At 66.0% G+C, this 57,112-nt stretch carries 50 protein-coding genes and 1 tRNA gene (2 of these 51 only partly in view); 36 read left to right on the forward strand and 15 right to left on the reverse strand.

Translation table 11 applies throughout. The features are described from left to right. From HV826_RS08555 to HV826_RS08575, 5 genes are all read right to left on the reverse strand, one after another. Positions 1 to 308, reverse strand: the 5' portion of a protein-coding gene (locus tag HV826_RS08555; RefSeq protein ID WP_368670873.1) for a hypothetical protein. 229 nt of this gene lie to the left of the window's left edge; 308 of the gene's 537 nt are visible here — the first part of the coding sequence; it begins with the start codon at positions 306 to 308; the stop codon falls past the left edge of the window. 93 nt (positions 309 to 401) lie between these two features. Further along, entirely contained in the window at positions 402 to 2,411 is a 2,010-nt protein-coding gene (locus tag HV826_RS08560; protein WP_176416510.1) for a DNA polymerase I, read from the reverse strand. An 83-nt stretch (positions 2,412 to 2,494) separates the two neighbouring features. Then, positions 2,495 to 3,025: a hypothetical protein gene (locus tag HV826_RS08565; protein ID WP_176416511.1), complete on the reverse strand. Its 531-nt coding sequence runs from the start codon at positions 3,023 to 3,025 to the stop codon at positions 2,495 to 2,497. Positions 3,026 to 3,218: 193 nt separating this feature from the next. After that, complete coding sequence (locus tag HV826_RS08570) at positions 3,219 to 4,916, reverse strand: ATP-binding protein (protein WP_176416512.1); 1,698 nt, start codon at positions 4,914 to 4,916, stop codon at positions 3,219 to 3,221. A gap of 166 nt (positions 4,917 to 5,082) precedes the next feature. After that, positions 5,083 to 6,996: a helicase gene (locus HV826_RS08575; protein WP_176416568.1), complete on the reverse strand. Its 1,914-nt coding sequence runs from the start codon at positions 6,994 to 6,996 to the stop codon at positions 5,083 to 5,085. Between the two features lie 157 nt (positions 6,997 to 7,153). Here HV826_RS08575 and HV826_RS08580 point away from each other — a divergent pair, with 157 nt between their 5' ends. Next, entirely contained in the window at positions 7,154 to 7,741 is a 588-nt protein-coding gene (locus tag HV826_RS08580) for a super-infection exclusion protein B (protein ID WP_163781420.1), read from the forward strand. A 1-nt stretch (position 7,742) separates the two neighbouring features. On the opposite strand, the gene HV826_RS08585 is transcribed toward HV826_RS08580, so the two are convergent. From HV826_RS08585 to HV826_RS08595, 3 genes are read right to left on the reverse strand one after another with little or no spacing between them, the layout of a single operon-like run. After that, the gene (locus tag HV826_RS08585) at positions 7,743 to 9,056 is read right to left on the reverse strand and encodes a PD-(D/E)XK nuclease family protein (protein ID WP_176416513.1); all 1,314 of its coding nucleotides are present in this window, start codon (positions 9,054 to 9,056) and stop codon (positions 7,743 to 7,745) included. A gap of 5 nt (positions 9,057 to 9,061) precedes the next feature. Then, positions 9,062 to 10,297 carry a site-specific DNA-methyltransferase gene (locus tag HV826_RS08590; RefSeq protein ID WP_176416514.1) on the reverse strand — a complete coding sequence of 412 codons (1,236 nt, stop codon included), beginning with the start codon at positions 10,295 to 10,297 and terminating at the stop codon, positions 9,062 to 9,064. 33 nt (positions 10,298 to 10,330) lie between these two features. After that, on the reverse strand, positions 10,331 to 12,451 hold the full coding sequence (locus tag HV826_RS08595) for a VapE domain-containing protein (protein WP_368670874.1): 2,121 nt from the start codon (positions 12,449 to 12,451) through the stop codon (positions 10,331 to 10,333). An 848-nt stretch (positions 12,452 to 13,299) separates the two neighbouring features. Between HV826_RS08595 and HV826_RS08600 the strand changes: the two genes are divergently transcribed. Continuing rightward, complete coding sequence (locus HV826_RS08600; RefSeq protein WP_255217107.1) at positions 13,300 to 14,001, forward strand: sigma-70 family RNA polymerase sigma factor; 702 nt, start codon at positions 13,300 to 13,302, stop codon at positions 13,999 to 14,001. A gap of 47 nt (positions 14,002 to 14,048) precedes the next feature. Here the strand turns inward: HV826_RS08600 and HV826_RS08605 are convergent, their stop codons facing one another. After that, positions 14,049 to 15,080 (reverse strand): toll/interleukin-1 receptor domain-containing protein, encoded by a 1,032-nt coding sequence (locus HV826_RS08605; RefSeq protein WP_176416515.1) that lies wholly within the window; start codon positions 15,078 to 15,080, stop codon positions 14,049 to 14,051. A 374-nt stretch (positions 15,081 to 15,454) separates the two neighbouring features. Between HV826_RS08605 and HV826_RS08610 the strand changes: the two genes are divergently transcribed. The 16 genes from HV826_RS08610 to HV826_RS08685 all read left to right on the forward strand — a co-directional run bounded on the left by HV826_RS08610 (position 15,455) and on the right by HV826_RS08685 (position 31,382). Beyond that, a complete protein-coding gene (locus HV826_RS08610; RefSeq protein ID WP_368670875.1) occupies positions 15,455 to 15,838 on the forward strand; it encodes a hypothetical protein in 384 nt (127 codons plus the stop codon). Further along, a complete protein-coding gene (locus tag HV826_RS08615) occupies positions 15,831 to 17,246 on the forward strand; it encodes a terminase large subunit domain-containing protein (protein ID WP_176416517.1) in 1,416 nt (471 codons plus the stop codon). Before HV826_RS08610 ends, HV826_RS08615 begins: the two co-directional genes overlap by 8 nt. Positions 17,247 to 17,272: 26 nt before the next feature. Next, positions 17,273 to 18,601 carry a phage portal protein gene (locus HV826_RS08620; RefSeq protein WP_176416518.1) on the forward strand — a complete coding sequence of 443 codons (1,329 nt, stop codon included), beginning with the start codon at positions 17,273 to 17,275 and terminating at the stop codon, positions 18,599 to 18,601. A gap of 35 nt (positions 18,602 to 18,636) precedes the next feature. Continuing rightward, a complete protein-coding gene (locus HV826_RS08625) occupies positions 18,637 to 19,446 on the forward strand; it encodes an HK97 family phage prohead protease (protein ID WP_176416571.1) in 810 nt (269 codons plus the stop codon). After that, positions 19,443 to 20,531: a phage major capsid protein gene (locus HV826_RS08630; protein ID WP_176416519.1), complete on the forward strand. Its 1,089-nt coding sequence runs from the start codon at positions 19,443 to 19,445 to the stop codon at positions 20,529 to 20,531. The genes HV826_RS08625 and HV826_RS08630 overlap by 4 nt, the downstream gene beginning before the upstream one ends. An 11-nt stretch (positions 20,532 to 20,542) precedes the next feature. Then, positions 20,543 to 20,956 carry a hypothetical protein gene (locus HV826_RS08635; RefSeq protein ID WP_176416520.1) on the forward strand — a complete coding sequence of 138 codons (414 nt, stop codon included), beginning with the start codon at positions 20,543 to 20,545 and terminating at the stop codon, positions 20,954 to 20,956. A gap of 492 nt (positions 20,957 to 21,448) precedes the next feature. Further along, complete coding sequence (locus HV826_RS08640; RefSeq protein WP_176416521.1) at positions 21,449 to 22,105, forward strand: hypothetical protein; 657 nt, start codon at positions 21,449 to 21,451, stop codon at positions 22,103 to 22,105. Continuing rightward, complete coding sequence (locus tag HV826_RS08645; RefSeq protein WP_176416522.1) at positions 22,105 to 22,428, forward strand: hypothetical protein; 324 nt, start codon at positions 22,105 to 22,107, stop codon at positions 22,426 to 22,428. The genes HV826_RS08640 and HV826_RS08645 overlap by 1 nt, the downstream gene beginning before the upstream one ends. Continuing rightward, a complete protein-coding gene (locus tag HV826_RS08650) occupies positions 22,428 to 22,847 on the forward strand; it encodes a minor capsid protein (RefSeq protein WP_176416523.1) in 420 nt (139 codons plus the stop codon). Before HV826_RS08645 ends, HV826_RS08650 begins: the two co-directional genes overlap by 1 nt. A 66-nt stretch (positions 22,848 to 22,913) precedes the next feature. Beyond that, positions 22,914 to 23,300 (forward strand): hypothetical protein, encoded by a 387-nt coding sequence (locus tag HV826_RS08655; protein ID WP_255217109.1) that lies wholly within the window; start codon positions 22,914 to 22,916, stop codon positions 23,298 to 23,300. A gap of 8 nt (positions 23,301 to 23,308) precedes the next feature. Continuing rightward, positions 23,309 to 23,734, forward strand: a complete 426-nt coding sequence (locus HV826_RS08660) for a phage tail tube protein (protein ID WP_176416525.1) — start codon at positions 23,309 to 23,311, stop codon at positions 23,732 to 23,734. Then, positions 23,734 to 24,390 carry a hypothetical protein gene (locus HV826_RS08665; protein ID WP_176416526.1) on the forward strand — a complete coding sequence of 219 codons (657 nt, stop codon included), beginning with the start codon at positions 23,734 to 23,736 and terminating at the stop codon, positions 24,388 to 24,390. Before HV826_RS08660 ends, HV826_RS08665 begins: the two co-directional genes overlap by 1 nt. A gap of 32 nt (positions 24,391 to 24,422) precedes the next feature. After that, on the forward strand, positions 24,423 to 24,776 hold the full coding sequence (locus tag HV826_RS08670; protein WP_176416527.1) for a phage tail protein: 354 nt from the start codon (positions 24,423 to 24,425) through the stop codon (positions 24,774 to 24,776). Between the two features lie 221 nt (positions 24,777 to 24,997). Further along, positions 24,998 to 27,376 carry a phage tail protein gene (locus HV826_RS08675; protein ID WP_176416528.1) on the forward strand — a complete coding sequence of 793 codons (2,379 nt, stop codon included), beginning with the start codon at positions 24,998 to 25,000 and terminating at the stop codon, positions 27,374 to 27,376. A gap of 1 nt (position 27,377) precedes the next feature. After that, positions 27,378 to 28,139 carry a hypothetical protein gene (locus tag HV826_RS08680; RefSeq protein WP_176416529.1) on the forward strand — a complete coding sequence of 254 codons (762 nt, stop codon included), beginning with the start codon at positions 27,378 to 27,380 and terminating at the stop codon, positions 28,137 to 28,139. A gap of 6 nt (positions 28,140 to 28,145) precedes the next feature. Further along, positions 28,146 to 31,382, forward strand: a complete 3,237-nt coding sequence (locus HV826_RS08685) for a Hint domain-containing protein (protein WP_176416530.1) — start codon at positions 28,146 to 28,148, stop codon at positions 31,380 to 31,382. Positions 31,383 to 31,430: 48 nt separating this feature from the next. Here the strand turns inward: HV826_RS08685 and HV826_RS08690 are convergent, their stop codons facing one another. After that, positions 31,431 to 32,342 (reverse strand): DUF4238 domain-containing protein, encoded by a 912-nt coding sequence (locus HV826_RS08690; protein ID WP_176416531.1) that lies wholly within the window; start codon positions 32,340 to 32,342, stop codon positions 31,431 to 31,433. 258 nt (positions 32,343 to 32,600) lie between these two features. Between HV826_RS08690 and HV826_RS08695 the strand changes: the two genes are divergently transcribed. The 11 genes from HV826_RS08695 (at position 32,601) to HV826_RS08745 (ending at position 41,836) form a co-directional block, all read left to right on the forward strand. Next, on the forward strand, positions 32,601 to 32,861 hold the full coding sequence (locus HV826_RS08695) for a hypothetical protein (RefSeq protein ID WP_163786528.1): 261 nt from the start codon (positions 32,601 to 32,603) through the stop codon (positions 32,859 to 32,861). Then, positions 32,861 to 33,394, forward strand: a complete 534-nt coding sequence (locus tag HV826_RS08700; RefSeq protein ID WP_176416572.1) for a M15 family metallopeptidase — start codon at positions 32,861 to 32,863, stop codon at positions 33,392 to 33,394. Before HV826_RS08695 ends, HV826_RS08700 begins: the two co-directional genes overlap by 1 nt. A gap of 12 nt (positions 33,395 to 33,406) precedes the next feature. Next, positions 33,407 to 33,859: a hypothetical protein gene (locus tag HV826_RS08705; RefSeq protein ID WP_176416532.1), complete on the forward strand. Its 453-nt coding sequence runs from the start codon at positions 33,407 to 33,409 to the stop codon at positions 33,857 to 33,859. Then, positions 33,856 to 34,155 carry a hypothetical protein gene (locus HV826_RS08710; RefSeq protein WP_176416533.1) on the forward strand — a complete coding sequence of 100 codons (300 nt, stop codon included), beginning with the start codon at positions 33,856 to 33,858 and terminating at the stop codon, positions 34,153 to 34,155. Before HV826_RS08705 ends, HV826_RS08710 begins: the two co-directional genes overlap by 4 nt. A gap of 341 nt (positions 34,156 to 34,496) precedes the next feature. Continuing rightward, positions 34,497 to 35,819 (forward strand): AHH domain-containing protein, encoded by a 1,323-nt coding sequence (locus HV826_RS08715; RefSeq protein WP_176416534.1) that lies wholly within the window; start codon positions 34,497 to 34,499, stop codon positions 35,817 to 35,819. Positions 35,820 to 35,822: 3 nt separating this feature from the next. Continuing rightward, positions 35,823 to 36,395 carry an imm11 family protein gene (locus HV826_RS08720; protein ID WP_176416535.1) on the forward strand — a complete coding sequence of 191 codons (573 nt, stop codon included), beginning with the start codon at positions 35,823 to 35,825 and terminating at the stop codon, positions 36,393 to 36,395. A gap of 167 nt (positions 36,396 to 36,562) precedes the next feature. Next, positions 36,563 to 37,426 carry a DUF2381 family protein gene (locus HV826_RS08725; protein WP_176416536.1) on the forward strand — a complete coding sequence of 288 codons (864 nt, stop codon included), beginning with the start codon at positions 36,563 to 36,565 and terminating at the stop codon, positions 37,424 to 37,426. Further along, the gene (locus tag HV826_RS08730) at positions 37,423 to 39,213 is read left to right on the forward strand and encodes a serine/threonine-protein kinase (protein WP_176416537.1); all 1,791 of its coding nucleotides are present in this window, start codon (positions 37,423 to 37,425) and stop codon (positions 39,211 to 39,213) included. The genes HV826_RS08725 and HV826_RS08730 overlap by 4 nt, the downstream gene beginning before the upstream one ends. Before the next feature lie 151 nt (positions 39,214 to 39,364). Then, positions 39,365 to 40,519, forward strand: coding sequence for a protein kinase domain-containing protein (locus tag HV826_RS08735; RefSeq protein WP_176416538.1), 1,155 nt, complete (start codon positions 39,365 to 39,367; stop codon positions 40,517 to 40,519). A 211-nt stretch (positions 40,520 to 40,730) separates the two neighbouring features. After that, a tRNA-Leu gene (locus tag HV826_RS08740) sits at positions 40,731 to 40,816 on the forward strand. A gap of 63 nt (positions 40,817 to 40,879) precedes the next feature. Further along, positions 40,880 to 41,836, forward strand: a complete 957-nt coding sequence (locus tag HV826_RS08745; RefSeq protein ID WP_176416539.1) for a pirin family protein — start codon at positions 40,880 to 40,882, stop codon at positions 41,834 to 41,836. A 6-nt stretch (positions 41,837 to 41,842) separates the two neighbouring features. Here HV826_RS08745 and HV826_RS08750 read toward each other — a convergent pair whose 3' ends face one another. After that, complete coding sequence (locus HV826_RS08750) at positions 41,843 to 43,798, reverse strand: ATP-dependent DNA helicase RecQ (RefSeq protein WP_176416540.1); 1,956 nt, start codon at positions 43,796 to 43,798, stop codon at positions 41,843 to 41,845. Between the two features lie 33 nt (positions 43,799 to 43,831). Continuing rightward, positions 43,832 to 44,746 (reverse strand): LysR family transcriptional regulator, encoded by a 915-nt coding sequence (locus HV826_RS08755; RefSeq protein WP_368670876.1) that lies wholly within the window; start codon positions 44,744 to 44,746, stop codon positions 43,832 to 43,834. 69 nt (positions 44,747 to 44,815) lie between these two features. Here HV826_RS08755 and HV826_RS08760 point away from each other — a divergent pair, with 69 nt between their 5' ends. The 3 genes from HV826_RS08760 to HV826_RS08770 all read left to right on the forward strand — a co-directional run bounded on the left by HV826_RS08760 (position 44,816) and on the right by HV826_RS08770 (position 49,283). Next, positions 44,816 to 45,922 carry a saccharopine dehydrogenase family protein gene (locus tag HV826_RS08760; RefSeq protein WP_176416541.1) on the forward strand — a complete coding sequence of 369 codons (1,107 nt, stop codon included), beginning with the start codon at positions 44,816 to 44,818 and terminating at the stop codon, positions 45,920 to 45,922. A gap of 54 nt (positions 45,923 to 45,976) precedes the next feature. Next, positions 45,977 to 47,650, forward strand: a complete 1,674-nt coding sequence (locus HV826_RS08765) for an amidase (protein WP_176416542.1) — start codon at positions 45,977 to 45,979, stop codon at positions 47,648 to 47,650. Positions 47,651 to 47,804: 154 nt separating this feature from the next. After that, positions 47,805 to 49,283, forward strand: coding sequence for a glycoside hydrolase family 6 protein (locus HV826_RS08770; RefSeq protein ID WP_176416543.1), 1,479 nt, complete (start codon positions 47,805 to 47,807; stop codon positions 49,281 to 49,283). Positions 49,284 to 49,311: 28 nt separating this feature from the next. On the opposite strand, the gene HV826_RS08775 is transcribed toward HV826_RS08770, so the two are convergent. From HV826_RS08775 to HV826_RS08785, 3 genes are all read right to left on the reverse strand, one after another. Further along, entirely contained in the window at positions 49,312 to 50,775 is a 1,464-nt protein-coding gene (locus HV826_RS08775) for an MDR family MFS transporter (RefSeq protein WP_176416544.1), read from the reverse strand. Between the two features lie 179 nt (positions 50,776 to 50,954). Next, positions 50,955 to 51,521 (reverse strand): hypothetical protein, encoded by a 567-nt coding sequence (locus HV826_RS08780; protein WP_176416545.1) that lies wholly within the window; start codon positions 51,519 to 51,521, stop codon positions 50,955 to 50,957. 74 nt (positions 51,522 to 51,595) lie between these two features. After that, positions 51,596 to 52,030: a hypothetical protein gene (locus HV826_RS08785; protein ID WP_163777246.1), complete on the reverse strand. Its 435-nt coding sequence runs from the start codon at positions 52,028 to 52,030 to the stop codon at positions 51,596 to 51,598. A gap of 167 nt (positions 52,031 to 52,197) precedes the next feature. Between HV826_RS08785 and HV826_RS08790 the strand changes: the two genes are divergently transcribed. The 4 genes from HV826_RS08790 to HV826_RS08805 form a co-directional block, all read left to right on the forward strand. After that, a complete protein-coding gene (locus HV826_RS08790; protein ID WP_176416546.1) occupies positions 52,198 to 54,855 on the forward strand; it encodes an ATP-dependent Clp protease ATP-binding subunit in 2,658 nt (885 codons plus the stop codon). Between the two features lie 77 nt (positions 54,856 to 54,932). Further along, complete coding sequence (locus tag HV826_RS08795; RefSeq protein WP_176416547.1) at positions 54,933 to 55,586, forward strand: Isoquinoline 1-oxidoreductase subunit; 654 nt, start codon at positions 54,933 to 54,935, stop codon at positions 55,584 to 55,586. Then, positions 55,583 to 56,044 (forward strand): (2Fe-2S)-binding protein, encoded by a 462-nt coding sequence (locus tag HV826_RS08800; RefSeq protein ID WP_176416548.1) that lies wholly within the window; start codon positions 55,583 to 55,585, stop codon positions 56,042 to 56,044. The genes HV826_RS08795 and HV826_RS08800 overlap by 4 nt, the downstream gene beginning before the upstream one ends. Positions 56,045 to 56,054: 10 nt before the next feature. Beyond that, a protein-coding gene (locus HV826_RS08805) for a molybdopterin cofactor-binding domain-containing protein (protein ID WP_176416549.1) crosses the window boundary here: on the forward strand, positions 56,055 to 57,112 show its 5' portion. It continues 1,204 nt past the right edge of the window; 1,058 of the gene's 2,262 nt are visible here — the first part of the coding sequence; it begins with the start codon at positions 56,055 to 56,057; the stop codon falls past the right edge of the window.

Raw genomic sequence — 57,112 nt, forward strand, 5'->3', positions numbered from 1 at the left:
CCACCGGCAACCCGGCCGACGACGCCCGCGAGTTCAATCAGGTCGTTCGGGTCGCCCTTGCTCTTCCCGGCCGTGTAGACCTGGGGGCACTCGCTCGCGACGGTGACGGAAACAGCCACGCCAGCGGCCCTAAACGGCTCCAGGAACGACGAAGCGAATGCGGCGACCGCTCCCGCCATGCTCGACCATGCCGCAAGCCCACGGGCCTTCCGCTCGGGATTCGTGGGCATGGCCGCCGCGAGCAGCTCGCCCGAGTCCAGGTCGAAGAGCGCGACGCCGCACTCGCGAAGCCCGGGGTCGAGCGCCACGAGGAGCTGTCGCGGGGTGGAGGTTGTGGGCATCCGTTGCACCAACCAGGGAAAGGGTTCCCTCCCTAAATGAGTGCGGATTTCGGGCGTGGCTCAGGCGGCACGCTTCGTGGGTGGCTCCCAGACGAGCAGCCGCCCGGAGCTGTCGCGCACGGTGGCGACGTCCTTCGACATGATGCGGGACAGCGCGGGCTCGGCTTCGATGGCCGGTGCCAGGTCGGGAGTCGTCTCCTTCATCGCCTCGCGCATCAGGTACGCCTTGCGCTCGGCCGCGTCGTGCATCCGCTGGGCGTCATTGGCGAGCAGCTCGCTAATCAGCTCGTCATGCACCATGAGGACGAGTCGCGAGCCGTAGAGCGGCGAGCGACGGTCAACGTACATCTCGCGGCTGACGCGCCACATGGCGAGCTTGCACCCAACAGCGCCGAGGCCCTGGAATGGCGTGTTGAGAATCTGCGTGTAGCCGCACCCTCCGCGCAGGATGTTGGCCCCCGGAATCATCACATCGGCGAACCCGCGCCCGTAGGTGAGTGACTTCGCTCGGTGCTGTAGCTCGCGCTGCTCAGGCCACGCGTTGAGCCACTTCGTGTCCAGTTCCTTGGCCACTTCGACGCAGGCCCGGCAGACCATCTTCGGCTTGCGCTGCACGGTGACGACGACACGCTCGACGCCGCAGACGTCTGCGCGCTTCGCCAGCAGGCAGAAGGAAACCCGGTCCTTCGCGCGTGCGTTGTAGACGAGCGAGCCGCCCGTCATCCCGCCGCCCTTGCCGAAGTTGAGAATCTTCGCGAGCTGCCGGAAAGCCACTGCGAGGGGCTCTTTCGCCTTCACCTTCGGAAGCAGTTCGTCGTAGCTGGCCCCGAGGAACTCAGCGGCGGCAAGGGTGTGGACGTCGAGCCCGCTGTTCAGCGCTTCGGCCATCTTCGAGAAGCCGAGTTCCCAGATGGCCCGCTGAGCCATGGTGCGAAGCTCAAGCCCGCCGTAGTCGACCGAGCAGTAGACGAAGCCGGGACGCGCCTCGTGGACCTCCCGGATGCCGCCCTTCTGCGGGAGTTGCTGGTAGTCGCTCGAAACGCGTGTGGTGCTGACGAGCACGTTGAAGCGCGGATTGATGGGGAGCGAGGTGCCCGCTTCGACGACGTCCAGGTAGGTCGACTTGTACTTGTCGACGCGCCCGCTCTTGCCCAAGTCCTCAAGCAGCGCGTTGCCCGAACCGAGCAGCGTGTCACGGTCGGTCGCGACCTGGCCGTCGGGGAATCGGTCGCTGGGCGCGGTAATGGGCGGCTGTCCGTCATACGCGGCAGTCACGAGCGCAGCGAGGCGCTTCGAGTCTTTGGTGCCATCATGACGGTAGATGCCTGCCGCCTGGAACTTGGCCCGGTTCTCGCCCCACTCCCGTTCCACCCGCTCCCGCAGCACGGCGACCGAGTCACCGTTCGTTCGGAGCCCCCAGATGGAAGCGAGGTGGAGCGCGAAGGCGGCGCGCATCTGCTCGGCTTCGGCATGCAGGTTGCCGCCGTTCGGCGTCTCCCGGGCTACGGCTTCCTGCCGGAAGAAGACGTCGAGTGTGTAGCGGGCATCTCGCTTCGGGTACGCAGCGGCTTCCGTCGGCCAGTGCTCGACAGGCACGCCGTCGAGTTCCGCGTAGCGCAGGCGCCATGCCTTCGGGTTCTTCTTATCCTCGCTGATGTCGAGCCCGAGATGGCGCTGCACGAGAAGCGCGAGCGGGTAGCGGGCGCCTTCGTCATCGTCGAGCTTCCGGCCCGTCGATGGGTCCACGCCGTAGAGCCCCCGCGCGATGTCGATAAGGGCTTCGCGGACTTGGACGCAATGCAAGCGGCCGGCTTCGAGTGCCGCGAAGATGAGTGCAACAAGGCTCGGGTCATCCGCCGCCATGACGCCCAGGTCGTAGGCGAGGTTTGCGCCAACGAGGTGCGTGTCGGGCGCGGCGATGGCCTCGCGGAAGAACTGCCGGGCTTGGGCCTTGTCCAGCAGTCGTTCGCTGCCTGGAGCTGCCGCCGCGATGCTGCCGCACACGAGAGGGGGCGCGAGCAAGCCGGGCTGAATCAGCCACGTTTCCGTGTCGAAGGACCAGACATTCACGAAGGGTGCCTTTGAGAATGGGAAAGCGGCCCGTGTCGTGGGCCAGCCGCCGACGGAAGCGTGCCGTCAGTCGCCGTCCGGAATCAGGCGAGGGCGTCGGAGAGCGCGGGCAGCTTGCTCGCCTTGCGCGCGTGCTCAGCCTGGGCGAGCTGCTCGTCGTTCAGCTCGACGTGCGACCAGCGATAGCCGCTGATGACCTTCCCGGCGTGGCCCTCCTTCGCGGGGAGCTGCTTCGGGAAGACCTCGCAGCGAATCAGGAGGTGCGTACCTGCCTGCCGCTCGTCGAAGAACTTCTTCAGGGCGGCCGGATTGGCGAACTCGTACTCGTCGGCACCCACGAGCGTCATCAGGAAGGACTTGAAGCGTCCGCCGCCGCCCTTCTTCTGGTCGCTCAGGTTCTCGACGTAGTCGACCGTCTCGCCCGGTCGGCTCGGCGTCTCGCCACCCGCGAGGGGCTCGGACTCGCGAACCTTCAGCTCGGCGATGGCCGAGTCGCCCTTGAAGCCCTCCTTCGTACGGATGACCTCGACTTCGAGCAGGTAGCGGCCGAAGCGCGGATAGCGTCCGCCAGCCGCAGCCTGCGCGGTGGCAATCTTCGTCAGTGCGTTGTTCATGTTACGTGGGCCCTTCGGCTTGGGTTGCGTCAGCGGCGAAGTGCGCTGACCCCACGTAAATGCGTGCGGATTCCGGCAGTGGCTCAGTGCTTGTGAATTACCAGCTCTGAGACGCATGGTGTACCGCATGAGTCAGAGGGCGCCAGTGTGCGTCCTGACACCCAATGCTCATTTCGCAAACGGCGTACCTAGACTATGTTTGCTGCGAATCTTTACTGGTTGTCAGGTGAATGCCAGACGGGCCGAGTTCACGCATGATAATTTTCGTTAGCGGCGAGTCCGGATCGCTGTGGATAATTTTCTGAAATACATCCATGAACCGGGATTTCACATCGTAGAGTGGGTGATCTGTGTTGAAATGAATGAGTGTTGTTTTGAAGATATGGAAGAGAGATTGCCTTTCTTGTTCGGAGCATTTTTGAATGTATTCTTGGATTCTGCTGGTGGAACTCTCGCTCAAAGCCTGGAAATGGCCATGGTGGGATTCCCTATTGGCAAAGAGCATTTCCAATGCGGTGCCAAACGGAGGTATCGGAAATGCCTCGGCGCGGGCGTTGTTGACTGCTTCGAGGAGGAGCGGGTGTAGGTCGCCGATGTGAAATCTTAGTTCGTATTGGTTCTTTCGCGCAATCAGAAGAAGTTCGTCCTGGTTCTGCTTTATCCAGGATTCGGCGAGAGTTGGTGTCATTTCGCCGAGCCCGCTGTCGTCCGTGAGATGCAGGAATGAGCTTGCGGTGGATATGTCCAGTACGTCCATGTTTGAGTTAGCGTTGTTGAGGATGCGGCGAAGAGCATCAAGAGGGAGGGCGGTGCTCCAATGAATCAGGCGATATGCCTCGCTCAGTTGCTCGTCGAGGTTGCGGCGTCGTTGTCGGTTGTGTGCAATTTTTGTGTAGTTTGAGAGGGCCTGTCGATTCAGATGTCCAGTTCTGATGTAAGGCAAGAGTACCTGTAGTTCGAACTCATCTGGACGCCCAAAGTTGTAGCTCCGAAGGAGTCCTCGGGCCTGTTGGTCCTCCTTTGAGAGTTTCTCTGGATCTGCGGCGGTTAGCTCTATGGGGGTAAGAGCCTGATCGATTGTTATTGGGTTGTTGATTGTGCCCTGATCTATTCCTACAAACAGGACGATGCTGGGGATTGTGAGTTCCCATATGTCGTTTGAAAGGATCCCTGTGCTGGCAATGGCGTCGTATGTGCGCCTGATCTTCTGTATTGTTCGAATATTTGTTAGGTTCAGCTTTTCTATGCAGTCGGCGAAGATTGCGTGTTGCGTCGGAGGGAGTGTCCCGAGACCAATTGCTATGGATTCCCTTGTGTCGGTCAGGAGCGCAACTTCGATACCAATGGCCTTCTCTCGAAGCTCAGACCAATGAGGAAGAATTGATAGCTTTGCCTTATTGGCAATCAGCACGATCCGAGTGTCGGGAAGTGACGTCAGGGAGAGGATGAATCCAATCAACTCCTTGGAGGTTATTGTGTCGGGAATGCGCTCGATGTCGTCAAATGCAATAATTGGTTTTGAAGGGAGCTTGGAGTGAAGAAGATGGATTAGTGGTTGGATTTCGGAGAGAGTGGTCGTGATCTGGAAGTTTTCGGGTAGTCGCTCTCGTACAGCTTGAAAAGCCGCCGACGCAATGTTGGCGGCGACTTTCCCTGCAGTCGACTGTCCCATCAGAAGGGCGCCAAATGTTGCGGACTTAAGGGCTTCTATAGAGTTGTGATTCATGCATGATATGTAGAGCGGGGTGTTCCCTTCTTGTTCCAAGGTGGGGATGATTTCCTTCCAGAGGTGTGTTTTCCCTGTGCCCCAGCCTCCGTGAAGCGCAATCGTTTGAGTGTTGGGGAGTCTGAGCGCGCTCAGGAGTGCGGCTTTGGATAGTTGGTAGGTCATGGTGTTGTTTTGTCCATTGGGCGGGTGGCAGGGTGGTAGTATTGATCAAGACGAGATTACCTACAAGGCGGAGTGGCTGTGAAGCTACGGCAGGACGGGCGATTGAGTTGAGGTTCTCAACGAGCAGCTTTCGCCCCATCCGCAGGCACCCCGCGCCACGAAAGACTCAGCCGTAGGCGGCAAAGCACAACTTCTGCGGTGTGCCCTCCGTCTGTTCGATGAACCGGGAGAAGTCGCGGGCCTTCTGGATGGCTCCGACTAGCTCGTCGGTGTGCTGGTACAGCTCGACCTCGACTTCGTCGGCGAGCTGCCCCTGACGGTGGCACCGGCCGATGGCCTGTTCCCACGCAGCGCCGTCGGCCGGTGGATTCACGAACAGCATCCGCGAGAACATCGTCAGGTTCTTGCCCGTCCCGTGGGCACGAAGCGAAGCGACGATGGACCGCTTCCCACTCTCCCGGATGATGGTCGCTGACGCCTCCGGGCCGCCGCCGTAGAAGGGCACGCCCGCCGCCTTCGCGATGCGCTGGCCAACCTCCGGAAACTCAACCCAGACGATTCCCGGCTGCCCCTTGCGTAGCGCCCACTTCGCCGCGTCACGCACAATGAAGTCGGAGAGCCACACGGCTTCGGTGACGTGGACGACGCGCTTGTGAATCTCCGCCCACGAGGGCCAGGACATCGCGCGCCAGGTCGGAAGTTCCCCGTCGTAGGGCGGGGACTGGTGGGCGCGAATCGCGGCACGCACGAGCAGCCCGGGTGAGTCGAGATGCTCGGCGGGACGCTTGAGGCGCTCGCGCAGCTCCCGGTTGAACTCCTGCCGACGCGCGAACCACCGAACGATCAGCTCGGGGTCCTGCGGAACACCCTGGACGTCTGGGTAGCGCCAGCGGTGGAAGAAGCCGCTCGCGAGCTGTCGGGCGCACACCACGCGTTGCAGCTCGTCGACGAACTCTTCGCCGTCGGGGCGTTGCCCGCCGAGCGCCGTCTGAATGTGGGCGAGCAGCTCGTCGGGGACCTTGCCCGGGTCGCGCGTGCGAATGACGAGCGGCATGCCGACGGCGCTTTCGTCCGTGCCCACGACACCCGGCGTTGCGTTGCGCCACCGACGATAGGCGTCACGCACTCGTCGGCGCTCGCGGTCGGCTTCGTTCTCCCCTTCAAGCGGGGCGAGTGAGTGCGCCGGGTCAACGAGCTGAAGAAGTGCTCCCGGAGGGGCGACGGTAGTTCCGGGGTCCAGCGCCGACGCCCACTCTTCGACGACGTGCTGCTTCAGCGGTAGCGGGCTGCCGTCACGCAGCGCGTACTCCGCGAGGTGGGCGTAGTCCTTGACCGTTCTCGTCGCCAGCGTGCCCGACTGGGCCACGAGACGCGTTTCGGGGTTCAGCTCCAGGTAACGGAGGAATCGGCCGGTGCGGGCGCTCTTCCGGTCCTTCAGCTTGTGCGCTTCGTCGCAGATGATGAGGTCGGGTCGGATGCGCGTCAGTAGGTCGGTGCCTTCCTGGGTCGAGAACTTCTCGTAGGTGATGACGTGAAGGACGGGCAGGCCAGGTCGGAACCACCTGCCGCCCGCGAGGTTGGGCAAGCGCCAGTGCCCGCCGTAGAAGTGCCAGTCGACGTCGATGAGCTGGGCGCGGAGGTTGGACGGTAGGAGCAGGACGGCGACCTTGCACCCGGGCACGACGAGCGGCAGCAGGAGGTCGACCAGCGTCTTCCCGTGCCCCACGCCGATGGGAAAGAGCCCGCCACCCGTGCGCGCGGCTTCCAATAGGGCGAGGCGCTGAATGGGGAGCAACGCGGACGGGCACCGCTTCCCGAGCGTCCCGCAAGTGCAACGCGCGTCGGCAGGGGCGCGCAGCGCGGCTTCCAGTGCGACGAAGTCGGCGGCGGCGTAAGTGCTCGCGAGGTCGCGGCGCGGAAGGCTGAGCACCCGTGCGAGGTCTGGCGACCAGCCCACGGGCTGCCCCTTCGCGATGGCGGCGCGATCACCTGTGAGTCTCGCGAGGGCTACGGATGCAGTGGTTACGGGGCGCTCAGCGGAATTCGCCGCACCCGGGTGTAGCCGGTGGAGGAGTCTCATACTGGGATGTGCTGCTGCTCGAATGAAAGCTTGGGCTGTCTGGGTGGGCGGATTGCCCACATGCCATGGTGCGCCGACTAGCCAAGTCGGAGCTGCTCGTTAAGATGTGGCTGGGTAGAGGGGAGCTGCACCGTGCGGCCCGATGGAGGCTATCCGCTTGGCAATCGATCCAGCGAAGTGGTGGCAGTTTCTGCGCGAGTCACTGAGCGCGCCCAAAGTTTGGGGCTTTGTCCTCTTGGTCTCGTGCCCGGCGTTGCTCCTGCCCCAACCGGCCGCCGAGTTGCTTGGCGTTGCCGGACTGCGAGAAGAGTTCCGACCATGGCTAGGTGTAGCAGCCTTTGTTGCCACTGCTGCGCTTCTCGTCAACATGGGGAGTGGAATCGTTGCGTGGTGGCAAAGGCGGCAGCGAAGCTATCGCCTCCGTATGGGATTGTTCGAGCTATCCCCGACGGAGAAGGTACTGCTGAGTGGCTACTTGCGTCAGCGCACGAACACTCGGTATTTTCATCTCAACAACGGGATCGCGGCTGGGCTTGTGGGGAAAAAGATCCTCTTCCTAGCCTCCGCTAATGGTGACTTGATTAATGGGTTCCCTTTCAATATTCAGCCATGGGCTTGGCGCGATTTGAACGAATGCCCCGAGGTTCTGATGGTTTCACCCGAAGATGCTCGGGCGCTTGAAGAGAATCCCATTGATGAAGACGGGATGCCGATCCCCGCCCACCGTCTGAGTCGAAGGATTTAGACTACCGAACTCCACGAACAACCACGTCGAACGCCGGTTCGAGCGCCTCGACGATGACCTGCATCAGCTCCGACTGGGCGACCCCGAGCGCGAAGTAGGCGCCGGGCGGGGGCAGCTCGGCGCGCGCCGCCATAGCCAGCGCCCCGCGCCACTTGCCGAATCCGAGCGCCGAGTCGGAGCCCGCGAAGCGCACGTCGTCGACGCCGCCCGCTTCGGCCACCTTGCGATGCATGGTGTCGACGTAGCTCATGAGCGACTCGGGCTTCGGCCCGTCGCTGATGGTCGGGATGCAGTCGACGAAGAGCACGCGCATTTCGCCCTTGGGCTGCTCGGGCTCGGCCGCCTTGCGAGGGCGACCGCGACGCTTCGGCGCGGGCTGCTCAGTGGCCTGGGCGACCTCTGGCGCGGTTTGCACGGGCGCAGGTGTGGGCGCGTCCGGGGGAAGAACGGCGGGCAGCTCCGGGGCGTCGCGCTCGCCTGCGGTGTCGATGGTGGGGGCCTTGTTGAGCAGCTTGTCACGCAGGGACATCGTCTTGTTCTCTCCTGTGAGACACTTCGCCATGAACGGACATCCGCCGTACTTGCCGCAGGCGGGGCCGTAGTTCGCGGGCACGTCGGCCGCTCGGGCGGCTTGCGCGTGCGCCTTCATCACTTCGACCTGGGGCTCGACCTTTGTCCGCCACTCGTGCGCGACGTGCTCGGCGGGCACCGTTGCGACGACGGACGCGGCAAGCCGCTGTCCCCGAGTCTGGTAGTAGAGGTGTTCAAGCTCCAGCGTGCGCAGCCCCGGGAATCGCTCAACCTGGCTGAGTGCCCACGCGCCATAGCCGACCATCTGCAAGCCGGGTTCGGTGTCGGCGTCGGCAAGCTGCTCGGCGATCGCGGCATTGCTGGCGATGTTGCTGGTGAACTTGTGGTCGGTGATGCGAAGGACGCCGTCAGAGGCGAGCCGTCGAGCGTCTACGAGGTCGATGAAGCCGGTGAACGGGATGCCGCCTGCTGTCAGTGGCGGCTCACCGTCCAGGGGCTGTTCGACGAGCAAGTCAGCGCCGGGTGTGGGCAGAAGGTGGACGCCTGCCCTGGCGAACGTGCCCAGCACGTCTTCGCCCGTCGAAAGGAAGTGCTCAAGCTGGGCGTGGCCTTCGGTGCCGACCTGCTGCGCTCCCGTCGTGGGCTCGGGGATGCGCATGACCTTCTGAAAGAACCATGCGCGCGGGCACAGCTTGTGGCGCTTGAGCTGCGAGACGCTGAGGCGCTGGATGACCCCGGCAATCACCGAGGTGCCATGCTTGGGGAGGTCGACGGAAGGCGTCACCTTCTCTAAATGCGTGTGGCTTTCGGGAGTGGCTCAAGCGCATGGCTCAGGCGGGCGTGCACAATCTCCGCGTAGTCTGGATCGCGCTCAATGCCGATGAACTCGAAGCCTTCGGCGAGCGCTGCGACACCTGTCGAGCCACTCCCCGCGAACAGGTCGAGGACCGTCCCTCCCGGGGGCGTGATGAGTCGGCAGAGCCAGCCCATCAGCGCGAGCGACTTCACCGTCGGATGGTGGTTGCGCCCGCCGCCTGAATTCGCGCCCGCGCGTGGCGAGTTCATCCCCGCGCTGCCTTCCTCGCGCCCGCACGCCTCGGCCCCTGTGCGGAATGGCAGGTGGGCACAGCCCGTGTCCCGTTCCGTCCTCGTGGGCTTGGCGACGTAAAAGAACCGGCTCGCTCCACCCTTCGTCGCCTGTGCGTCGAGCAGCTCGGCCGCCGCTTCGTCGAGCGTGACATTGGCTGGCCAGCGTCCGGACTCGTTGACTCGCTGCTGCGAGCGCTCCTTGCCGTAGACGGCGCTCGTCACCGTGTCATCTCTCCCGGGGTTGCGCGCCTTCGATTCGGCGAGGTCCGTCGGGTCCGCGTGGGGGATGCGGCAGGCTGCGACGTTGAGGGCTCCCGTGCGCCAGCGCTGGACGTTCGCCGCGACGGTGCCAGCCATGGGCTTGCGGCAGAGAATCCAATGCTCAGCGGCGGGCTTGAGCGCCGTTCCCCAGCCCTCCCATTCGCGAGCGGCGTCCGTAGCCGGAAGCGTCTCGACTTCCAGGTGAGAGGGAGTGCCCGAGCCGTAGACCTGGTTATCGGAGCGTCGCCCCCGGTTCGCGTACTTCCCCGGGCCGACGACGAGCCGCTGAGCGCCCGCCGCTGCGTCGAGCGCCTTGCTGACGTTGAGAGACTTCGGGAAGCCCGTGCCGAACAGGTGCATCACGACGTCGCGAATCTCGAAGCCCGCGTCTTCCAGTGCTGTTGCCGTCCAGTGCGACGTTCGCGGCAGGGCCCAGACGAGCGCGTGTCCCCCGGGCTTGAGTACCCGCAGGGCTTCGCGCATCACGTTGGAGAGCCATGCAATCCACGCGTCGCGCCCGCCCTTGTCGCTGTCCCACTCGCGACCCATGAAACCGATTCCGGCCGGCGGGTCGGTGATGATGGCGTCGACGCTGTCAGGGGCGAGAATGTCACCCACCCGCGCGGCATCTCCGACGAAGAGCGCCGCGCGGTCGGCGAGTAGCTTGTTGTGCATGCTCCGTAAATGCGTGCGGGTTCTGCTGGTGACTCACTCTCGCGCAGCCGGACCCCTCGTTACGGCATGGAACGCCGCGCGTTGCTCGCCCCGCTTCTCCATGGGCGCGTTCTTCAGCTCGTCTGGGACGTAGTAGACGAGCGGGCGCTTCCCGTCCCCCATCCGCCGCTGGCCACGGGTGAAGCCCAGCGACTTCAAGGCCGCGCCGATTTCCCGTGAAATTCGGTGGTCAACCTGCGCTTGGTGGAGTGCGAAGGCTTCGATGCCGACATGGAGAAGCGTCACGTCCGAGGGGCGCCTTTCGGGCGGCATCTCCAGAATCCACCGCAGGATGACTTCCTTCCGGCTGTCCCCCACGTTCTCCATGCGCAGCGCGGCCTGCTGCTCGGCCCCTGCCGCCTCCTCGTTGCTCAGCCACCAGTCCTCGCCCTGGTGGAAGCGCACGATGGCTTCGGCCCAGATTTGGTCGCGGTCGCGCTTGAGGGCGTCGGTGTCGATGCGGCTGCACTTCACCGGCCAGAAGCGCCGTTGGCCCGTGGGGTCGCGCAGGTAGTCGTCATCGTTGGTTGTGCCGACGAAGACGCAGCGTCGCGGGGCCTGCACGTTGGAGCGTCCGTAGGGCGGCCGGTAGGTGTCCTCCGTCCTGGTGATGAACGCCTTGAGCGCCTGGTCCTCGCTCTTGCGGAACGTGCTCAGCTCCGCCAGCTCGATGAACCAGAACTGAGAGGCCAGCATCGCGCTGTCCCTACTGGTGACGTCGATGGGCGCATCGCTGAAGTACCGGCCTCCCAGGATGCTAAACGCCGTCGACTTTCGCAGGCCCTGGGGCCCCTCCAGAATCATCACCGTGTCGACCTTGCACCCGGGACGCAGGGCACGCGCGACAGCGGAAATGGCGAACTTCGCGCCGACGGCCCGGAGGTATCGAGCATCCCCCTGCGCGCTGAAGTACGTCGCAAGCATCCCGTCGAGCCGTGGCGTTCCATCCCAGACGAGTCCCGCGAGGTAGTCGGCGACCGGGTCATAGCTGTTGCGCTTCGCGACGGCGAGGAGCTGCTGCGCGACGACGTGCGCTTTCGGCATCAGCCCGAGCTGCCCGTACTTGCTGAGCTGAATCCAGTTGGCCACGTTGACGTCGAGCGTTTCCAAATCGGCGTTGGAGCCGAGGGGGCCGCCCTCCACCTCCAGCTTCTTCGTGACTTCGTTGAAGCGAAAGACGCCGCGCCACTCGGGCGACTTAAGGAGCACGGTGAAGACGTTCGCTTCACAGTTTCGAATCTGCCGTCGGGTGTCCTTCGTGATGTCGAGGAAAAGTTCCCTCATCCACGCGTCGGGGTCGGGAGCGTCCTCCTCGAGTCCCGGGCCGTCGCTCGACGCGGAATCAGGAGCGCGACTGCCCAGGGCTTCCCAAATGGCCGTGTTGTCTGCGAGCCGTGCGGCATCCCGTGCCTTCCGACGCTCGCGGTGGCGCCGCAGCTTGAGGACGGCCTGCTCGCACAGGTGCTCGGTGCCTTCTCGCCAGTCCGTTGCCGCGAAGGACGCGCGGAACAGCTCGATGACGACGGCCTCGGGCGTGGACAGGGGCAGGACGAAGGCGGCGCACGACATGAGCGTGTTCAGCGTCGTGTCCTGCTCGCCGACGGGGGCCAGGGGCTCACCGGCAAGGGTGCGGCGGACAATGGTGAGGTGCTCGGGCTTGCGGATGCGACGCAGGAGGGCCCGCAGCTCGTACAGGTCGGCGGGTTCCTCGGGCTTCGGGGAAGGCACCGGGGCCGCCACCGTGGGGAGTCCCGCCCGGGACATGGCGAGCAGCGCGTCGACGTCGAGGGGCACTCCGTCTCCACTGGCCGCGTAGGGCACCGCGCCCATGGGCGCGTCGGGCAGGAAGTAGATGCGAGCCAGGTCCTTCGTTGCCGGGTCGGCGGGGAGTCCGAGCATGCGGATTGCTGACTCGCGCACGGACGGCCACTCGCGCGGGAGCACGGGCCGGGACAACGGCATCACCAGCCGCAGGCAGTAGTCGTCGGGTTGGCGGTTGCTGTGCGTCGAGTGGACGGCGAAGGCGAGTCGATGGCGCTCGACGCCGTCGAGGAACGAGAGCTGTTGCGCGTTGAGGTGGTCCAGGTCGAATACACCCACTGTGACGGCGCGCACGTTCTCCGAGCGACGCCGCTCGACGATGTCGACAGGGCTCCAGGCGGGGCCATTCTTCGCGGGGCAGCCACGGACGCACGGCGACGTGGGGCACTGACTCCGACGGTGAGTGACGAGTTTCGCCGACAGTTCGGGCCACGACAGCTCAGCGGCTTGGGGGATGTTGTCTTGGGCGGACGCGTAGAAGGCAACCTTCAGCCGAAGTGCGCGCAGGCGCGTGGTGTCGGGCGTGTGGCTCATACCTGGGTAAATGGGTGCGGATTCCGCGAATGGCTCAGCGAGGAGTGCGGATGAGGCAGGAGGCGTGTGGGGTACGTGCATGACGTCCTGTAAATGGGTGCGGATTTTCCGAATGGCCCACGGAATCGTCAGCCGGGCGGATTCGGCAGGTGGTCGCGTCGCCCCTGGTAAATGAGTGCGAATTTCGCGAATGGCTCGGCCGTCGCGGCAGGGCGTCCGGCGTCATGCGGCACCGGAGCGTGTGCCCCCAAATCCTTAGCCTTCTCTATTACCTATCCTCCTTTCTACTACTCCATCTTTTCTAAAGAGAAGAAGGAGAGAGGATAGGAAGAGAGCTTGTTTGATGACGGGGGCGATGACCTGAGCCACTCGCGGAAGCCGCACGCATTTACGTGGGGAACGACTGCGTGTCGATGGGGCGTCGACGCGCAGCCCAACCGCGAGAGCGTTGATACACCGTGTCTGAGACTGATTGTGAAATGGGTGGGTGCGGCATGCGGCATGCTGACGGGCGGGCGATGTCTCACGCGCCCATTTGTCACAGGGGCCGCGCAGGGTACGGGAGCACCCCGCAAGCCGCGCAGCAGTCCCATCTTGTTTCGCGCATCATGCGCGCCCGGCAGAGCACCGATGCCGCGCTTGAGCGGCGCCTCTCGGCTGAGTTGCTCGCGTCCGTTCGTCCAGTCATCCGCTGCGTCGTCGCGAGGAGCCTGCCGTTTGCTGGCACGTTGTCCCCCGAGGACTTGGCTCAGGTCGCCACGATTGCCGTCCTTCGCACCATCGCGAGTTACGACGCGACGAGGGGAAACCAGTCTTTCGGAGAAGTCGCCTACTTCCGAGCAAAGGCGGCTTGTGCGCAGTTCGTGCGACTCCACGCGAGCGACGTCCATGTGAGCGACGGAGAGCACAAGGGGCGCACTGTGCGTTCAAGCACTGTCACCCGAGGCAACACCATTCTCATCCACAGCATGGACATTCCGTCTCATTTCTCGGACGGCTACCGGGATGACGATGACGTGGTCGACGAGTTGGAAGCCGCACTCCGCGAGCTGTCGGGCCGGGACGCCGACGCTGAGAGTCCCGAGCTGGCCCTGATTGCTGCCGAGCGGCGAGCGCTGGTGTTCGAGGCCGTGCGGCGGCTGGCCCCTGAGCAGCGCGAACTTGTCTCACGCGTCTACGGCCTCAACCGCCCGGCGCAGTCGGTGCGCTCTATTGCGGAGGCGTGGAAAGCACCAAAGAGCCGCATCGACCGGATGCTCGCGCGGGTATTAGAAGAACTGCGCGCGATGCTCGTTCCTGGCAAATTGTAAAGCTTGCTTTCTGGTGAGTCGCAGGGCGGTGAGCAGTGTGTCGATGTTTATTTTGGAAGCATCTTGCGGACTTTTGCTTTGTCTGGCTCGGAGAGGAGATCGTTTTTTGCCCAAAACTTCGGGAGCTGTGAGTTGGCAGCATAGCCGCTGTTCTCTTCGTGATGGAGATGGAAACTCGGGCTGGCTGTTGTGAGGAATTCTCCAAGTTTGTTGATATTTGATTGGATGTCTCTGTTTTGCTGGGTCGTCTGGGTGGGGGTGATTTCTTGTTCGTCTGTGTTTCTTGAAATTTCTGGTGAGGGAGGGGAGATTTTGATGTAGCCACGAAGCTGTGCGTCGCTAACTTCTGCTTTGTTTTCAGGCGAGGTGAGGTAGACCCTTTCGATTGTCTTGGCCATGAATGCGATGCGAACGACCAATGGGACCTTGGCGAGGGCTTTGCGGACGTCTGCGAGCAGTCGATCAAACTCTTGTTTTTCGTCCTCAAGAGATTTGGCGGGAGATGGCTTTGTGACGGGGGACGGAGCGGGCTTCTTGGCCTTGACCTTGGCCTTGAGTTGTTTAGGCAGCAGTTCGTTTAGGAAGTGGTCGCGCTGCCCTTCGAAATGACGGTGCCCTGCGGGTGTGAACCACGGCTTTTTGTTTTTCTGGGTGCCGGTCAGTCGATCATAGAGAGATGATAGGTTGTCTTTGCTGTTGATTGCGAGGCACTGGGTGCCTTTAAGGACTCCGGCGGTAGTTCCGAAGTCAAGGGGTGGAATGACTATGGGGACTACTGTTCCGTTCGCCCAGGCTGCGCCAAGCTCAGCCATTGCAAATGGACGTTCCTGGTAGTTCGGGGTGACGAGTGCCACAACGAAGCGTGCGGAGAGGAGAGCTTTGCGAATTTCTTCGCTGAAGTTTGAGCCAGCGGGTATGGGGCTTGATATGGCTGACGTGTTGAAGATGGTCTCTCGTGGAATGCCGATCCCGCTTATGAGTATTGTTTCGGTGAATATGTTGACAAGGGTTTTGTCTGCGGCCGCGTGGCTAATGAAAAGAGGCGGATTTCTTGGGGACGCAATTGAAGATTTGGGCATCGGTTGTAGTGTGACGTCGGGTATGCGGAAGGGTAGGAGCCTACCTAGCCGGGTCTATCGCTTTCTAGTTTAACTAGATGTGTGCCTGGGTGGGATGGTGGCGAGTTTTAATGTGGGTGGAATTCTCAGTCCCCCCGGCTCGGATTTTCTGTCTGCGGTGGAATCCTGGCTTGCTCGGCGGCCCCACACTTTCGAAAAATTCTGAGAAAAACCGTGGGGTCGATGCGTTTTGTTGAGCGCTCCCCCGAAAAACTTCGCGAAACCGCACGCATTTACCGGGTGTGGCAAGACCGACCAAACTCACTCCTGAGCTTCAACAGCAGATTTGCGAGCACTTGCGCTCGGGCCTCTTCCGTCGAGCGGCTGCGGGCCTCGTGGGCGTCGACGAGCAGACCGTCTCCCGCTGGTTCCACCGGGGCGCGAGCGAGGCGCGCGGGCTCTACCGCGAGTTCTTCGTCGCGGTGAACCGGGCCGAAGCGGAGTTCATGCAGGGGGCAACGGAGACGCTCCAGGCCGCGTCGACGACGAACCCCAAGCATGTCCAGTGGCTCTTGAGCCGCCGCTTCCCAGAGCTGTACGGGCGACGCGACAACGTCGAGGCGAAGAGCCCCGAGGACCAGGCCGCCGACACTGCCGCCCTGCGCGAGCTGCTGATTGACCGGCTGGGGAAGTTCCTCCCGGACGAGCCGTTCGCGTCCGCCCCTGCCGACGCCGCGCCGTCCGAGCAGCCCGAGGACAAGGGGGCGGGCGATGCGTAGCCTTCTGGCGAAGGGCGCCTGGGGGAAGTTCGCCGAGGGGCTCGCCCCGCACGAGTCGCCCGCGTCGCGGATGGTCCTGACGGCCGGTTCCCGCGCTCAGCTCGCGAAGCTCTTCGGCGGGCTCGACGACAAGGAAGTCGAGCTGCTCGTCTATGACTTGGACTTCTGGGCGCGTCGCGAGCAGGCGCCCCCGGACAGATTCTCGACGTGCTTCGTCATGGCCGGGCGCGGCTTCGGGAAGACGTGGTGCGGCGCGCGCTGGGTCATCAAGAAGGCGTGGCAGGCGAAGAGCGTCGGGGCCCTCATCGGCCCGACGGCTGCGGACGTGCGCGACACCATGATTCGCGGCGCATCCGGCATCCTCGCCCTGTCGCCCCCCTGGTTTACCCCCAAGTACGAGCCCAGCAAGCGCCGGGTGACGTGGCCCAACGGCGTCTATGCCATCTGCTACTCGGCGGATAAGCCCGACCGGCTGCGCGGGCCGAATGCCGGGTGGGGGTGGGGTGATGAACCGGCGTCCTGGAAACACGACATGGCGGCGGTGGACCAGCTTCCGCTGGTGCTGCGCATCGGCTCGCGCGAGGACCCGCCGCAGCTCCTCCTCACCGGGACGCCGCGCCCCCTGAAGAAGATTGAAGAGCTGCTCTTCGCGAACGCGGAGACGCAGGAGCTCAAGCCGGGCGTGGTGCTTCGCACTGGCTCGTCGCTGAGCAACTCGGCGAACCTGGCGCCGTCGGCCGTGGCCAACATGCGGGCGCTGGCGAACACCCGCTGGGGACAGCAAGAGGTTCTCGGCCGCCTGCTCTTCGACGTGCCTGGGGCCATCTTCGGCTCGGCGAAGTGGGGGCGCGTGGAGGCCGACCCGCACGAGTACGCGCAGCAGCTCGACAGGCGCATCGTCAGCGTGGACCCGAGCCCGACGAGCGAAACCGGCTCGGACGAAACGGGCATCATCGTTCAGGGGTGCAAGTCGAGCGTGCTCTTCGGGGCCGACGGGGTGCCGCTCAAGCGCGTTTCGGTGTTGGCCGACCTGTCGCGCCGGGCCAGTCCCCGCGAGTGGGCGACGACGGCCATTCGGGCCTATCTCGAATGGGGGTGTGACGCGCTCGTCGTCGAGGTGAACACGGGCGGGGAGATGGTGGAAACGCTCATCAGCACCGTCGCGGGCGAGATGGGCGTCAGCGTCAACGTGAAGCCCGTGCGGGCGACGAGCGCGAAGAGCAAGCGCGCCGAGCCGGTGTCCGCCCTGGCCGAAGCGGGCCGCGTCGAGTTCGTCGGGACGTTCCCGAAGCTCGAAGCGCAGCTCAGCAAGTTCACCGGCATCAACGGGCGCCGCGACGACAGGGCCGACGCCTTCTGTTGGGGCGTTCACGACCTTGTCTTCGTCGAACAGTTCTTCGCGGTGTGAGGTTTTCCATGGGGATGCTGGACAGGATGCGTGCCGCGTTTCGCGGGGGCAGCAAGCGCAAGGGGACGGGGCTGGAGCTGAGCCGCTGGGCTTCGGCCCCGCCGCGTCGCGAGGTGCCTGCGCTGCTCGCGGCCTACGCCGAGATGCCGTGGCTCGGCACAATCGTCGACACGGTGGGCGATGCCTTCGCGGATGTGACGTGGCGGGCCTTCACGCGGCAGGACCCCACGACGCGGAAGACACTCGTCGACGTGTCGCTGCGGCGGGCCTGTGGCGACGTGCGCCGGGAGCGGTTGAAGTCGCTCGTCGAGACGGGGGACGCGGTGGAGCTGCCCGACCATCCGCTGTTGCGGCTGCTGGCGGACCCGAACGACTACATGACGGGCCGCGACTTCGCGAAGCTCTTCTGTCTGCACTACGACCTGACTGGCGAGTTCTTCGCCGTCGTGGAAGAGCTGGCGGGCGTGCCCGTGGGCCTGTGGCCGGTGCCGCCTGATTGCGTCCTCGCGCTTCCGGACCTGAGCAAGCCGAAGTCGGAGCGCACCTACACGGTGGCCGCTGGCGGACGGACGTTCCTCCTGCCCGCGTCGAGCGTCATCTACGTGAAGCGCCTGAATCCGGCTGACCCGCTCGGCCGTGGCATCGGCATCGCCTACGCCCTGGGCGACGAAGTCGACACGGACGAGCACGCGGCGCGCTTCACGAAGAACGCCTTCTTCAACAACATGCTCCCGGGGGCCGTCATCGCGATTGAGGGCTTCAACGAGTCGCAGGCCGGGCCCGCGAGGGCCTTCAAAGAGTCGCTCGCGCGGGAGTACGGGGGCCCCGCCAACGCAGGCCGGGTGATGATTACGAGCGGCCGGACGACGTTTGCCCGACTCGACACGCCCTTCCGCGACATGCAGCTCGTCGACCTGCGCCGCTTCCTCATGGACTTCGTGCGGATGGTGTACCGGGTGCCCCCGGAGATTGTGGGCGACGTGACGAGCAGCAACAAGGCGACGAGCTACGCGGCGCGCGAGCACCTTGCCGAGCAGGCGACGAAGCCACGCGCCGAAGTCTTCCTGGCGTCGATGCAGAAGCACCTGGCGCCCCGCTTCGAAGACGACGTGCTTCTCTCCTACGACTCGCCTGTGCCGGCCGACCGGGAGCACCGGCTGCGGATTATGGGCTTGCTCCCGAGCGCCTTCACCTTCGACGAGTGGCGAGCCGAAGCGGGATTCAAGCCGCACGCGGAGCGCCAGGGCTTCGCCGAGCTGCTTCCCGGCCAGAAGCCCAACGAGCCGGGCCAGACGCCGACGCCCGTCGAGGGCAGCTCGGCGGAAGCGAATGCCGAGGCGAAGAAGGACGGTTGAGCCACTCGCGGAAGTCGCACGCATTTACCGGGTGCATGCCTGGAACCATTACACGCTCCCTGCGGCTGAGCGCCGTCCGAAAGGACGCGGCGACGTTGAGCGCCGTCGAGTCCGTTGGTGGACGGCGCGTCTTCAAGTTCAAAGCGAGTGACGGCGACTTCGACCGCTACTCGGACCGGCTGAACGTCAAAGGCTGGCGGGTGGACGGCTACAACGCGAATGGCGTCGTCCTCTACAACCACGACGACGGGGCGAGCGCCGCGATGACGGGCGCCGAGCCGCAGTTGCCCATTGGGAAGGGGCGTGTCTACGTCGAGGGCGACGCCCTGATGGTGGACATCGAATTCGACGACGAAGACGAGTTCGCGAAGAAGGTCGAACGCAAGGTTTCAAAGGGCATCCTGAATGCCGTCTCCGTCCGTTACCTCATGCTCCCTGGCCAGTACCGGCAGAACGAGCGCGGCGGTTACGACTGCGACGCTCAGGAACTGCTCGAAGTCTCCATCGTGACGATTCCGGGGAACGCGCGGGCCGTGCGCTCGAAGTCCCTGGACGAAGCGCCCGACGACCTCGTTGAACGCATTGCAACGCGCGTTGTCGAACTGCTCGACGCACGGGCCGAAGCGAAGTCGACGGACGAAGACGTCGAGGACGAGCAGAAGAGCGAGCCCGACGAAGAAGACGTCGAGGACGAATCGAAGTCGACGGAAGAGGAAGACGTCGAGGACGAGCAGAAGAGCGAGCCCGACGAGGACGAAGACGAGACGAAGGGTTTCAACGCCGCCGACGCCGCGAAGAGCTTCGTCGAGGCATTCAAGGGCTACATCCGAGGAGTGAAGGAATGACTCGCGAGCAAATCGCACAGATGGTGAAGGCGCTCGGCCCCGAGGTCGCGCGAGAGCTGATGGACGCCGCCGCTCGAAGTGCCCCGGGCCTGGCTGAGCCGGGCAACGCGCCGCGCGGGACGGGCGTCTACGCGAGCGCGGAGAACTTCGGCGGCTTCGCGAAGAGCGTCATCGCGGCCGGACGCCGCACGGGAGCCGCCGAGTTGGTCGACGCCGCGAAGCGCTTCGGCAACGCGGACGTCCAGAAGGCCGTTCAGCTCAGCAAGTTCGACTCGGCGGGTGTCCTGGTTCCCGTCCAGCAGAGCGGCGAAGTGATTGAGTTCCTCCGGCCCGACGCGGCGATGCTCAAGCTGGGCGTGCGCACCCAGACGTTCAAGGGCGAGCTGCACATGGGCAAGCAAACCGGGACGTCCGTCTTCAAGTGGGTAGGGGAGGGCGAGACGGTGCCGAAGAGCGCGCCGAAGTACGGGAAGATTGTCCTCAAGGCGCACAAGGGCATGGTGCTGACGGACATCAGCAACGACTTGCTGCGCACGCCGGGCGTGGGTGACGCGGGCGTCGGCGAGGACATCCGGGCGACGGTGGCCGATGGCCTGGACGAAGCGGGCTTCAACGGGGACGGGACGGGGGCAGCACCGAAGGGCCTCTTCGCTCAGCTCGACGCCGCGCACACCTTCGCTTCGACGGGGACGACGCCAGCGGCCTACCTGGCCGACATCGACAAGGCCGTCGAGCTGCCGCTGACGGCGCATGTCCGCATGGGCAGCGCGGCGTGGGTGCTTCACCCGACGCGGGCGACGGCGCTGCTTCAGCTCCAGAACTCCGGCGTGTGGGTGTTCCGTCAGGAGATGCTCGACCGGGGGACGATTCGCGGCTTCCCCTTCGTGATGACGACGCGCGTCCCCGTGTCCCGCATCACCTTCTCGGCGGACTGGCGCCAGTTCATCTACGGCATCGACGAGGACCTGATTCTGTCCGAGCACGACACGCGGGCCGAGTACGACGAGACGACGGTTCGCGCCATCGTGAAGGGCGACTTCAAGGTTCGCCAGCCGAAGGCGTTCAGCTCCATCACCTACACCTGAGAGGCCCCACCATGAACGCCAATTCCACCGACGCGGGTGTGCTCGTCGGCATTCGCCCTGGGACTGTGCCCGCTGCTGTGAGCGAGGGGACGCGGAACAGCGCGGCCGTCGACCGCTCCGGGTTCGACTCCTGCGTGCTGACGGCTTCCACGGGGGCCGCTATGGGCGCCCCGACGGCGCTGTCGCTGGCCGCGAAGCTCCAGGACAGCGCCGATGGCCAGAACGGTTGGACGGACCTGCCCGATGCCGCCATCGCGCCGCTGACCACGGCTAACGCGGTGGCCCGGGTCAACGTCCGGCTCCCCACGGCGCAGCGCTACCTTCGAGTCGTCGAGACGGTGGCCCTCACGGGGGGCAGCGGCCCGACCATCGGCGCGAGCAGCACGATCGTTCTGTGCGGCCCCGACGAGATCCCGGCCACCTAATGAATTTCAGTCTGCCGAGGCATGATTATTCCGACAGCATGTCTTCAAGGGCTACCCAGTCCGCAAAGAAGTCTTGAATGCCAGCATCCCAGCATTCCGGTGAATAGCAGTATGCGTGGAGTACATTGCAGAACCCCACCGGGCTGTTAGGGATATCAACGCACCCCAAGTCCTCTTTGATCCAGATACTTGGACACCAGACCTTTGCCCATTCTTCGAGCTGAGCAACAAGTTTATCGCGCCCCTTCTCGGGGAGCATGATTCGGAAGGAGTCTTCGTACATGGGACCTCTAGATGAACTCCACATGATGTCGGATCAGTCAATTGTCTTCAACCTTCGGTGCTGAAGCCTGCTTAGAGCAGTCCCCAGATGCGTGGGTGGGAGCTGACCTTGCTACCTGAATCCCAATAGCAGCACGAAACGGGCCGGGGCTCCCTCTTTAACCTCGGGGGTTCCGATTCGTCGTTCCTACGCCCTCCTGAGCCCTTTCCATGGCCCGCCCGACTGACCTCTGCCTTGCCGCCACCGTGGCCGCCGACCTGGGCGTGCCCTCCGACTCGCGCGTCGAGCGCTGCGTCACTTCCGCCAGCAGTGCAATTGCGAGGCTGTGCGGCCGGGCCTTTGAGCGGGCGACGGTGACGGAGTACCCGGACAGCTACGGCCGCCCCTACGTCCTCCTGAGCCGCCCGCCGCTCGTCGAAGTCCTCAGCGTGGCGGAAGGGGGCGAACTGCTCGACGCCACCGCCTACACCCTTGCCGGGGACCTCGCGGCGGGGGGGCTTCTCTACCGCCTCGCTGGACTCTGGCCCGTGACGGCGCGTGTTGGCGGGCTCGTCACCCTGACCGTCGAGATGCGGCAGGGGCGTCCCGATGCGCTGGCGGTGACGTACACGGGCGGCTACGTGACGCCGGGGCAAGTGGCCCTCGACGCGTCCCAGGGCTCCGTTACCCTGCCCGCCGAAGTCGAAGAGGCCGCCATCCTCGAAGCCTGCGCGCTCTACCGGGGGCGGGGGCGTGACTCCGACGTGTCCAGCGAGAGTCTCGGGGATTGGTCCGTGAGCTATCGGGAGCGGAGTGCAGGCCAGCGGCTTGCGAGCCCCCGCGCCGAGCTGCTCGTCGCGCCTCACGTCCTGTGGAGGGCGAGTTGATGAGCGGGCCCGCTTCTCTCTTCCGCCAGCGAGTGAGCTACGCCGAAGTCATCGGCCGGGACGCCTGGGGGACTCCTCTGCTGGGGCCCATCCAGGATGCTCCCGCGCGTATCCAGCCGAGTCGAAAGCTGATTCGCGACGCCAACGGCGCTGAGTTCGTCGCGTCCTTCGTCGTCTACACCGAAGCACCTGTCACCCTGCGCCACCGGCTTTGGTTCAAGGGCGACGACATCACCGATTTCAACCAGGCCCGCCGCCCTGCCGCCGTTGACGAGCACGTCGACGGGGCGGGCGTCCTGCGCTACCGGAAGGTTTGGCTCTAATGGCCCGCGACACTGCTGCCGACCTCGCGACGATTCTCGCCGCTGGGGGCCTCGGGCTGAGCGCCGGGGCCAACCTGTTTCTCGGCCCGACGCTCGAAGACGACGATGCCACGGTGCCGGACGTTGCTTGCTTCGTCCTGCAAACCGGAGGCGACCCGCCGCAGAGCTACCTCGGCGGGGGCCGCAAGACGTACCGAACCGTTACCAGTCAGGTTCGCGTTCGTTCCGCCCGAGAGAGCTTCCGGGAGGGACAGGCGCTCGCGCTGGCGGCCCTCGACGTGCTGCATCTCGCCAGTGCCGCGCCCTACGTGCTGATTGAGGTGGACGAAGGCAGCCCCAACTACATCGGCACCGACGGGAGCGACCGTCACTGGTGGACCTTCACCGTGAATGCCTCCTTCGTCGATTTGGGCGCTTGAGCCACTGGCGAAAGTCACACGCATTTACCGGGGGCAATGCCACTCAAAGTTGCTCTTGATTTCAGGTTGCTCGACAAGCTGCGGAAGGTAGAGCGGCCCGTTCTCGCCGACCTGGCCCCACTGACTCGCGAACACGCGTCGACGGTGCTCCAGGCGAGCCGCGCCCTGGTGCCGGTGGGAGAGCGCGACACGGACGGCAAGCCGCCGCTGAGCACGTCCGGTTTCGTCGATGGCCCGGAGCTGAATGACGCGAAGGCGAGTGTCAGCGCGACGGCTGGCTATGCCCACGACGCTGCGGGCGCCATCCACGAAGGGTTTCACTGGGGCGAGCAACGTTTCGCCACGCCGGTCCACTTCCTGCGCAGGCCCGCCCGACGGGGGCGCGCGAAGTTCCGCAAGGCGGTTGCCGCCCAGATTCTTTCAACTCTCTCGCGGCTCTTCCCGAGCCGGTAGGTACTCGCATGTCCACCCCTGTTGCTGCCCACCTTGACAGTGTGTCCGTGCGCTCGGACGCGACGGCCGCGCAGGCTGCGGACCGCGTCGACGGCCTGACGGACGCGTCGCTCAGCGAGACGGGCGACTTCGTCGAGACGAATTACCTCGGAGGCTCGGGCTACAAGTCCCGCGTCCAGACGCTGAAGGACACCAGCGCCGACCTGTCGGGACACTTCATGGAGGGCGACGCACCGCAGTCCGTGCTGCGGGAGGCGCGCGACGACGGGAGCACCGTCTACGTGACGTTCATCTTCGACCCCGGCGCTGCGGCGGGCTCCAAGGGCAAGCGCATCCCCATGGTGGTGAGCAGCTACGACGAGAAGCTCACGCCGGGCGGTGTCGTCGAGTTCACCTGCAAGCTCTTGGGCAATGGCGCCCCGGTGGCCGTCTGATGGCCGTCATCGCTGCGCATGTCGGCTCGCTGTCCGTCGCGGGCGAGCCCTCCGAGTTCCTCGAAGCCGAAGCCGTGCCCGCGTCCGACTTCACGGGGACCGAGTTCCGCATCGCGAACCCGGCGCTTCGGCGGCTCAGCCCGGGGGTGCCCGTCTTCGTCGAGGTTTCCCCCAGCGGGGATGCTGGCTCCTGGGAGCCTGCCGAAGCCTTCGTCGACCCGCTCTTCGGCGATGTCCACCTTGCGAGCGCTCCAGGCCCGTCGGCCCTTGTGCGCGTCTCGGCCCACGCGTTGCCCGTCCAGCAGCTCGCTCTCGTGCGCTCCATCTCCCTGACGGTGACGAACGACGTCGTCGAGCTGCAAGTCATGGGGGACGGCTACAAGCGCCGTTCGGTGTCGCTCCGGGACTTCTCGGGGGAGTTGACGGGGCTGGCCCTCACCGAGCGCGAGACTGAAGCGCTAACCGAAGGGACTCTGCTGCTCATCGAGGTGGGTAAGGCAGCCGGGGCCCAAGTCTTCCGCGCGTGGGTCAAGGTGCCCGAGCTGTCTCACAAGCTGACGCCCGGGTCCCTGTACGAGCACACCGTGAAGTTCCTCGGCTTCGCCTTCCAGTCACAGGACGGCGCCGCTTTCGCTTGGGGCTACGGCACGCCCTGAGCTGTCTCGTTTCAACTGAAAGAGGAGAGTCCATGTCGAACAAGCACAAGCTGCTTGCGAAGAATCGTCGCGTCCTGAAGTCGGTGGAGGTGGACGGCGTCAAGGTGAACATCATCAAGCCGACGATGGGGGACAGGCTACGGCTGATTGAACAGGCCCGCGAAGCCGGGGAGATGACGGAGAAGAACGAGCCGACGGGCGACCGGGCCGGGGCGCGGATGCTGGGGCGCATCGCCGTCTGCGTGCTGCACGACGCGGAGACGGGCCGCCCGATGTTCTCCGTCAACGACATCGACGAGCTGCTCGACGAGACGTGGCTCGAGGACCTGGCGGCGGACCTGACGGACGTCTTCAACGTCAGCGAAGAGAAGATGCGGGGAAAATAGACAGCGACCCCGAAGCGAGCCTGCTCTACGGGGTCGCCTCCCTCCTGAAGCTGCCGCCCGACGCAGTCCGTGAAATGCCCTACGAGGATGTCGTCGGGCTCGTCGCCTACGCGCGAAGAGAGGCTGACGAACTCGAAAGGCGCTCATCCAACCAGCAGGCCCCTGGCGTGTCGCAGCCGGGGCAGCAGTCCGTTCGACGTTTGCGCAAGAGGTGAAGAGTCATGGCGGGCGGCGGTCTCAAAGTCGGTGACGTGTATGTCGTCGTGACTGCCGCCGTCGGCGAGTTCTCCAAGTCCATGCGCCGCGTCGTCGCGGACGTCGCCCAGACGGCCGACAAGGTTGGGCAGCTCGGCTCGAAGATTGGAGAAATCGGCGCGATTATCGGCGCGGGCCTCTATGGGGCGTTGAGCGCGGCGGCTGTATTCGACTCGTCCGTCACAGACAGGATGGAGCGAATCAAGCTCGTCTTCACCAACCTGGGCGCAGAGATTGGCCATGCCGTCCTGCCCCACCTTGAGCGGCTGTCCGCTGGGTTGGAACGCGCGCTGGGGTGGTTCCAACGCCTTGAGCCCTCCGTCACCGAAGGGATTGGCAGCTTCCTGTTTTGGGGGACCGCAGCGGGGCTGGCGGGAGGTGCGCTCAGCGTGGCCGCTGGCACCGTCAAGCAGCTCGCGGAGAGCTTCAACGCCTTCGTGGTTCCGGCGCTGGGCAATGCAGGGAAGGCCGTCGTGCGCTTCTCCGCATTCGTCGGCAGGGAGACGCCCGTTGTTGAAGGCAACCTGAAGAGAGTCGCGAAGGGCGCTGATCAGGTCGACGCGCGCTTCACAGCCGCGTTCCGTAACGCCGCCGCTCGCGTCCTCTTGGTGGCGGCGCCGCTGGCCGCTGTCGCGCTCGCCGTTGCAGGCGTCGTCATGTTGGCGGGCACGCTTTACAAGGCGTGGAACGACGCCAGCACCAGCATGCGCGATGCCCTCGTTTCGGCTTGGCGGGGAGTCACCGAGGTTGCTGGGCGCGCGGTGGCCTTCTTCCGGGAGACGTTCGCAGGGCTTGGGGCCGTTGTCGGGGCGTGGGCGCGCGGGCAGCTCGAAACGTTCGCCTTCGTGGTGCGCAACCTGGCACGCATGGCTGCGCCGCTGGCCCGCGCGCTCAACCTCGACGGCGTCGCGTCCTCGCTCGAAGGGTTGAAGGACCTGAACGGCGACGCGCTGCTCGGCGGGCTGAAGGGCTTCGCCGACGGCGCCCTCGGCAAGCTGAAGGACGGCTTCGCTTCCGTTTGGGCGGACGTCTCCTATGGCGCGGGCTACGCCTTTGATGGCGTGAAGCTGCTTGGCGGTGACGCTGCGGCATTCCTCCGTGAGAAGTTCAGCGGCATCTTCGACGACGTGCTCGGCGGGCCGAAGGGCAAGCTGCGCAAGCCGACCTCCGGGCCGGAAATCGAAGCGGGCCGCGTCCAAGTCGGGAGTTTCAACGCGAAGGAGTTCCTCGCGAGCGTTGGCAACGTCGCGGCCGTCATCGAGCAGGTTGCCCGGAAGAAGGCGAGGGAGTTCGCGGATGCGCTGGCGCGGGCTGTTGACGAAGCGAAGCGCACGCTCACGAGCCGATTCACGCAGGCCCTGGGCGGACTCTACGAGCTGTTCGAGCGCTTCGAGCAGGGGATGACGGTTGGCGGTGTGTGGGGCGGCGTCATCGCCGTTGTCGCCGAACTGCTCGCGCAAAGCTCGACGTTCGCCACGCTTATTCAGATGACGGCGGGCTTCATCCAGTTCGTCGCCGATGCCCTCGGCCGCGTGCTGGCCCCGGTGCTCCCGCTCCTCGCGTCCGCCTTCAACATGGTGGCGCCGCTGCTCGACGCCCTCGTTCCGGTGCTCGAAACGTTGCTGGCGCCGCTCCAGGCGATTGCCCCGGTGCTGGAGGTGCTCGGCACGCTCTTCCAGGGCCTCGCTCCAGTCATCACCGTGTTGGGACAGATTCTCGTCGCGCTGACGCAGCCGCTGTCGCTGCTCGCTGGCCCCATCATGAAGGCGTTCTTCGCCGTCATGCGCGTCGTGGCGATGGGCATCCTCTACGTCGTGAAGGGCGTCGGCACGGTGTGGAACGGCATCATCGGCTTCATCGCTGGCGTCTTCCGCGCGCTCAGTAAGATTCCGCTTGTCGGTGGCGCCTTCGAGAAAATGGCGCGGGGACTCGACAGCATGAAAGTCCCGATGGACCAGGTCGACGGGGCGCTGAACACGCTGCGAAACACGACCTATGAGTCAGCCGCCGCGAACTCAGCCGCCGCTGTCGCGCAGTGGGAGAATGCCAACGCCACGAGGAAGGCGACCGAGGCGCTCACCAACGTTCCTTCCGGGATCAAGGTGGCCCTCGCGCGATTCAACGCGCAGGACCCCATCTCCGGGCAGTCGCAGGGAGTGCATGGCGCATCGCCCGTCACGTCGAGCCCGGCTGTCCCGGTGAGCGGCGGAAACGTCAGCGTGGGGCAGATTGTGATTCAGGCCGCGAATGACCCGGCCGAGACAGTGCGGCAGCTCTACGTCGAGATGAAGCGCGAGGCGGGCAGGCGTCGCGGCAATGGCGAGTGGCTGAATGGGAGGTATTGAGATGCCCTTCCTGAGCTTGAATGGCATCACCGTGCCCGTCGTCGAGGGACGGCGCAGGCAGGTGAGCATCGGCACCGACTCCCGCTCATTCAGCGGCGTCTACCGGCTTGGGCGCCGAGCGACGCGCCAGGAGTGGGAGTTCAAGACGGGGCCGCTGTCGTCCGTCGAGGCGCTGGCCTTCCGTGGGCTGATAGCCGGGGACGGCCATGCACTCGCGTTCGACGGCGACACCTTCACGAGCCGGGGACTTGCTCCGTCGACGGCGTCTGGGGACCTCTTTGAAGCCGCGCGCTTCGGTGGCGGCTTTGAGCTTCCCATTGGGGTGTCTTGCTCCTGGGCGATGCAGCTTGGGCCCCGCTGGACGACGCTGCACCACCTGTTCGACGCGGCAGAAGGCGTCTGGCGCCAGGTCCTCAACCGGAGCGACGGGGGCCGGTGGAGTCAGGGGGCGCCTGCGGTGACTGCGGGCGGGCTGGTTGTCTCGGGTGGCGCCCTCTCCCTGACGGGGACTTCCAACCTGCGGCGCTTCGACGACGTCGTCGGCCTACCGTTCATCGCCCCGGACGCGTGGATTCCGGAAGTGGCCGCGTGGCACTCGGCTCGCGCATGGAGTGCGTTGCCGTACCTGACGGCGGGCGGGGCCTTCTCCGTCGGTGAGACGAAGGTGCTTGGCGAAGTGCGGGACGGCGAGTTCGTCGAGTTCATCCACGAAGGGGCGCGCGTCATCGGCGAGCGGCTCGAATTCACCTTGCGAGAGGTTTAGGAATCCATGCGCAGCATGTCGTCTCAGGGGTTGGCGGCGCTCACGAGCCCTGCCGGGCACGCTTCCCATGTCCGGGTGACGGTGCTCGACGATGCGGGGACGTGGCGGAACTTGAGCCAGCTTGAAGGCCGCGACTTTCTCGACGCTGTCGAGGTGGACGAGGACGTTGACCAGCCGGTGTCGGCCGCGACGGTGACGCTCAAGCGGCAGATTGAACTCTTCAGCGTGGCCCCGCTCCGAGCCGACTCAAAGCTGAACGCCACAAGCGGGCAGCTCATCCGGCCTGGACGCGAGTTCACCGTCGAGGCTGCGGTTTCGCCCCTCGGCATGTCGCCCAGCGAGGGGGAGTGGCGCGCGCTGTTTCATGGCGACATCGACGAAGTCGACTTCGCGGGAGAGCAGCTCGTCTTCCGTGGGCGCGACTTGGGCGGACGGCTCCAGGACACCTTCATTGAGGCTGAGCGGGCCTACGGGGACGACGCCCAGGGAGTTGCCGTCGAAGCGGTGATGCAGGCCCTCCTGACGGACAACGGGACGGGCGTGGTGCTCCATACCCCGGTGTCGCCAGGGTGGAAGCTTCGTCAGTACGCGCAGAAGAAGGCGAGCGTCCTCGACGCTGTGCGGGACTTGGCTCAGCAGATTGGGTGGGAGGTGCGCTACCGCTGGCGCGAGTCGAGCGGGACATTCGCTTTGACGTTCACCGAGCCCAACCGGACGAATCCGCCGCTCGCCTGGACCTTCGGCGCCGACGACTACCGCGACGTCGCGAAGCTGGTGGTGAGCAGGACGGACGTCCGGAACAAGGTGGAAGTCGTCTTCTCGGACGCGGGGGACTTGGACGTCACCGGGCAGGCCAAGACGAAGAGCGTCGTCGTCGAGGACGTCGCGAGCCAGGACACCTACGGCGTGCGCTACATGCAGATTGCCGAGGGCGCTTCGAGCAACATCAACAGCGAGGCTGAAGCGCGGAGGATGGCGGAAGCGGCCCTGTCCGACTTGTGCGAGCCGCTCGCCGACCAGGAAATCGACGTCGACTTCTTCCTGCCGGTGGAGCTGGGGGACGTCTACCAGTTCCTACCCAACGGCGTTCACTACTCGGACGCGCAGAACCTGGCAGTCACCGGGTTCCGCCACGTCTTCTCGGCAGAGGGGGACGCGCGCACTACGCTGACAACGCGCGGGAAGCCCTCCTTCGGAATCTCCATGTGGCTGGAGATGGACACGCGTCCCGGCCTGGGCGAGCCCGCGCGCACGTCCCCGCCGCTCGTGCCTCTCAGCATCACCGTGACGGCGGTGGTGAATGGCTTCTCGCTGTCCCTCACCCCGGCTTCAAGTGGCTCGGCTGCTGCGGGGTACGAGCTGCACGTTTCGACGTCGAGCGGCTTCACGCCGAGCAGCCCCACGCTGCGTGGAACGTTCGACACGACGGTATTCGGCGTGGCGGACTTGATGCCGGGGGGGACTTACTTCGTGCGCGTGGTGCCCCGGGACAGCTTCGGCAACCGGGGGGACCCCTCGCCCCAAATCGCCGTCACGCCGAAGCAGCTCGAGGGCGCGTCGCTGAGCGACTCCGCCGTCGGCTTCCAGCACCTGCTGTACCCGCCGACCGACAACCTCATCCCGAATGGCTACAACGAAGCGGGCCTGCGCGCGCTGGGGAAGACGCCCGACGGTGACAGGCTCGCCGAGGACCCCGTCAACGCGCGGGTGGGCCGCTGGGTGCGCCGGGTGGAACTGGTGGACTCGGGGACGTGGCCGGGCCTGAGCTGGACGGGCGGCTATGGCTCGGAAGCCCCGGGCGGGCGGCTCAAGTGCTCCCCTGGGGACGAGTTCTTCGCCGAGGTTTACGTCAAGGCGTCTTCGGCCACGGTAGGGGGCATGGGCAGCCTTCATTTGCTGTGGGAGGACGGAAGCGGCGTCTACGCGGGGCAGGGCACGAGCGTCTTTCTGGGGCAGGTGGGGACGTCCTACCAACGCGTCACGGTGAAGGGGATGTGCCCGGCCGGTTGCACGGGGGTTCAACTCTTCTGGGAAACCCAGGTGGCGGCGGCAGACGTGGGCAAGCGGCTCTACTTCGATGCCGTCTCCATGCGGAAGATGATTACCTTCGACTTGCTCGCGGCGAACACGCTGAAGACGTCCAACTACGCCGAGGACGGCAGCGGCATCCCCACGGCCGGGGCGAAGCTCGACAACGTCGGAACGACGCTCAAAGTGGCCTCGAACAACGTCCAGGTGGGGCGCTACTACCTGAGCGATGGCTTCTTCCGTTCCGTGCAGGCCCTCGCCGACACCGGAAGCCGCATCTACTACCGGGGAAACAACGAGGGCGTGCCGAACATCGACCGGCTGAACATCCAGGTGCTTGAGGGCTACGCGATTGCCGGGGCGGCTGGTGGCGCGGCGAACTTCACCTGGGCGCACTACCATGCCGTCATCCAGCCTCAAGCGGTCAGCGACAACTTCGATGCGCTGCGCTTCATGGAGGTGGGGTTCTACTGGGCATATAGCGACAGCAACCCGCCGCAGTGGCTCTATGGGACGTCGGTGCCGCTGGCGGACCGCAAATATCAGAATGGCGCGGTCGACGGAGACGCCAGCAACGCGACGAGCGCGGGCTTCACCTTCATGTATGGCGACAAGTTCAACCGGCTGCGGGACTCGCTTTCGAACAAGCTGCTCTACCTGAAGGTGCGGCTCCACAACGCGAGCGGCTACAGCGCCGAGCGGTGGTTCTTCCCGCCGAGCAACTACGGCGTCAACATGGTGCGCAGTGCGACGGGGCCCGCATCAACGCCGACTGGTGGCGGTGGAGGGGGAGGGGGCACGCACGGAACCTGTGTCGCGCCTTGGGAGCCGGTGTTGCTCAGCGATGGTTCGGAAGTGCCCGCCGAGATGCTCCGGCCTGGGATGCGGGTGCTCACCATGCACGAGAACGAGAGAGATGGAGGCATCTTCGAGGTGACGCACGTCAGCAGGCATCAGGCGGCGCGCTGCACGCTCACCATGACGGATGGGCGCGCTGTCGTCGTGACGCCGGACCATCGCTGGCGGACGTTTGAGCGCGGGTGGACGCGTACTGACGCGCTTCGCCCCGGTGAGACGATTGATGGCGTCGCTCCGGGACGGGTGGCGCGTGTCGAGCTAAGGGACTTCGGCGACGTGATGAAGATCACCGTTCGTGTCGCGAGAACCTTCGTTGTGCAGGGACTACTCGCCCATAATCTGAAGCCTCGAGATTGAGGCATTTGCGCTACGTGGTCGCTCATGCAGTGTCAGAACTTCAGACTATCAGAGGGTGAGCGCGGAAAGAGCTGCTTCGCTCGACGCGTAGACCTGCCCTTCGGAAGACTTTGCAATTCTCCGGTTATAGATCTGAACCTCTTCTATACTCAGAGCCCTACTCTCTCTTGTTGCCTTTGAATGACCGAAGTCCATCAACAACGCTCGACTAGGGGCAAGCGGATAGTAGAGCTCAAGTTTGGCAGGTGGGGTGACGCCGTCCGAAAGAAGATTCAGCATTGGCTGATCGCCAGTGATGAACTCACTTGAGGGTGAGGCATTTAGAATTGTTAGCCGAGTGGAATCATGCTCGGAAAAGAAGTGAAAGCCTGCACTTGTGACTGAAATGGTGCGCAGAATTCCCCAAATGGCTTCCATGTTGGCTCCGAGCTGAACCAGCATTTTCGCATTTTGAAGCATCCTGGCTTCCATTGCATATGTACGTAGATGCTGCGCCGCCATGTAGCTCGCAAAATCCACATAGCTCTCCTGGTCATCAAGTATTGAAAAGTCTCCCTGCCGCAATGCCGCAAGGATCGGTACTGCCGCATTCTCGATTGATGAGTGAAGATCCTCCTCTGTATTGTTGATCGCAACATCTAGCTCTTTTTCGAGCTCGGCATCCTGCTGCCCAGTCGCGCGATACAGCTTTCTAATTTCAAAGAGATCAGTAAAGACGGGAATCCATCCTCTGGCCATTTCCTGCAAGTGAGGGGCCATTTGGTCAATGTACTGATTTACCAGAAGTACATCTCGCTCGCTCATCTCCCGAAGCCTGTAAAAGTCGCGCCGTTGGGCAATGTTCTCTGTGCTTGTTTGAAATCGATTCTTGCCACGCTGACACCACACCTTTCCCCCCACTGCCCAGCCAGTCAGATAGTGTTCCCAGACGTAATGCTGTTTTCGTATCTTCTCTGCCATGTACGAATTCTCCTTAGCGCTTACTCGTAGGAATACGACAGCGCGAAGCCTAATCTGACTCCCTTGGTTCATGAAGGGCTTGTCGAAGTCACGATGGGGTATGCAAATGTAGCCTCACCTTGAGCTTCGACTTCGCGCGCCGCAGTCTTCGACTGCTGCTTGTGCCGAGGGAACTGGGCCACTCTCAGAAGTCACACGCATTTACCGGGAGCACCCTTTCGCTCCGGTGGCGCCGTGACCGCAGAAGAGACTCAGTCCGTGCAGCTCGTAGTCGGCTCCCTGCTTGGAACGGCCGGCGTCGGCGTCCTCACCTGGGCCGCGAAGTCCCTGGTCGGGGAGATTCGGGCCCTTGTTGAGAAGGTCGCGCGGCAGGACGAGCGCATCAACGCCGTGGCGGTGGAGTTGGGCGCGTTGCGTCGGTGGCGAGACGAGTTCACCCGAGGGCTCCCGGCTCAGGTTCAGCAGGTCGTCGAGTTGGAGCTGCTTCGCATGACTCAGTCGGGCGGGCGGGGCTCGTGATGACCCATGCAAACTTCGAGCGGGTCGAGCTTGACCGCGTCTATCCGCCGTTCGTCGGGGTGTCCCTGGTGGTCATCGCGCGCTGTGCGGCCCGTGGCGTTCGCTACGTCGCGACGCACGGCTTCCGTGACCTGCCGGAGCAGGCGGAGCTTCGGCGGCTGTACTTGGCGGGGAAGGGCGGCAAGGCATCACCCGCAGGTTTGTCCGCGCACAACTACGGGCTCGCCTTCGACTTCGTCTGCGACGCGAGCCCGCGACTTGGCGTTCAACCGGATTGGCGCAAGTCGGCTTACCGCGTGCTGGGCGAGGAATCCACGAAGGCGGGCCTCGTATGGGGCGGCAGGTTCGGCGACTCCCCTCATGTGCAGTGGCCGGGGTACGTGAGCGCGCATCAGCTCAAGCCGCTTCGCACCCTGGTCCAACAGAGTTCCCTCGGCGACGTGTGGGCTCGCCTCGATGCCGAGCGTCAGTCGCCGAAGTGGCGTGCAGCAAACCCGAAGCTCGCGGCCGAACTGAAACGGCTGGGCTTCTAACCCGGAGGCAACATGGTTGACGCTGGTGTAGTCGGGCCGAACCCCGAGCAGTTCGAGGAGTTCGCGCGCCTTCTTCTCGATGCCGTGACGAGCCGGAACTACGCGCTGCTCGCCGCCCTGGTGGTGGTGGTGCTCGTCTATCTGCTGCGGAAGTTCGGCGGCAGGTTCATCCCGTTCTTCAATACCGACAGGGGCGGCGCGGTCCTCGTGCTGGGCGTCTCGCTCGCTGGAGCGGTAGCGAACGCGCTCGCTGCGGGGGCGCCGTTCTCGCTGGCGCTGATGCTGACGGCGCTGCAAGTTGCCCTGACGGCTGCTGGTGGCTTCACCATCATCAAGCGGATTCTGTTCGGGAGCGCCGCCGTTACCCGCGCAGAGCTTGCGGGCGCGATTGCCGCTGGGCAGGTCGCGGAGAAAGCCGCAGCGATTGCCGTGCTGGAGCAACTCGACTCCCGGGGCGACAAGTGAAGCTCGGCGCGCTCGTGCTGGCCTTGCTGCTCGCCGTTCCCGCGTCGGGCTCGGAAGTCATCGGCGTCGAGCGCGCTCAGCTCTTCCCGGATGGAGGTACGGCAGCCGTCGAAGTCGAGGGCGGCTGCTGGCTGTCGGAGAGCCGCTGCATTCGAACCGCGTCGGAGATTGAGCGGCTGCGCGCCGAGAACGAGTCGCTACGCCAGCAGGCCGGGGACGTGTCCTTTACGGTCGCCGTCGTGGCCCTGCTTGCTGGGCTTGGGGCAGGGTTCGCCGTTGCGAGGCTGGCGAACTGACAGTGGGCGGCTGCGGAATCGGCGCGGTCGGTCTGAGACCTCGCGACGCCGTGAACTACGTACTCACCGCAGCCGCCCGGCCGCCTTCATACATAAGCGATAGTGAATGGTAAAGTAGGTCTGCCGGAATGCCCCGGGGGCTTGGCACGGGGGCGACCTGGCCTGCGGTTCGCGGCGCTGCTCGTCGGCCTGCCATGTTAGTCCGTCCTGGGCGCGGTAGAGGCCGGCAATGCAGTAGACCTGCAAGGTTCCCATAGTCTCGTAGGACCATGGAGATTGTCAGACGCGGTTGCTATGTGGCCCCTGCCTGCCGATGTCCTGGCGGCTGACCCGGGGGCTGCATGAGAGCTTTAGGAATTGCTGCACTGTTGCTGTTTGCGAGCGGGTGCGCGTCGACTCGTGTCGTGCATCTGAATACGGGGCGAGGGGAGCCAATCGCCTTCACTCCGGTTGAGTCTGACCCTGTCGAGATAGGCAACGACGAGTTCAAGCGTGCTGTCGCGCAGCTCGTGCTCGACATGAGGCTCGACGTCGCCTTCAGGGAGGTTGAGGAGGACGGTCGCCGCTCGTTGCTCGCGTCGTCCGGAGGACTCGTTGACGGCGCGCAGGCCAGGTCTGTCCCTTCGGCATACGAGCGTATCTGCCAGCGCCAGGACGAGCCCCATAGCTGCCTGAGCATGCTTGCCGGTGGGTTCTCGCTGGGCCCCTCTGAACGGCGAATGCTTGCACTCTACTTCGCACTCGATACGGTGTGGTCCGGCGTCGAGGACGCGATTCGCGACATGGTGAACCCTGCCGCCCTGCGGGCGATGGTTACGACGATAATCGGAACAGCGCTCGTGATGCTGGTAGTCCCCGAGCCCATTACGAAGGTCATCGCGATTGCCCTGACTGCCTCTCTCATCGCCTATCTTGGGACGGGGCCGGTGTGGAATCTCGGCCAGGGGTTCCTGCGCTTGCTCGACGAGTCCCGGGATGCGGCGGGCTTCGCGGACCTGGAGAGGGCTGGGCATCGCTTCGGGAAGGTGCTGGGGGACAATGGGGCTCGCGTCCTGGTGATCGTGGCGCTGTCAGCGCTGGGAGGGAAGAGCGCGATGGCGGCGCAGGGACCGAAGATGCCGGGCTTCGCCCAGGCGGCTTCCCGGGCGCAGCTTGAGGGGGGCTTCCAGTTAGCGGGCGCGCTGGCCGGAGAGGTTCAGGCAATCTCGATTTCGTCGGCTGGGGTGCTGAACGTGACGCTCGCACCGACGGCGGTTGCCGCAGTCGCGATGGGCGAAGGCGCTGGGGCTGGCTCTGCCGTGGGAGTCGGAGGGCGGATTCAGGGCGACCCTGATGGCGAAATTCACCATATTTGCACTGACAAGAATGATAAGTCCGACAGGACAGGTGGCCCGTGGACTCCTGTCTTTAGGGACTTCTTTAGGCAGGCAGGCTTGAGTTTGGATGATGCCGCAAACCTGGTTCGCATCAGAGGCCACAAGGGCTCCCACACGCGCGAGTACCATCAGGAAGTGCTGAACCGAATCAGCATTGCGATGAAGGGATGCAGAGACACCGCGCAGTGTCGGAGTAAGTTGGTCAACGAGTTGAGAAAAATTGCTCGTGACCTTACGACGGCGGGAACTAAGATGCGGAAGCTCATTCTGAAAGACCCGGGAGTATGATTCATGGAACGACGATTCTTCGGCCTCGACTTCGATGTGTATGTGCCGGGTCGTTGGTATCTGGCTGAGCCCACCAGTCCAGAGGGGCAGACCGTTCCCAATATCTGGGCGTTCGTCGAAGGAAGGCCAGTAGAGCCCCCTGAGTTGCTGCGCGTCCCTTTATCCCGGCCCGGGAAGGCGCTCGACTTCGACAAGACGACCGTTGGAGGAACGCCGATTGTTGGCGCGCGTGTGGCCTACGTGTTCCGTGAGATGGCGCCTGATGACGTTCAGCTATTCCCTGTCGTGGTTGAGGGGCAACGCGAGCCGTACTACCTGCTGAACGTAGCTCGCACCGTTCGCTGTATTGACGACGCGGCGTGTGAAGAGGTTCAGTTCTTCACGGAAGAGGACGGAGAGCCGGAACGACTTGGCGAATACCGTTCCGTTTCGGGGCTGCGGATCGATAAGGCGAAGGTCCGCGACGCCCGCGTCTTCCGGCTCTGGGGCTATCACATCCCCATTATTGTCGATGAAGAGATCAAGGCTGCCCTTGAAGCGAACGGCATCGTCGGGGGCAAGTTCGAAGAGGTCTGAACGACCCCATCGCAACCCCTGGGCTGGCCCCGGCGTCGCTCACAGTTGCGCCGGGGCGAGCAGCTCTTGAGGGGGCACCTGACCCTCCCGGTAGCGGGGCGCGGTAGATGGTTCCACTGCGAGCGGCCTTCCGATGGTAGCGTGTGGCACCGGGAGGTCATGCGCCTTTGATCCAACCGGTCAGATTGGCCCTTGCGCTCGTTCTCGTGTGGGGGGCTGCGACGCCAGCCGTGGCGGCACAAGCGGAACGCGCGAAGCGGGACCGAGCGGTGTCCGTTGCAAACGGCCCTGCCGATTCACTTCCTGTCGTCCGGGTGGCGCACGGCACGCCGACGGTCTTCCTGTTTCCGGCCCCCATCAACCGGAAGACGCTCACCTTCGACGAGTCACGGATTCGCGTTCTAGACGCCGGGGAACGGTCGGTCATCGTCCAGCCGGTGGCCGACCTTGCCGAAGGTGAGCGCTACGAAGTCGGGGTCTTCTTCGCGGATGGTCGTGCTCCCGCGCGAGCTGCCTTCTCGCTGGTGACGGACCCGGCCGAAGTGGACATTCAGATCAATGTTCAGCGTCCTGAGCTAGCAGGTGCGGCATGCCCCGTTGACCAACCGCGAGCGCCCAGACCCGAAGACTTCGTGCTGCTGGGACTTGTTGATAAGGAAGGTGTCTCGGCTACGCCAATCAAGGATTATACCGATGCAGGGCGAGGCTTTCACGTTCAGTCGGCGATAGCCTATCGGGGGAAGGGTTGGGTGCTGGTTGATGCAGTGGTGGTCAATCACGTCGGACAGGCACCGTGGGGACCGAGAGTGGCAACATTGACTGGGCGGGTTGGCTTGCCTCTTCGTGCCCGGATTGTGATGGCAGATACATCAGCGATTCAGCCAGGAGAGAGTCGACGGGTGTTTATGGTGGCCGACCTGCCGCAATTGCCTGTGAGCCCTGTTTTTAATTTGGAGCTGGTTGGAGATGGGCGCACGCTCAATGTCCCCAATGTGCGTTTTCCGAAGGCATCCACTGGGGCGACTCCATGAACGTGATTTCGATATTCCCGCGTGCTGGGATGTCCGTTGATGGCTGGCGTGTCATCAGAGAGCTTGGCAACGGTGGTTTTGCAGTCGTTTTCCTCGTTGAGAAACACGGCCGGAGATGTGCGCTCAAGTTGGCGCGTCACCGGGATTCGAGCGGGGACGACAAGCAAACTCATGCAAGGACACTTCGGGAGCTTTCGGCGCTTCTACTCCTGGACCATCCGAACATCGTCAAGCATCGTGGGTATGGGTACTTCGAGCATGGGAACGTCTATCTCGCGCTTGAGTACATTGATGGTTGGACGCTAGCGGAGTGGGCGGAGCGGAAACATCCCACGGTGCGGGAGGTCTTGCAGGTCTTCGACAAGCTTTGCTCCGCGCTGTCCTATATGCACAGTCGCGGCGTCCTGCATCGGGATTTGAAACTGTCCAACGTTCTGGTTCGAAAGAGTGATGGCGAGCCAATCATTATCGACTTTAGTTGTGCGAACTACTCGTTGGCCGAAGAGCTAACGGATGGTGGCTTGCCTCCGGGCACGGACCGCTTTCGCGCGCCTGAGCAATTCAAATGGCTCCGGGAACACAAGGCAGAGCACCGCGCGAAGTACGCATTTCGTGTCGCGGACGAGATTTTCGCGGTCGGAGCGATGCTCTATGAGCTGCTGACAGACCCCCGCCCGACCGAGATTCAAGCGCGCTTTTCGCTCAACAGTACAGTCATATTGCCCCCGCCCGCGCGTGCGTTGAACGTGCGCGTGCCGGAAGCGTTGAACGACCTCGTCGCGAGCGTCCTATCGCGGGACCCTGCAAAGCGCCCCGTCGACACCGAGGCACTACGTCGCGAACTAGGCGAACTCCTGGCCTATTCGAGCGCGGAGTACCTGACCCCGGTGCATTCACCATCCGAGCAGCGGCAGGGGGGACCATCGGAACAGCGGATGCCCCCAGTTGCGAACTCAAGCCTTCCTGGGGCGCCTACGCGTTCTGGCCGGGGATGGCGTGGGCTCCTGGGGGGCCTCGCTGCCCTCATCGCCCTTGTCGTAGCCGGGGGCTTCTGGCTCAGCCGAGGGGAACTGACGCAGCAACGAGAGCCGCAGGTTGCGAGTGCTCCACCACCTCCCAGTTCCCCACATTCCGCGCCGCTCGTATCGGCCGCCCCTGCTATGTCACCACCTAGCCCCCCGCCTGTGCTGCTGACGGGCCCTGAGACTGCCGCCCCGAAGGAAGGTTCAACCGTGAAGACGACTCCGTCACCCAAGGCCCCGACCCAAGGACGCCCGCCGGGCGGGAGGACGAAGGCCACCGCTGTTGCCGACTGCGCGACGATGACGCTCGTTGCGGCGCTCGCGGCGGGTTGCCCCGGGGCTCAGATTCGGCCTGAGTCGTTCACCTGCCCGTCTGGTGCGGAAGAGACGATGCGGGAAGACCTTCGTTGGGAGATTAACGAGTCATTCCGCCTCACCCTTGATAGTCGCCAGGGCCCATTCGACCAAGTTTGGTTCACGGCAGGGGGGGATGTGATGGGGATCGTTCCCAAAGGCGTAGATTCTCGTCAAAGAGCTGTAACCCCTCCCGGAACCCGCTTCTACGGGAAGGCGTATTTCCTCTCTGACCGCATGGGGCGCTCGGAAGGGCCTGCGCTGGTCATCCGCTACGACCGCGTGAAGCTGCCGGGACAGGACGAACGCCCCGTCTGCTTCGTGGTCGAGAAGCCTGCCGATGGTTACGAAGACGGCCGAGTGAAGGCGCTCAACACCGGAGGCGGTTACGTCGTGGACCGCTGGCCCTGAGAGTCCCGAGAAGACGTAATAGGTAGGAGGCCAGAATTGGGCCGTCCAAGCCGTTTTGTCCCCCATACCTGTGAGGGCGTTCCCTCGACCGGATGCAGCAGGTAGCTTCCCTCGCCGCGTGGTTGCGAGTTTGCGCACGAGGGGAAACGGCATGTCGAAAGCAATCGAATTCAAGCTTCCGCCCGGGGCGATTCTCTTCTCGGCGGATGGGGTCGGCTATGAGTTCCGCGAGGACTTGGGGCCGACGCACCACGGGATGTCCCTCTTCGTGGCACGGCTGCGAGCAGCTTCGGGGGCGCCTCGTGGAAAGGTGCTCCTCAAGGCGGTTCCCGCGCCATCGGAGAAAGAAGGGGGTCGGGTTCGACGGGCGCGAGCAAAGCTTGATGAACAGGTTCGTCTTGCCGCCTCCCTCTCGCACCCGGCGATCCTCAAGGTCCATGGGCTCCACAAGGTTGAGGGCTACTGGTACGTCAGCGCCGAGCATCCATCCGGGAACTCTCTGAACGAGCTACTGACGCTCGTTGTCGAGTGCCGTCGATGGTTCTCGCCCCTCTTCGTGATGTTCGTGGGCTCGCAGGTGGCGGCAGCGCTTGAGTACGCGCACACGGCGAAGGACAACAGCGGGCGCCCCTTGAACATCGTTCACCGCGCCATCGACGTTGCGCACATCTTCGTCGACTGGGACGGTTCGGTTCGGCTCGGCGACTTCGGTCTCGCGCTGTCCGACTTGCCGGGACGCGTGGCTTCCTCTGTTTGCAGCCCGCGAGGGGACTACTTCTATTCGTCGCCTGAGATGCTGCTTGGCGGGCGCGTCGATGCGCGCTCGGACCTCTTCATGCTGGGGGTCGTGCTTCTCGAACTGGCGACGGGGAAGAATCTGCTCTTCTGCCCGGATGTCCTCACCCCCGAAGTCATGGGCTCGCTGTCCGCGAAGAAGCGTCGGCGGGTTTCGCAGGCAATCGAGCGAGCCACGCTGGCGGGGGCGTCATCCATGGTCGAGGACGCGATTTGGCGTGCCGCGACGCTGACGGATGCGGACGTGGACGCGATGACGGAGGGGCTTCCCCAGGGGCTGCGCGTGACGCTGAACCGGCTTCTGCGAGTCTCCCCCCGTGAGCGCTACCAGTCTGCCGGTGAGCTGGCCGCAGACCTGGCCGCCTGGATTGGGGGCACCTTCACGAAGGCGGATGCCGCTGCGGAACTCAGGGCGCGTGCAGCTCAGGCAGAAGAGGCGCTGGATGCGATGGGGCTCACGCCGCCTCGCGGTCGCGGCAAGCGCAAGCCGGATGACGTGACGACGGCCTAGCCACGGGGCTTCCCCGCCCAGGTGCTTTCGGCTTGCTGGTGGCGCGGAGCCGGTCCAGGATCCTCCGGCTAGATTGGCGCTGTCACTAGGAGTGAAGCGCCCCTCCTCGTTCAGGAAGGGCGATGTTGTGGACCGATGCCGTTCCAGTCGTTCCAACTTTCTTCCAACAAAGCGGGGCCAATAGGGACCAGTAAGTACCTAATTTTACTGGGCACGAGTGGCGGAACTGGCAGACGCAGCGGACTTAAAATCCGCTGGCCCGTAAGGGCCGTCCGGGTTCGATCCCCGGCTCGTGCATGGACTCCGGGCGGCTCCCGGAGGAGGCTCGGGGGCGCACCTCCGGTTTCCGGCAAGCCCTCCATGAACGCCACCTCCCGCCGCCGCTTCCTCCTTCAGTCAGGCCTGCTCGTGGCCGCCTCGGTCGTGGGGTGTCGGCGTTCGGAATCACCCGCAGTCATCCTGCAGTCGCAGCGCAGCGTGGTGCAGGCGCTCGAAGGCATTCCCGCGACGGATGGGGCAGGGGTCCAGTTGACGCGGGTCATCGGGCAGCCCGCGCTGAGGAACATCGACCCGTTCCTCATGCTGGACCGGTTCCACTCCGATGACCCCGGGGCCTACATCAACGGCTTCCCGAATCACCCGCATCGGGGCTTCGAGACAGTCACGGTCATGCTCGACGGGCGGATGCGCCACCGGGACAGCCGTGGCAACAGCGGGCTCATCGCCGGAGGGGGCTCGCAGTGGATGACTGCGGGCCGTGGTCTCATCCACTCGGAGATGCCGGAGCAGGTGCAGGGGCTCATGTCCGGCTTCCAGCTCTGGCTCAACCTCCCCGCGAAGGAGAAGCTGTGCCCGCCCGCCTACCAGGATCACACGCCAGCGCAGCTCGCGGAGGAGCGCCTGTCTCCCTCGGGGAGCCGCGCGCGTGTCATCGCGGGCCACATGAACGGGCTCCAGGGCCCCGTGCGTGAGCGCCCCACGCAGCCGCTCTTGCTGACCCTGGCGCTCGAGGACGACCGCCCTTTCGAACTCGACACACCGGCGGACCACACCGCCTTCGCCTTCGTGTCCACGGGCGAGGTAGACGTGGGCCCCGAAGGCACGTCGAAGCCGGTGCGCGAGGGCTCGCTGGCATTGCTCGGCCCGGGAGGCCGGCTTCGCGTTCGCGCGCGGAATCGCCGGAGCGAGCTGCTCATCGCCGCCGCACGCCCTCTACGTGAGCCCATCGTCCAGTACGGCCCGTTCGTCATGAACACCCGCGAGGAGATCCGCCAGGCCTTCGAGGACTATCGCTCGGGCGTGCTCGACCAGGGGTGATGCCCGTCAAGCCACGGCCAGTTGGGCACAGAAGCTCAGCACCTCCGCGAAGGGCCAGCCCTCCAGCGCGCCGAACAGCTTGTGTCCCCCGAGCTTCGCCCGCGTGAGGGCGGGACTGCTCAATCCACAGAGGAACCTCGCGGCCTGCCTCGGGTGCCGGAGCGCCTCGGGATGCTTCGCGGCCAGGGCTCGGAAGCCCGCCACGTCGAGGCCCGCGGGCAGCGCCGGCCTCCGGCGCACCGCGGGGAGCATCTGGGCCTCCCCGGTCCGGCAGAAGGTGCAGTGCCCACATGGCTGCTCCCGCCGCTGACCGAAGTGGGCGACCAACGCATTGCTCTGGCACCCCGCATGGGTGACGAGCTTCAACACGTCCCGAACACGCGTGACCTCCTGAACCTCGCGCTGCTGGAAGCGCTGATGGAGGAGCGTGGTGAGCGCCGCGGCGTCCTCCTGGGAGCGCAGCCGAGTGAATCGCTGACGCGGCTCAGACACCTGGAGCAACACGACTCCTTGCTCCTCGAGATACTCGATGGCCCGGACCACCCGCTCGCGGGGCTGTCGTAGCGAGCTCGCCACCTCGGCCGGGTCCAGCGAGTACCAGGTACGTCCTTTCTTCGCCTGGGCGAACACGTCGCGCAGGAACTGCACCCGTTCTCCCTGGAAGCGCCCCACGAGCGCATCGAGCGACACGAGCGGCTGCACCTTGTAGCCCGCGTAGTACGGCGTGCCCTGCCTCAGCACGCCTTCGAGCTCCAGGTACGTCAGCGCCGTGCGTAGCACGAGCGGCCGCACATCATGCCGGCTGGACAGAGCGAACATGTCGACGCTCAGCTCGGGACCCAGGCTGAGCAACTCCGTCACCAGACCTTGAATCGCTTCCCGCGTGGGGGTGTCCCCGAGCGCGAAGTTCTCCAGGCTGGAGACGTCGTCCGGACACGCGAACAGCTCCACCACCGACGGCGCTCCATCGCGCCCGGCGCGGCCGATCTCCTGGCTGTAGCTCTCCAGGCCCTTGGGCAGGTTGTAGTGATACACGGCCCGTACGTCCGCCTTGTCGATGCCCATCCCGAACGCGATGGTGGCCACGACGATGCCATTCGAGGAGGCCATCCAAGCTTCCTGCACCCGCTCACGGACCTCCGACTCCAGGCCCGCGTGGTAGGCGCTGGCGGGGAGTCCTTCGGCGGAGAGGAACGCGGCCACGCGCTCGGCGGTCTTCTGCTGCGTGACGTAGACGATGGTGGGGCCGGGCGCTCGGGAACCGAGCCGCTCGACGAGCAGTGCGTCGCGGACCTCGGCGTGAACTGGGGTTGTCTCCAGTGTGAGGTTCTGCCGGTAGAAGCCCGTGACGACCGCGTTCTCCTCGGGGATGCCGAAGCCCTGGCAGATGTCCCGCACGACGGAGGGCGCCGCCGTGGCGGTGAGCGCGAGGACTCGCTCGGACGACAGCTCCCGCGCGGCCTTCGCCAGCTTCAGATAGTCCGGCCGGAAGTTGTGGCCCCACTCCGAGACACAGTGCGCCTCATCCACCGCGAACAGGGAGATGCGCAGCTCACGGAGCAGGGCGGTGAAGCGCTCGTTGTTGAAGCGCTCGGGTGCCACGTACAACAACTTGAGCGAACCCTCACGCAGCGCCTGCGTGACTTCCCGTGAGTCGTCCACCGACAGCGAGGCGTCCAGCCGCGCGGCGCGAATGCCCTGCCGGGCCAGGGCGTCAATCTGGTCCTTCATCAGCGCGATCAGCGGTGAGACCACCACCGTGATGCCCTCCAGCAGCAACGCCGGAAGCTGATAGCAGAGTGATTTGCCGCCACCCGTGGGGAACACCGCGAGCGCCGCGGCGCTCGGACCGAGCAGCGCATCGAGAACCTCGCGCTGCCCGGGGCGGAAGTCCGTCAGTCCGAACCGCTCCCGCAGCACGGTGTCGAGTGAGCTGCGCCGTGCGCCGTCTGCCCTTTGCATGTAGCTCCTCCTGCTCAACGACTTGCTCTCCGCTCACCGGGGGAAGAGCGTAGCCACGAAGTCCAAGAAGACGCGAACCCGCGAGGGAAGGTGTTTACCGCGCGGGTACAAAGCATGGATGGGGCGGGGCGCACCCGCCTGTTCTTCCAGAACGGGCACGAGCGCTCCGGATTCCAGTTCGCGGGCCACCATGAAGTCGAAGAGCTGGGCGATGCCCAGGCCCAGCACGGTCGCCTCACGCAAGGTGGCACCGTGGTTCGTGTGGAACGTGCCTCGGGGCTCGGCGCTCACCGGGTCGCTCCCGTCATGCAGCAGCCAGGAGGCGGGCGCGCTCTCTCGGAGAAAGCCCAGGCAGTTGTGCCGGCGCAGGTCCGCCACCGTCTCGGGTCGGCCGTGACGTCGCAGGTACGCGGGGGCGGCGCAGGCGAGCAACCGCGTGGTGCCCAGCTTCCGAGCCACCAGCCTCGAGTCCTCCAGGATTCCAAGTCTCAGGAGCACGTCGGCGCCTTCGGTGATGGGGTCCACCACCTCGTCCCGGAGTGTCAGGCGCAGCTCGACGCCAGGGTACGCCGTGAGGAAGCGAGGCAGCGCCGGCATGAGCACCAGCTGGCCGATGACTTGTGGCGCGTTCACTCGGAGCACGCCCACGGGCCTGTGCCGGGAACGGGAGAGCGACTCCTTCGCATCCTCCAGTTCCCCGAGGATGCGCTGGCAGCGGGCGTAGAACGCACGACCGTCCTCGGTGAGCTGCATGGCGCGGGTTGTCCGCCGGAAGAGCACGACGCCCAGTTCCTCCTCCAGGCGGGCAATGCGCCGGCTCACGGCCGACGCGGTGAGCTGGAGCTTCCGCGCCGCACGGGTGAAGTCACCGTGCTCGGCGGCGCGAACGAAGGCTTCAATGTTCGAGAGCGAGGGCATTGATGCGTGGTCCGCACAGATGATGTTCACGGACCTTGGTCGCATTCCACGGAAACTGGCGGCAGAACCCTTCCGGACGCATGACGGAGAGGTTCGAAGATGGACGCTGTGGGACGCACCGGGGACATCCTCGTGGTGGGCGGCTACGGGCAGGTGGGGCAGGAGGTCGTTCGCATCCTGGCTCCCGCGTTCCCGGGCCGCGTGGTGGTGGCTGGCCGCAGCAGGGCCAAGGCGGAGTCGCTCGCGCGGCGCACGGGGGAGGGGACACGGGCGCGGGCGCTCGACGTCACCGCGTCCGATGCCGTGGCGCACCTGAACGGTGTCGCGCTCGTGGTGATGTGCCTGGACCAACAGGCATCTTCATTTGTCGAGTACTGCCTGCGTTCAGGCCTCGACTACGTCGACGTGTCGGCATCGGAGGTGTCCTTGGCCGCCTTCGAGCGACTGGCGCCCGTCGCGGCTCAATCGGGGAGCACCGCTGTGCTCAGCGTGGGGGTGGCTCCGGGGCTCACGCAGGTCCTGGCGGCGCGGGCGGCGTCTCTGCTCGACACCGTGGAGCAACTGGACCTCTTCGTATTGCTGGGTGGCGGCGACATTCACGGCGCGGCGGCCATCGAATGGACGCTGGAGAACCTCTCCGCGCCGTTCGACGTCTACCGACAGGGACAACTCCACCGTGTCCACGGGTTCCACGAGGCCACCTGGGTCCACTTCCCTGGAGAAGCGAGGCCGCGCCGTGCGTGGCGGTTCAACTTCCCGGACCAGCGAACCGTTGCACGCACGTTGTCCGTTCCCACCGTGTCGACATGGCTGTGCTTCGACCCACCTGGGTTGGGCCGTCTGGCCGCGCTCGCCGTCCGACTGGGGATGGGCCGGCTGTTGCGATGGCCACCGCTCCGACGTGCCGCGACCTGGCTGGCCCTGCGGGTCCACGCGGGCTCGGATGTGTGTTCGGTTCTGGCGCAGGCGAGGGGACACTCCGCGGGCATGCCCGCGACGCGGGTCATGACACTGCAAGGCCGGCGAGAGGCGATGCTGACGGGGCGGGTCGCGGCGGAGGTGGCTCGCGAGTTGCTCGCCGGTCGCGGTCCTGGAAGCGGCGTTCTTCACCTGGAGCAGTTCGTGGACTCGGAGCCCTTCCTGCGACGCGTCGCCGCCGCCGTCCCGGACGCGCGGTATCTGGCTCACGACGAGGCGTGCCGCTGAATGGGCCACCATCGCTCATGCGGTATCGCCGGCTCGGGGGTAGGCTGCCGCGCAATGACCTACCAACGCAACCCCGTGAAGGCGCCCCGTGTGTCGGGCCTGGCGCTCAAGGCTTTCGTGAACGCGCTCGAGAGCGGCGTCGGGTCGGTGATGCTGGACAAGCTGACGCGGGACAGCGGCATCGAGCGCTGGCGTGAGCTCCCGGCGGGGGATGCGCCGCCGCTCCAGTTCCCCCTGCCCCAGGGCACCGCGGCCACGGAGTCGCAGACGCCCACGGAGCAGGCCGCGCGCGCCATCGCCGCGTCCGCCAGCCCACCGGAGCGTGAGAGCGTCGCGTCCTATGTCCGCGCCTACCGCGAGGGCGCCACGGACCCGGTGGCCGTGGTGCGGCGCATTCATGAGTCCATCGCCCGCATGGACAGCGGGAAGCAGCGCCTGGGCTTGTTCATCTCCCGCAAGCCGGACGAGGTGCACCGGGCCGCGGAGGCGTCCACTGAGCGGCTGCGCGCGGGCCGCCCGCTGAGCGTGCTCGACGGGATTCCCGTCGTGCTGAAGGACGAGGTCGACCTGGCCGGGTTCCCCACCACGCTGGGCACGCGGTTCCGCACACAGGAGGCCACGGCGGACTCGACGGTGGCGGCCCGGCTCAAGGCCGCGGGCGCCATCATCCTCGGCAAGGCCAACATGAATGAGATTGGCATCAACCCCATCGGGTTGAACCCCCACCACGGCGCCGCCCGCAATCCCTGGGACACGGGCCGCATCACCGGTGGCAGCTCCAGCGCCTCCGCGGCCGCAGTGGCCGCGGGCCTGTGCCCCTTGAGCATCGGCGCCGACGGTGGCGGCTCCATCCGCATCCCCGCGGCCCTGTGCGGAATCGTCGGCCTCAAGGCGACGTGGGGCCGCATCCCGGAGACGGGCGTGCCGCCGCTGTGCTGGAACGTGGGCCACGTGGGCCCCATGGGGCTCACCGTGGACGACGTCGCCGCCGCCTATGCGCTGCTCGCGGGGCCGGATGGACATGACCTCGTCTCACAGGGGCAGTCGCCGCATCACCTGTCTGGCTACGAGGATGAGGGCCTGAGCGGCGTGCGGCTGGGCATCTGCTGGGACTACTTCGAGGACGCCGACGCGGACGTCGTCGCCCGCTGCAAGGAAGCCGTGGCCGCGCTGTCTGCCGCGGGCGCGCGCGTGGTGGAGCTTCCGCCTCCCGACCTCAACACCGTCTTGTGGACGCACAGCTGCATCATCTTGAGTGAGATGTCGGAGGCGATGCTTCCCCACGTGAAGGCGCATCCGTCGGAGTTCGGGCTCGACACGCGCACCAACCTGGCCATTGGTCGGCACTTCCGGGCCACGGACCTGGTGCACGCCCTGCGGCACCGGCATCGCCTGACGCGCGAGCTGCTGGCGCAGATGGCGGGCGTGGACGTCCTCGTCACGCCGACGACGGCCACCACGGCGCCCCTCATCCCGGAGGCGGCGCTTCCGGATGGCGAGTCGAACCTGCCCGTCGTCGATGCCCTGATGCGCTTCGTGCGCCTGGCCAACCTGACGGGCTTCCCTTCGCTGTCGGTGCCAGCCGGCTTCGACGAAGAGGGGCTCCCAGTGGGGCTCCAGCTCACGGGCCGCCCCTACGAGGAGCACCTGCTGCTGCGGCTGGGCCGCGTGGTGGAGCAGGCCTCTGAGTACCGCGTGCCGCCTGTTCATCTGCGCGCACTTCGCTGAACCACAGCGGATTGAAGGGCTGGAAATCAGGAAAAACGTGCAAGTGTGGCGCCGCGTGCTCGCGGGGCCACCCACGGGCCACGCACTCGACACAGCCCGCGTCACTCCGGGCGCCGCTCCCTGGCGTCCTCGCGCGGGCGGGAGGAAGGGCTTCGTGCAACCAAGTGACTCCGCCTGTTCACCGTTTCGTCGCTTCACCGCTCCGGCCGCGCTGATGCTCGCGGCGGCCATCGCGACTGCCTGTGGTCCCTCGGAGCCGCCCGCCCCGGCGGAGCCCGAGGCGCTCGGCATTCGCGCCGATGCGCTGACCGAGCTCGTCTCCAATGGCACCTTCAGCGGCGGCACCGTATCGCCCTGGTGGAGTGGCCCCAACACGCAGTCCCGCGTGGAGAACGCCCGGCTGCGCGTGGACGTGGGGGGCGGGACGGCCAACCCCTGGGACGCGCTGATTGGCCAGGATGACATTCCGCTCGTGAGTGGCCGGGCGTACACGCTGTCCTTCACCGCCTCCGCTTCGGTGAGCACGACGGTCCGCGTGACGGTGCAACTGGAGAGCCCGCCGTACACGGCGCCGCTGGACCGGCAGATAACGTTGGACGGCACGTCGCGCCGCTTCACGTTCCCCTTCACGTCGACGCTGGCCACGCAGGCGGGACAGGTCACCTTCCAGATGGGAGGCCGCGCGACAGGGTTCAGCGCGTTCATCGATGACATCTCGCTCACCACGGAGGACGGCGGCGGTGGCGGCGGGCCGTTGGGGATGACGAGCGGCTTCTACATCGACCCGAACTCCAACCCCGCCAACTGGGTCCGGGCCAACAGCGGGGACTCGCGCGCGGCGCGCATCCAGTCCTCCATCGCGAACAACCTGGCCGCGCGCTGGTTCGCCGCGTGGAGCGGAGACATCACCACTGCGGTGTCCAGCTTCGTCGCGGCAGCGGACGCGGCGGACAAGCTGCCGGTGCTGGTGGCCTACAACATCCCGGGCCGCGACTGCGGCAGCCACTCGGGCGGAGGCGCGGGGTCGCCGGAGGCGTACCGGACGTGGATTTCATCCTTCGCCGCCGCCATCGGCAACCGTCCCGCTGTCGTCATCATCGAACCGGACGCCGTCGCCCAGCTCGACTGCCTGTCGAACGACGCCGAGCGGCAGACGCGCATCAGCCTGATTCGCTACGCCACCGAGCAGTTCAGGGACCGCGCGCCGAACACGTGGGCCTACCTGGACGCGGGCAACGCCCTGTGGATCAACGCGGACACCATGGCCCAGCGACTGGAGAACATGGGCGTGCGCAACGTGCGGGGCTTCGCGCTCAACGTGTCGAACTTCTACACCACCGCGCAGTCGGCCTCGTACGCGGGCTCCGTCAACAGCTCGCTGAGCAGCCGGTACGGCTACACCAAACCCTTCGTGGTGGACACCAGCCGCAACGGCAATGGCTCCAACGGGGAGTGGTGCAACCCCGCCGGCCGGCGGATTGGCACGACGAACCAGGTGGGCGTGGGCGGCGCGGAGCTGGTCCTGTGGATCAAGGTCCCCGGGGACTCCGACGGCCAGTGCGGCGTCGCGCCCAACACGCCCGCCGGCACCTTCATGCCGGACGTGGCCCTCCGGATGATTGACGGCCTCTGAAGCCGCGCCCAGGGGCGCCGCACGGACGTCAGTGCGGCGCCGCCACCTCGGTGGTGGACACCGTCGTGGTGCGCGACACCTTGGGGAAGAACAGCCCCGCCGTGAAGGCGGCCACGGTGAAGGCGCAGATGAGCCAGAAGTTGATGCTCAGCCCCGCGCCCAGCGCGCCGCTCAGCGTCGCCAGCAGGTCCGCGGGCAGGTCCCGGCCATGGTCGGGGCTCATCAAGGCGTTGGCGGCCGAAATCGGCACCGTCGGGTCCTTGAGCAGCTGCGAGACCATGACGCCGCCCATCAGCCCCACGCCGATGGCGCCGCCGATGGTGCGGAAGAACATGTTGCTGGCGGTGGCCACGCCGCGCAGCTCCCAGCCCACGCTGGTCTGCACGGCGATGAGCAGCGCGGTGGACGCGAAGCCCATGCCGATGCCGAACAGGCCCATGGCCACCTCCGGCACCAGCTTGGGGGCCTGGGGCCCCAGCAGCAGCGCCATCAGCGACGTGCCCACCACCGTCAAGCCCAGCCCGCCCACGATGAGCGGGCGGAAGCCCGTCTTGAGCAGCAGCTTCCCGGCCACGAGCGCCGCCAGCGGCCAGCCGACAATCATCGGCGTAATCATCCCGCCGGCCTCGGTGGGCGTTCCCCCCAGGACGCCCTGGACGAAGAGCGGAACGTAGGTGGTGGCCCCGAACATCGCCGCGGAGAAGAGCGCTCCCGCGATGGAGGAGATGACGATGGCCGGCACCTTGAAGATGGACATGGGGATGATGGGCTCGGCCGCCTTGCGCTCCACGGCGACGAAGGCCGCGAGCAGCACCGCCGCCACGGGCAGGCCCCACAGATTCACACCCACGCCCTGCACGCCCACGAGCAGCGCCACCACCCAGCCGGTGAGCAGCGCGGCGCCCGCGTAGTCCAGCTTCTGGGGCTTGCGCTCCACACGCTCGTGGAAATAGCTCAGCAGCAGCACGACGCAGCCCAGGCCCACCGGGACGTTGATGAAGAAGACCCAGTGCCACGTGAGGTACTTCACGATGAAGCCACCGGTGATGGGCCCAATCAGGCCGGCGATGCCCCACACCGCGCTGAACGCGCCCTGGACCTTCGCGCGCTCCTCCAACGTGTAGAGGTCCCCGATGACGGTGAGCGCCACCGGCTGCATCGCGCCCGCGCCCAGCCCCTGGAGCGTCCGGAAGCCGATGAGCATGGCCATGGACGTGGACAGGCCGCTGGCGATGGAGCCCACGAGGAACAGCACGATGCCGAACAGGAGCACGGGCTTGCGGCCGTAGAGGTCCGCCAGCTTCCCGTAGATGGGCACGGTGATGGTGGACGACAGCATGTACGCGGTGAAGACCCACGCGTAGTGCTGGATGCCACCCAGCTCACCCACCACCGTGGGCATGGCCGTGGAAACGACTGTGGCTTCCAAGGCGGCCATGAAGAGGCTCAAGGCCAGGGCCAAGGTGGTGAGGGGACGATGAGTGGTTCGCATGGAGGCGTCAGCGCGGGAGAGGCCCTCCTTAACGGCTGCGGGCGGGTGTCGCCAGCAACAAGCGGCGTCATGCCCCGGGTGGCCACTCCGCGTGCGGACGCACACGGACTCGGAAACGAACGAAGGGCCAGCCCCCACCTGCGTGGGAACTGGCCCTGGAGCTTCCATCCGATTCGGGATTACAGGCCGCGCATCAGCTGGGCCTGGGCGAAGGCCGCCATCTGCTGGGCGTTGAAGCGGCCCTCGGCGATGTCGCCCACCGTCTTCGCGCCGGTGCGGACCGTCTCCACCATGTCCGCCAGCTTGCCCACGGTGCCGGCCTTGCCGAGCATGGAGGCCACGCCGCCCAGCGGACCGCCGGCGACCATGGCCAGGCCGTTGTCGATGAACTTGTCGACGAAGGGCTTGGCGAGCTGGCCAATGCCGAAGGGCAGCTTGTCCAGCAGCCCGCCAATCATGCCCTTGAGCGGGCCGGTGATGGCGCTCATCGCCTTGTCGACGAGGCCGGACACCTGACCCAGCGCGCTGCCAATCTTGCCGGCGATGCCGCTGAGGCCGTTCGCCAGGCCGCCTACCGCCTTGCCGATGCCGCCCAGCGCCTTGCCGATACCGCCCAGCGCGCCCGCGATACCGCCCGCGGCCTTGCTCGCCGCGCTGGCCGCACCCGCGGCGGCGCTCCGACCAGCACTGCTCGCGCCATTCGAGCCACGGCCACCGTTCGAACCACCTGCGCCGCCAACGGACATGGGGAAAACCTTTACGAAAGAGGTTGAATGTACGGATTGTCGGGGAGCGTGGGAGAAAGTTGCGTCAAATCCGGCTAGACGCGATCAGGCCCGCCCTTGGGCACGTGCTGGCGGAGCTTCTGGCTGGTCTCCTCGTCCACCTTCACGGGCTCCTGGCCCTCATCCCCCCGCAGGGACGGCTTGTTCGCGTCATCCTGCTTCCCTTCAAAGCCACTGTAATAGGACTTGGGCGGGCCAATGCCCAGCTCGCCATTGGCGGCGGCGATGAAGAAGTTGGCGACGTCCTGGGTGGACGGCGGGTTGTAGCCGGCGGCGCGCAGTTCCTCGTCCGGGGCGACGATGAGCGTTGGCTCCTTGTCCGGGTTCTGGGCGTAGTCGAGGACCAGCTCGACGTAGGCCTCCAACTCCATGTCCAGGGACTTCGCGATGCGCTGGGTGTCTGGGTCCGCGAGCAGCTCGGCGCGGACATTCTCCACGGGGCGCTTCAGGCGGGGTTTCTGTTCGGACATGTCGGGGACTCCCGGAGGGCGTGGAAAAACGACTCTTCCGGCAGGTTAGCGTCCCGTGCAACGGGGGGCCACCTTGGACGCCCGGCCCTGGCCTGGGGCCGAGGTGAGGCGCACCGGCCGTCCCTAGTGTTGGGGTTGAACCGTCGTCGTCCGGGGGATCCCAAACCATGGCCAATGTCTGCGACCTCTGCCACCAGCGCCCAGCGACCACCCGCGTCACGCGCGTCATGGGGAACCGGCGGACCACCGAGTCCCTGTGTGACATCTGCAGCAGCCAGCGCTCGCGCTTCGGGCGCATGGGCCTGGGCACGTCGCTCTTCGACCAGTTCTTCAGTGACTTCGGAGACGAGGACTTCGGGGGGCTGTCGCGCTCACTCCAGCAGCCGGTGGAGCGCTACGACATCACCGAGGCCTTCTCCGACGAGACGCGGCGCGTGCTGGAGGCGGCCTTCGAGGCGGCGCGAAGCGCGGGGGCGGCCTCCATCGACACGGAGCACCTGCTGGTGGCGCTCGCGAAGGACCCGCTGGGACGGGCGGCGCTCAGCCGCATGAAGCTGGACCCGGCCCGCGTCGCCGAGCGCGCCGAGTCCGAGCTGCGCCGTGGGAAGCGCCCCATGGAGCGGCCCGAGCTGTCGCCGCACGCCAAGCGCGCCCTGGAGCTCGCGTACCAGGAGGCCTTCGAGCTGGGGCATTCCTACGTGGGCCCCGAGCACGTGCTGCTGGGGTTGCTCCAGGAAGGGGAAGGCCTGGCGTCGGAGCTTCTGCGCGAGCAAGGCGCCCAGCATGGCAAGGCGCGCGCATCCGTCGCGGAGTCGCTGGCGCCGTCCTCCGACGAGGCGCGCCGGTCGCCCACGCCCACGCTGGATGAGTACTGCCGCGACCTGACGAGCCTGGCCTCGGAAGGGAAGCTGGACCCGGTGGTGGGGCGGGCCAACGAAATCGAGACCACGCTCGAAATCCTCTCGCGCCGCACGAAGAACAACCCGGTGCTCATCGGTGAGCCGGGCGTGGGCAAGACGGCCATCGTGGAGGGCATCGCCCAGCGCATCATCTCCGCGGCCGTCCCCGACACGCTGCGGGACAAGCGCGTGCTGCAGTTGGATTTGTCCGGCCTGCTCGCGGGCAGCAAGTACCGCGGCGAGTTCGAGGAGCGGCTGAAGAAGGTCATGGACGAGGTGAAGGCGCACAGCGAGGACATCGTCCTCTTCATCGACGAGATTCACACCATCGTCGGGGCGGGCGCGGCGGAGGGCGCCATGGACGCGGGCAACATGCTCAAGCCGTCCCTGGCGCGCGGCGAGCTGCACGTCATCGGCGCGACGACGCTGGACGAGTACCGCAAGCGCATCGAGAAGGACGCCGCGCTCGAGCGCCGCTTCCAGCCCGTGGTCGTCCCGGAGCCGACGGCCGAGCAGGCCATCGAGATTCTGCGAGGCCTCAAGGACCGCTACGAGTCCCACCACCGCGTGCGCATCGCGGACGAGGCGCTGGTGGCGGCGGTGGAGCTGTCGGACCGCTACGTCACCGGGCGCTTCCTGCCGGACAAGGCCATTGACCTGGTGGACCAGGCGGCGGCCCGGGTGCGCTTGCGGCTCACGCTGCCACCGGAGCGCCTGGTGAACGCCGAGCATGAGGTGGTGAAGGTGAAGCGCTCGCTCGACGAGGCGCGCGGCCGGAAGGCGGGGCCGCGCATCCAGGAGCTGGAGTCGAAGCTGAGCGCCGCCGAGCGCGAGGTCCAGAGCGCGCAGAAGGAGCGCCGCACGCAGAAGTCCGGTGAGATGCCGGAGGTCCGCGCCGAGGACGTGGCGGAGGTGCTGTCGCGCATGACGGGCATCCCCGTGACGCAGATGACGGAGGACGAGCGCAAGAAGCTGCTGGAGCTGGAGGCGCGGCTGCACGAGCGCGTCATCGGTCAGGAGGAGGCCATCCGCGTGCTGTCGCAGGCCATCCGGCGGGCGCGGGCGGGGCTGAAGGACGAGTCGCGTCCCATCGGCTCCTTCCTCTTCCTGGGCCCCACGGGCGTGGGCAAGACGGAGCTGGCGAAGACGCTGGCGGAGCTGCTCTTCGGTGACGAGAAGGCGCTCCTCCGCTTCGACATGAGTGAGTACATGGAGAAGCACGCCGTGAGCCGGCTGGTGGGCGCGCCGCCGGGCTACATCGGCTACGAGGAGGGCGGGCAGCTCACGGAGGCCGTGCGGCGGCGGCCCTACAGCGTGCTCCTCTTCGACGAGGTGGAGAAGGCCCACCCCGACGTGTTCCACATGCTGCTCCAGGTGCTGGATGACGGGCGGCTCACGGACGCGCAGGGCACGGTGGTGAACTTCAAGAACACCGTCATCATCGGCACCAGCAACCTGGGCTCGCACCTCATCCAGGAGTCCACCGCGCGCAAGGAGCCGCAGGAGCGCATGCGGGAGCGCGTCATGGGCGTGCTCAAGGGGCACTTCCCGCCCGAGCTCCTCAACCGCATCGACGAGACGGTGGTCTTCGAGCCGCTCAACCGCGCGCAGCTGCGCGCCATCGTGGACCTGATGCTGGAGAAGACGCGCCGCCTGCTGCACGGCCAGGGCATCACACTGGAGGTGACGCCCGCGGCGCTGGAGGCGCTGGTGGACAAGGGGTGGGACCCGACCTTCGGCGCGCGTCCGCTGCGGCGTGAAATCCAGCGCGCCATCGAGGCGCCGCTCGCGGAGAAGCTCATCTCGGGTGACATCCATGAGAACAGCCGCGTGAGCGCGGATTTCAAGGATGGAAGATTCCGTTTTGACGAGGTGGAGGCCCCTGAGACGGAAGGCGAGCAGGCGGAAGAGAGCGCCGTTCACTGAACCGTCACGTGTGGGGTCATCCTGGCCCCCGAACATTCGCCTTGTAGTTGGTACGGACATACCGGAGCCTTGGCGTGATGCAGCCATCTCTTCCGGTCATGGCCTCGCTCTGCGTCCTCCTGCTGGCGGGAGGATGTAAGCGGGAGCCCGATGCCGCGGCGGCGCAGGTTCCCGCGCTGCCCGAGGTTGCCCCCAACGCGCTGCGCCCCGTGGAGGCCTTCGCGGCCATCCCGGACCGGAAGGAGCGCTCTCGCGCGCTCTTCCTGGAGGCCAGCCGCGTCTTCTTCCACCCGCGGTGCGCGAACTGTCACCCGGCGGGGGACCGCCCGCTGCAAGGCGACGACGGCCAGCCTCATGACCCGCCCGTGGTGCGCGGCCCGGAGGACCAGGGCGTGGTGGGCATGGAGTGCACCAGCTGCCACCAGGACAAGAACCAGGACCTGGCCCGCGTGCCCGGCGCGCCGAAGTGGCATGTCGCTCCCATCGAAATGGCGTGGGTGGGCAAGAGTCCTCGCGAGGTGTGCGAGCAGCTCAAGGACTTGAAGCGCAACGGCGGCAAGACGCCCGAGCAGATGATTGAGCACAACACCCACGACGCGCTGGTGGCCTGGGGATGGAACCCGGGCTCGGGGCGTGAGCCCGCTCCGGGGACGCAGGCGCAGTTCGGCGCCATCGTCGCGGCCTGGGTGGAGACGGGCTCGGAGTGCCCGAGCGAGGAGGCACGGCCGTGACGGTTCGCGTTCGCATCAACGGTGAGGAGAAGGAGCTGGACGTCGACCCGGAGATGCCGCTGCTGTGGGCGGTGCGGGATGTGCTCGGGCTCACTGGCACGAAGTACGGCTGCGGTCAGGCGCTGTGTGGCGCATGCACCGTCCACCTCGACGGCCAGCCAGTCCGCGCGTGCGTGACGCCCATCCGCCGCGCGGAGGGGCACTCGGTGACGACCATCGAAGGGCTGTCGCCCGATGGCAACCACCCGCTGCAGAAGGCCTGGGTGGAGCTGGGCGTGCCGCAGTGTGGCTTCTGCCAGGCGGGGCAGATCATGTGCGCGGCGGCGCTGCTGGCGAAGAAGCCACAGCCGTCCGACAAGGAGATTGACCAGTCGCTCGCCGGCAACCTGTGCCGGTGTGGGACGTACACGCGAATCCGCTCGGCCGTGAAGAAGGCCGCGGGCATGTCCGAGGAGTGACGAGGCCGCCATGACGAAGCTGCTCACGTTGATTAGCCGGCGCTCGTTCCTGGAAGGCCTGAACCTGTCCGTGGGAGGGCTCGCCCTGGGCGTCTTCTCCGGCGGCCTGGCCGTGGCGGCCAGTGAGGCCTCCGCGGCGAAGGGCGCTCCGGGGTTGAACCCGAACGTGTTCGTCCATGTGGCGCCGGACGGAGCGGTCACCATTATCTGTGCCCGCTCGGAGATGGGGCAGGGCATTCGCAGCTCGCTGCCGGTGCTCGTCGCGGATGAGCTGGGCGCAGACATGGCGCGGGTGACGGTGGCCCAGGCCGACGGCGACAAGGTCTACGGCGACCAGAACACGGACGGCTCCAGCAGCGTGCGGGGCGTGTACGACGACATCCGCCGCATGGGCGCCACCGCTCGGGTGATGCTGGTGGCCGCGGCCGCCCGCCGCTGGAAGGTGAAGCCGGAGGCGTGCGAGGCCCGGGACCACGCGGTGTTCCTCCGCGACGGCACGCGCTCGCTGGGCTTCGGCGAGCTGGTGGCCGCCGCGTCGAAGCTGCCCATCCCGAAGGAGCAGGACGTCAAGCTGCGGCCGAAGAGCGAGCTGCGGATGGCGGGCCGGCCCATGCCGCTGCTGGACGGCCCGGCCTATGTGACGGGAACCGCGGTGTTTGGTGCCGACATCCGTCTGCCAGGGATGCTCATCGCGGTCGTGGCGCGCCCGCCCGTCGTGGGTGGCAAGGTCGTTCGCTTCGACGCCACCCGCGCGCTCGCGGTGCCCGGGGTGAAGAAGGTCTTCGAGCTGCCCGCGCCGAAGCCGCCCTACACGTTCCAGTCCTGGGGCGGCGTCGCGGTGCTCGCGGAGAACACCTGGGCGGCGATGCGCGGGCGCGAGGCCCTGGACATCACCTGGGAAGACGGGCCGAACGCCTCCTATGACTCGGCGACGTACCGGGAGCAGCTGACGGCGTCGATTCGTGAGCCCGGAGCGGTGGCGCGCAACGTCGGGGACGTCGACGCGGCGCTCGCCTCCGCCGCCCGCGTCGTCCAGGCCGAGTACCACGTCCCGCACCAGTCCCACGT

Origin of the sequence: Myxococcus sp. AM010 (assembly GCF_013372585.1) — a bacterium.
Taxonomy (GTDB): domain Bacteria; phylum Myxococcota; class Myxococcia; order Myxococcales; family Myxococcaceae; genus Myxococcus; species Myxococcus vastator.

What these genes read in the sequence shown, in the direction of transcription:
- HV826_RS08565 (WP_176416511.1), bottom strand. Translation starts at nt 3,025, where the DNA reads ATGAACAACGCACTGACGAAGATTGCCACCGCGCAGGCTGCGGCTGGC.
- HV826_RS08570 (WP_176416512.1), bottom strand. Translation starts at nt 4,916, where the DNA reads ATGACCTACCAACTATCCAAAGCCGCACTCCTGAGCGCGCTCAGACTC.
- HV826_RS08575 (WP_176416568.1), bottom strand. Translation starts at nt 6,996, where the DNA reads ATGAGACTCCTCCACCGGCTACACCCGGGTGCGGCGAATTCCGCTGAG.
- HV826_RS08590 (WP_176416514.1), bottom strand. Translation starts at nt 10,297, where the DNA reads ATGCACAACAAGCTACTCGCCGACCGCGCGGCGCTCTTCGTCGGAGAT.
- HV826_RS08600 (WP_255217107.1), top strand. Translation starts at nt 13,300, where the DNA reads ATGCGCGCCCGGCAGAGCACCGATGCCGCGCTTGAGCGGCGCCTCTCG.
- HV826_RS08605 (WP_176416515.1), bottom strand. Translation starts at nt 15,080, where the DNA reads ATGCCCAAATCTTCAATTGCGTCCCCAAGAAATCCGCCTCTTTTCATT.
- HV826_RS08615 (WP_176416517.1), top strand. Translation starts at nt 15,831, where the DNA reads ATGCGTAGCCTTCTGGCGAAGGGCGCCTGGGGGAAGTTCGCCGAGGGG.
- HV826_RS08620 (WP_176416518.1), top strand. Translation starts at nt 17,273, where the DNA reads ATGCGTGCCGCGTTTCGCGGGGGCAGCAAGCGCAAGGGGACGGGGCTG.
- HV826_RS08625 (WP_176416571.1), top strand. Translation starts at nt 18,637, where the DNA reads ATGCCTGGAACCATTACACGCTCCCTGCGGCTGAGCGCCGTCCGAAAG.
- HV826_RS08630 (WP_176416519.1), top strand. Translation starts at nt 19,443, where the DNA reads ATGACTCGCGAGCAAATCGCACAGATGGTGAAGGCGCTCGGCCCCGAG.
- HV826_RS08635 (WP_176416520.1), top strand. Translation starts at nt 20,543, where the DNA reads ATGAACGCCAATTCCACCGACGCGGGTGTGCTCGTCGGCATTCGCCCT.
- HV826_RS08640 (WP_176416521.1), top strand. Translation starts at nt 21,449, where the DNA reads ATGGCCCGCCCGACTGACCTCTGCCTTGCCGCCACCGTGGCCGCCGAC.
- HV826_RS08645 (WP_176416522.1), top strand. Translation starts at nt 22,105, where the DNA reads ATGAGCGGGCCCGCTTCTCTCTTCCGCCAGCGAGTGAGCTACGCCGAA.
- HV826_RS08650 (WP_176416523.1), top strand. Translation starts at nt 22,428, where the DNA reads ATGGCCCGCGACACTGCTGCCGACCTCGCGACGATTCTCGCCGCTGGG.
- HV826_RS08660 (WP_176416525.1), top strand. Translation starts at nt 23,309, where the DNA reads ATGTCCACCCCTGTTGCTGCCCACCTTGACAGTGTGTCCGTGCGCTCG.
- HV826_RS08665 (WP_176416526.1), top strand. Translation starts at nt 23,734, where the DNA reads ATGGCCGTCATCGCTGCGCATGTCGGCTCGCTGTCCGTCGCGGGCGAG.
- HV826_RS08670 (WP_176416527.1), top strand. Translation starts at nt 24,423, where the DNA reads ATGTCGAACAAGCACAAGCTGCTTGCGAAGAATCGTCGCGTCCTGAAG.
- HV826_RS08675 (WP_176416528.1), top strand. Translation starts at nt 24,998, where the DNA reads ATGGCGGGCGGCGGTCTCAAAGTCGGTGACGTGTATGTCGTCGTGACT.
- HV826_RS08680 (WP_176416529.1), top strand. Translation starts at nt 27,378, where the DNA reads ATGCCCTTCCTGAGCTTGAATGGCATCACCGTGCCCGTCGTCGAGGGA.
- HV826_RS08685 (WP_176416530.1), top strand. Translation starts at nt 28,146, where the DNA reads ATGCGCAGCATGTCGTCTCAGGGGTTGGCGGCGCTCACGAGCCCTGCC.
- HV826_RS08690 (WP_176416531.1), bottom strand. Translation starts at nt 32,342, where the DNA reads ATGGCAGAGAAGATACGAAAACAGCATTACGTCTGGGAACACTATCTG.
- HV826_RS08700 (WP_176416572.1), top strand. Translation starts at nt 32,861, where the DNA reads ATGACCCATGCAAACTTCGAGCGGGTCGAGCTTGACCGCGTCTATCCG.
- HV826_RS08705 (WP_176416532.1), top strand. Translation starts at nt 33,407, where the DNA reads ATGGTTGACGCTGGTGTAGTCGGGCCGAACCCCGAGCAGTTCGAGGAG.
- HV826_RS08715 (WP_176416534.1), top strand. Translation starts at nt 34,497, where the DNA reads ATGAGAGCTTTAGGAATTGCTGCACTGTTGCTGTTTGCGAGCGGGTGC.
- HV826_RS08720 (WP_176416535.1), top strand. Translation starts at nt 35,823, where the DNA reads ATGGAACGACGATTCTTCGGCCTCGACTTCGATGTGTATGTGCCGGGT.
- HV826_RS08730 (WP_176416537.1), top strand. Translation starts at nt 37,423, where the DNA reads ATGAACGTGATTTCGATATTCCCGCGTGCTGGGATGTCCGTTGATGGC.
- HV826_RS08735 (WP_176416538.1), top strand. Translation starts at nt 39,365, where the DNA reads ATGTCGAAAGCAATCGAATTCAAGCTTCCGCCCGGGGCGATTCTCTTC.
- HV826_RS08745 (WP_176416539.1), top strand. Translation starts at nt 40,880, where the DNA reads ATGAACGCCACCTCCCGCCGCCGCTTCCTCCTTCAGTCAGGCCTGCTC.
- HV826_RS08750 (WP_176416540.1), bottom strand. Translation starts at nt 43,798, where the DNA reads ATGCAAAGGGCAGACGGCGCACGGCGCAGCTCACTCGACACCGTGCTG.
- HV826_RS08760 (WP_176416541.1), top strand. Translation starts at nt 44,816, where the DNA reads ATGGACGCTGTGGGACGCACCGGGGACATCCTCGTGGTGGGCGGCTAC.
- HV826_RS08765 (WP_176416542.1), top strand. Translation starts at nt 45,977, where the DNA reads ATGACCTACCAACGCAACCCCGTGAAGGCGCCCCGTGTGTCGGGCCTG.
- HV826_RS08775 (WP_176416544.1), bottom strand. Translation starts at nt 50,775, where the DNA reads ATGCGAACCACTCATCGTCCCCTCACCACCTTGGCCCTGGCCTTGAGC.
- HV826_RS08780 (WP_176416545.1), bottom strand. Translation starts at nt 51,521, where the DNA reads ATGTCCGTTGGCGGCGCAGGTGGTTCGAACGGTGGCCGTGGCTCGAAT.
- HV826_RS08785 (WP_163777246.1), bottom strand. Translation starts at nt 52,030, where the DNA reads ATGTCCGAACAGAAACCCCGCCTGAAGCGCCCCGTGGAGAATGTCCGC.
- HV826_RS08790 (WP_176416546.1), top strand. Translation starts at nt 52,198, where the DNA reads ATGGCCAATGTCTGCGACCTCTGCCACCAGCGCCCAGCGACCACCCGC.
- HV826_RS08795 (WP_176416547.1), top strand. Translation starts at nt 54,933, where the DNA reads ATGCAGCCATCTCTTCCGGTCATGGCCTCGCTCTGCGTCCTCCTGCTG.